We start from the raw sequence: 57,671 nt of genomic DNA on the forward strand, positions 1-57,671 counted from the left end.
GGTAAGTTTTGATCCGGTTACTTTTTATCCAGTTGTTCAAATGCATCAAAAATCGGCAGTTATAAAACAAGAAATTCCAACTTATAGAATTGCAATAGCTCTCGGTTTAAAAATTGAAGACTTAGATGTGAATGCTTTTGTGCCAACAATAGTTAAAACAGAAGTTGCACACACAATGGTTCCCATAAAAAACAGTCAATTACTTAATAGCTGTGTTCCAGATAATCAACTCTTAATCGAAATCTCAAAAGAATATAATTTTGAAGGTTTTTATTGTTTCACCATTGCCGATGAAGGTCAGGAACATATAGTCGAAACGAGATTTTTTAACCCAATAATCGGGATATATGAAGATCCGGCAACGGGAACAGCTGCAGGCCCGTTAATTGGCTTTTTAACACAAAAAAAATTCACTAAATCTGAGAAAGAGTATAAAATTCTTCAAGGCGTAAAATTAAAACAAGCGTCAATGATCGAAGTTATGAACCGTGAAGAAGATATTTTAGTAGGCGGTTCTTCGATAATTACGATGAAAGGCGAATTGTATATATAAACAGCATAAAATCTCTTAAATTAATAAGCTGTAAATGCTCACATTTGAACAAGCCAAAAAAATTGTATCTGAACGATTAGCAAATTCTAATTTTTCAGGCGATGATTCACTTATTATTCTGGATCAGTTCACAATTGAAAAACCATATGCATGGATTTTTTGTTATACTTCAAGACTTTATCACGAAACCAAAGAAACTCAATATGCAATTGCAGGAAATTCTCCAATTATAGTTGATAAACAAACAGGAAAACAAATACAGTACGGATCGGCGTATAGTCTTGAAGAAATAATTGAATTATATGAAGAAGAGAAAAAAATTTGGAATTTGGTTTTAATAGAAAATAATGTTTTCGACAATACCAAACTGCTTTTATTAAAAACTAAATTTGGTTTGAGTAATGATGAATTAATACATCTTAAAAAAGATAATATATTGCCTTTTGACAAAGGTTCTGAATTAAGGCTTACTTTATTAAAAAAAAGAACTATCAGAAATCGGAATTGAAACTGAGTTAAAATTATCCTGAAAATAGCTCTTCATAAATATAAAAAAAGCTGCATCAAGAAAATGCAGCTTTTTTTATATTCAAAACTAAGTAAAAATCTTAGTTCGTTTTCATTGGCGGTAAATCAAACGCAACAGAATCATGTTCGAAATTATTTCTGTGTCCTCCATCGCAAAATGGTTTATTATTAGATAATCCGCAACGGCAAAGCCCAAGTGCAGATCTTCCTTGTAAACCGTACAGTACTCCTTCTGGATCCATGATTTCAAAATCACCTTCTATTTTGATCGATCCGTTTTTATTAATGATTAATTTTGTCTTGCTCATAAACTTGTTTTTTTGTTTTTTTCGGAAAGCAAAGATTGCGAAATAAATCCTGAAGATTTTACTGGTAATGCTAGTTTAAACTGGTTCTATTTTATTGAATTTTACCACAGAGAGTTTTCGCAGAGATTCGCGGAGTTTTTTATTTTTTGAATCTCGCAAAGTCGCAGAGACGCAAAGCTTTGTTTCACGAAGATTGCGCAGATTTAAGTAAAAATCATTTTAATCCTTTTAATCTGTGGCTAAAATTAAAAAACTTTGCGTCTCTGCGACTTTGCGAGATTATTTCGCCACAACAACAAAAATCTTTGCGAATCTCTACGAAAACTCTCGGCGAATCTCGGCGTAATAACAAAATCTCAATTCTATTGCTTATTTTTGCACTCAATAAAATTGAGTTATGATACAAAATCCAAAGAGATATACTATTACTGCAGCATTGCCTTATACAAACGGACCAATTCACATTGGGCATTTGGCGGGGGTTTACGTGCCTGCCGATATATATTCGAGATATTTGCGTTTGCAAAATAAAGATGTTGCTTTTATCTGCGGAAGCGATGAACACGGTGTTGCAATTTCGATGAAAGCAAAAAAAGAAGGAATTACACCACAAGAAGTTATAGATAAATATGACGGAATTATTCGCAAATCATTTTCTGATTTCGGAATTTCATTCGATAATTATTCCAGAACTTCGGCAAAAGTCCATCATGATACAGCATCGGAATTCTTTAGGACTTTGTATGATAAAGGCGATTTTATTGAAGAAGTAACAGAACAATTGTACGATGCAAAAGCAAATCAGTTTCTTGCAGATCGTTTTGTAGTTGGAACTTGCCCAAGATGCGGTAATGATGGTGCTTATGGAGATCAGTGCGAAAATTGCGGATCTACTCTAAATGCGACTGATTTAATTAATCCGAAATCGACAATTACCGGAGAAACTCCAATTTTAAAAGAAACAAAACACTGGTTTTTACCTTTAGACCGTTATTCTGATTTCTTGACAGAATGGATTTTGGTTGGACATAAAAACGACTGGAAACCTAATGTTTACGGACAAGTTAAATCATGGATCGACGGCGGACTTGAGCCTCGTGCCGTAACGCGTGACCTTGATTGGGGAATTGATGTTCCGGTTGAAGGTGCCGAAGGAAAAAAATTATATGTTTGGTTTGATGCGCCTATCGGATACATTTCTTCTACGAAAGAATGGGCAGCGCGCGAAGGAAAAGACTGGGAACCGTATTGGAAAGACAAAGACACGAAACTGGTTCACTTTATTGGGAAAGACAATATTGTTTTTCACTGTATCATTTTCCCTGCAATGCTTAAAGCCGAAGGAAGCTATATTTTACCAGACAACGTTCCGGCAAATGAGTTCCTGAATTTAGAAGGAAACAAACTTTCTACTTCTAAAAACTGGGCAGTTTGGCTACACGAATATTTAGAAGATTTTCCAGAGAAACAAGATGTTTTGCGTTATGCTTTAACATCAAACGCTCCCGAAACAAAAGATAACGATTTTACATGGAAAGATTTTCAGGCTAGAAATAACAATGAACTTGCAGACAACTTAGGAAACTTTGTAAATCGTGTTGTTGTTCTTACTCAAAAGTTTTACGACAGCGTTGTTCCTAATCCAAATGAATTAAATGAAATTGATCAGGCAACTTTGGCTGAGTTAAAAGCTTATCCAGCTGTAATTGCTAGTTCTATTGAGCGTTACCGTTTTAGAGAAGCTCTAAATGAATTAATGAATTTAGCACGTCTTGGAAATAAATATCTTGCAGATCAAGAACCTTGGAAATTAATAAAAACTGATCCTGAACGAGTTAAAACTCAGATGTATGTTGCATTGCAGATTACGGCTGCTTTAAGTGTTTTAGCAGAGCCATTTTTACCATTTACTGCAAAAAAAATAAATTCTATTTTTAAATTAGATCAAACTATTCAGTGGAATGATATTGCAAATCTGGAAGAATTAATTTCTTCAAACCATGTAATAGAAACCGAAAAAGTAGATGTTCTTTTCAACAAAATTGAAGATTCAGAAATACAAAAACAAATAGATAAATTGGAAGCTACAAAAACCGCTAACCTTGCCGAAAACAAACAAGCTGAACCACAAAAAGATTTAATTCAGTTTGATGATTTTGCCAAAATGGACATTCGTATTGGAACTATTCTTGAGGCAGAAAAAATGCCAAAAGCAAACAAACTTTTGGTACTTAAAGTGGATACAGGAATTGACGTTCGTACAATTGTTTCGGGAATTGCCGAGAGTTTTTCTCCAGAAGAAATCATAGGAAAACGTGTTTCTGTTTTAGCCAATTTAGCACCAAGAGCTTTACGCGGAGTTGAAAGTCAGGGAATGATTTTAATGACAACAAATGCCGAAGGAAAATTGGTTTTTGTAAATCCTGATGCTGATGCGCCAAATGGAGCGACAGTAAACTAAAGGAATTTAGATATTAAGCATATCGTTTGTCTTTTCGAGGAACGAGAAATCGCACGCGAGATTCACGCACTGTTGTTGAGTTTCTAGTGCGATTTCTCGTTCCTCGAAATGACAATACTGGCAGAATAAAAAATAAACTAAAATTCTTACATTTTGTTGTTTCTTTCAAATATATAATTGTATGTTTGTTCTGCAAAAAATACACTATAGGATTTATTTGGAAACTTTCTAATAAAAGTTAACATAAGCGAATCCCTCGTCATGATGTCCCTGAGGAAACAATGGGAAAACCTATCCCTATGGGGTATTTTTTGCACATCTAAAACGAGGGATTCGTGCGTTTAATATTTTCAGGTTTATGCAAAAAAGAGAAAATGAAAAAACAACAGAAACAGCTGTAATGACAGCAATGGCAAAATTCCTTTCAGACCTTTGGTTTGTAGATGATTTTAGAGATCATCCTGAATATTTGTCTGAAATTTTCGAGACAATTCTGTTAACTGAAATGGGCGATGATCAAGATCTGAGAGTCAGAATGATAAACTCCATTAGAACCAGTAAAATGTTGGCAGAAACGCTTGGGCAATTTTCTGATAAGGAAATTGAAAGAGCCTGCAGGAAAATCATGAATGCATAATACCACACAAAAACAAGTTTAATCCTCATTATAGATTCAAAGAAAAATGTGCCATTAGGCACAAAATATCGGTAGAAAAAATAAATTCAAATAAATCCAGCGTGCCGTAGGTACGCAACAACAATAAGCATTGCGTACCTACGGCACGCCTACGAATTTCAAAACCTAATTGGCTACCGATATTTTGTACCTAACGGCACATTTTTACCCTTGATTTATATTATTAAAAACTAACGAGCTACCAATCTTTTGTGCCTAACGGCACATTTTTCCTTGATTCACATTATTAAAAACAAGAACTTAGCAAAAAATATAATAATGAAAATCACCAAACCAAGATTAGCCTTAATCTGCGGTATACTCTGCATTTCGATTTTTCCTATATTGGTTAAATTACGTTTAACGCCAGGATTAATTTCGGCTTTTTACCGAATGTTTTTTGCAGTCGTTTTGCTTTTGCCTTATGTTGTTTTAAGCAAAAGCTTTAAACTTCCGAGTTTGAAATTTGTTCTTTTGGCAATGCTTTGCGGAGTTTTATTTTCTTCGGATGTTGCGGTTTGGAATATTGCCATTCAGGATTCGAGTGCAACTCAGGCTTCTTTGTTAACTAATTTATCTCCGGTTTGGGTTGGAATTGGTTCCTTTTTATTTCTGAAATCAAAACCAGCAACAAACTTTTGGATTGGAACAATTGTTTCTTTATTCGGAATGGTGACTTTGGTTGGGTTTGAATTTTTTATTGATCTCAATTTCAATCAGGCTTTTCTATTTGCCGTTTTATCCGGAATCTTATATTCGATTTACCTTTTGGTCAGCAAAAATGTACTTTCTCAAGTCGATGTTTTATCGTTTATGACCATTAGTTTATTGGCTTCGAGCGTTTATCTGGGAATTCTTTGTTATTCATTAAACGAACCTTTCACAGGATTTTCAAATACCGGCTGGTTTGTACTGGTTCTTCAAGCTGTAATTTGTCAATTGTGCGCCTGGCTTTCGATAAGTTATGCCACGCAGCACATGCGCGCGACACGAGTTTCATTGAGTTTATTGAGTCAGGCTGTAATTACCTCTATTTTAGCTTGGTTATTTTTAGAAGAAAAAATAACTTTACAAATGGTTTTCGGCGGAATCGTTTTACTTTTTGGAATCCGAATTACATTTTACGATAAGACTATTTCTTTAAAGAGGTTGTTTTCTAAATAATTTGGCCCGCTGATTTTACGGATTAAACCGGTTTAAGCAGATTGATTTTTAAATTTGCTTAGAAAAGTTCTCCCGCAGATTGAGCAGATTGAGCAGATTTATTTTTTAAAAAATCCTTAAAATCATTTTAATCTGTGGCAAAAAAATTAGTGAAAATTAGTGCAATTCGTGGCAAAAAAAATTTCACGCAGATTCAGCAGATTTGAGCAGATTCAAAAAAATCATTTTAATCTTTTTAATCTGTGGCAAAAAAATTCGTGACCAAAAAACCTGAAACAAAGAAAACTTGAAACTTGAAACAACAAAAAACCTGAAACAAAAACACCATGTTACATAAAAGCAAAATACCAAACTTAAAAGTAATCGCATTTGATGCCGATGATACTTTATTTGTAAACGAGCCTTATTTTCAGGAAACAGAACACAAGTTTTGCGCTTTGATGGAAGATTATCTTTCACATCAGGGCATTTCACAGGAATTATTTAAAATTGAAATTGCAAATCTGCCTTTATACGGTTACGGAATTAAAGGTTATATTCTTTCGATGATCGAAGCGGCGATGAACATTTCAAACAATACAATTCCGGTTGAAGTGATCGAAAAGATAATTCAATACGGAAAAGAACTGCTTGAAAAACCAATTGAGCTTCTTGACGGAATCGAAGAAACATTGCAGGCCTTACACGGAAAATATAAATTAGTAGTTGCTACAAAAGGCGATTTAAAAGATCAGCACAGCAAACTGCACCGTTCCGGTTTAGGCCATTATTTTCACCATATCGAAGTAATGTCAGACAAACAGGAAATCGATTATGAGAAACTGCTAGGTCGTTTAGATATTCAGGCCCATGAATTTTTAATGATCGGAAATTCATTAAAATCAGATATTCTGCCTGTTTTAGAAATTGGCGGTTATGCCGTTCATATTCCGTTTCATACCACTTGGGAACACGAAAAAATAAACCATAAAGTTGAACATGAACATTTTAGTTCATTCGAAAAGATTACAGAAGTAGTCCATAATTTAATAAAATGAAAACACTTTTAGACTTAGAAAACTGGAACAGAAAAGAGCATTTTGCACATTTTAAACAAATGGAAGAGCCGTTTTTTGGTGCAACTGTCGAACTTGACTGCACCAAAGCATATCAAACTGCCAAAGAACTTAAGGTTTCCTTTTTCATTTTCTACTTACATAAAACACTGGTTGCTGTAAATGCGATCGAAAATTTCAGGTACAGAATTGCCGATGACAAGATATATATTAATGACCGCATCGATGTTTCGGCAACAATTGGCCGAGAAGACGGCACTTTCGGATTTTCACTAATTGAATACAATCCTGATTTTAAAATCTTCGAGAAAAATGCCCTTGCAGAAATCGAACGCATTCAAAACACAACCGGACTTTTTACAAGATCTTTTGATGATGATAATGTGATTCATTTTTCGGCAATACCGTGGTTGAATTTTACCTCACTTTCGCACGCCAGGAGTTATACATTTCCAGACAGCTGCCCTAAAGTTTCCTTTGGTAAAATGATAACATCTGAGACCGGAAAACGCACCATTGCAATGTCTGTTCATGTACATCATGGTTTAATGGACGGCTTACATGTAGGTCAATTTGTAGATTTGCTTCAGGATCAGATGAATAAAAAATAATCCTTATCTTACTTTTTGTCTTATTTTAATACTTTAAAACCTTTTATTGGAATAGCTAAGCAGTATTAAATTCGTTGGTTTGGGGAAAATTTTAAAACTCAAATTACAATGAAAAAATCTGTAATTATTCTCGCATTTGCTTTAGGCTTAACAGGCGTAAATGCACAAACAGAAACAAATTCTTCGAACAATTACAATAAGTGGTCTATAGAATTTGCTGGTGGTGTAAACAAGCCTCAAAAACCATTTTCTGACGGTTACTTTACAAGTACCCCAAGTCCATGGGTTGGTGATTTAGGAGTACGTTACATGTTCAATAACAAATTTGGTTTGAAAGCTGATTTTGGTTATAACAGCTTCAAAGGTAAAAGCAACTCTTTAGATTTTGATTCAAAATACTACAGAGTAGATTTACAAGCTGTTGCGAACTTAGGGCGTATCATGAATTTTGAAACATGGACTAACACTATTGGTTTATTAGGACATGCTGGTTTTGGTTATTCTCAATTGAGAAATGACAATTTTAGAGGAGCAGACGAAATGGGTAACTTTATTGCTGGTGTAACTGGTCAAATAAAATTATCAAACAGACTTGCTTTAACCGGAGATTTCTCTACAATCTTTAACGCATCTCAGGATCGTTCTTTTGACGGAGCTTATCTTCCTGAAAACAGAGGTTACTCTGGATTAATTTTCAACGGTACAGTTGGATTAACTGTTTATTTAGGTAAAAACACTAAACATGCTGACTGGACTGTAGTTTCTGAAAATGTTGATCTTTCAGCGTATGACAACAAAATCGCTGATCTTGAAAACAGAATCAAAAACATGCCGGAAAAACAGGTTATCGTAGAAAAACCGGTTACAAACAATGTTGTTAATGACAGAGATGTTGTTAAAGATTTGATTAATGACAAGTATTACAGTGTATACTTTGATTTCAACAAAGCAACTCCTATTGAAAATTCAACTGCTGCAATTGATGTTGTTTTATCTTATTTAAGAAAAAACCCTTCAGCATCTCTTGATATTATTGGATATGCTGACCAAGTTGGAAAAGCAGACTACAATGAGAAATTATCAAATGCAAGAGCAGAAAACGTGAAAAAGATTCTAACTCAAGCTGGAATTGCTTCTTCAAGATTAAATGTTGTTGCTGCAGGATCTGATACTTCAATCCAAAAAGATTCAGACGAAGCTAGAAGATTAGCTAGAAGAGTTACTTTTAAAGTAAAATAATTCCTTTAAAAAGTAATGAATTCAAAAGCCCGAAAGTTAATTCTTTCGGGCTTTTTTGTTTTTTATTGTGTCAAAATATCTATTCCGCTTTCTATTCATAAATTATAATCACAATTATTTGATTAAATTTGGAATAATATTTGCCCGTAAAAACTCATGAAAAAACTTGTACTTTTTTTGCTTTTACTTTCTAAATCAGTATTGTTAAGCCAGACAGTATTGAATTCATTTCCGTTAAACTTAAACAACCCTCTGGAAGATGGTCAGATTTTAAATATTGAAGATGTAAAAACGCATAATATTTATGTTTTTGCCGCCGATGATAAAAAGGTCAACATTTTAAAATATAACAAATCACTATTTCTCACCAATCAATTTACAGATTCTATAAAAAGTGTAGAAAAAAGATCCCTAATTGGCTGCAGCATTAATGAAGATGGTAATCCCCTGCTTTATTGGAGTTCTCAGAATTTAAGAAATATCAGGATTGTTAAATATTTTTTGGAGACCAAAACTTCACGATCTTTAAATTTCGATTTTCCAGAAGGCAATGAATATATTATAACGAGTTTTCAAAAAAACAATAATTTTTATGTTCTGGCCAAAGAAAAAAGCCAGCAGCATCTTCTGCTTTATGAATTTAAAAACGGAAACTGTGAAATAAAAATGTTTGACTTTTCAAGTTTTAAATTTCAAACCGAAAAAGGACAAAACTTAACTTTTAATTCTCTTATTCGATATTATCCCATTCAAAAAATGGAGTTAAATGATTTTAATCCTCTTGATAAAGCTTCAAACATAAACAAAATGTATGTTCTCGACGATCATATCATTTTGACATTTGACTATAGTTTTCAAAAAACACAGGTTTTCGATTTTAACATAAAAACACTTGAAATTACAGAGAAAAATTTTAATCAGCCTGCTTCTCTTAAAACCTCTAAAACTTCAAATTCATTTTACAATCAAAATAAACTCTACCAAATTAAGGCTAACAGCGACGAATTTTTATTTGATATAAAAGATTTCGAGTCAGGAAAAGTGATTAAAAACATTTCGGTTTCAAAAAATGATACTATCCGTTTTAAAAATTCGCCTTTGTTTCTTCAAACAAATAATAACAAACCTCAGGAATTAAAAACTACAGCTAAATTCCTGAAACAATTAGCAGACTTAAGCGTTGGAGTTTCTGTTTTAGAAAACAGAAAAAACAGTTATTTGACATTTGGAGGTTATGTAGAATATATTGTTTCTAATTTTGAATACGGGCAAAATGATTTTTACGATGCCGGAAACTCTTATTATTCACAAAACAAAATGGTTTTCTTTGATGCTGTACTGAACGAAAACAATGATTTTTTGACTGCAGTAAAATCAGAACCTCTGGCAATTGATAACATTTTCTATTATTTAAGCACAAATAAAAATGTATTACTTCAAAACATTATAAAATTAAAAGACTACTCCATTTTGAGCTATTATGATGATACTCAAAAGCAATTTATAATTCGTAAATTCACAGATGGTTTTATAAGAGAAGACAACGGAAACCCAATTATGAATAAGTCAATATTCTCGAAACCGGCATCTTTTGGGCAAATCAAAACCCATTAAATTATAGATAATTAACCCAAATCTCTCAATGTTTTCAAGGTTTGAAAAAATGGTTTGGAATATTTTAGTTAATTTTACAAAAAAGACATCATTATGCTATCAAAAAATATTGAAACAGCTTTAAATAAGCAGATTCGCATAGAAGCAGAATCTTCGCAAACTTATCTTTCTATGGCTTGTTGGGCTGAAGTACACGGATTAGAAGGAATCTCTCAATTTATGTACACACAATCAGACGAAGAGCGTGCACATATGCTTAAATTAGTAAAATATGTGAACGAACGCGGAGGACATGCTCTCATCACAGATCTAAAAGCACCTAAAATAACCTATTCTACTTTTAAAGAAATGTTTGAGGAGCTTTATAATCATGAAATTTTTGTTTCGCAATCTATCAACGAATTGGTACACATAACTTTTGAAGAAAAAGATTATGCAACACATAATTTCTTACAATGGTATGTTTCTGAACAAATCGAAGAAGAAGCTACAGCTAAATCTATTTTAGATAAAATCAATTTGATTGGTGAAGATAAAGGCGGACTTTATTTGTTTGACCGTGATATTCAGCAATTAACAGTTACAAGTTCGATTGCCATCAACCCAAAATAAAAAAGTTAAAGTTTATTTAGAACATTTAAAAATAACTTTTTTCTTTTATATTTGTCTCTGTTTTTAATAATACAGAGGAAAATTGGGCAAGAAAGAGAAAGATAAGGACAAGAAAAAGGATAAAAAGAAAAAAAAGAACGCTGTTATCCTTGACAAGATCAAGAAGATTGAAAACTGTAAATCTTCTTGTTGTGAGAAATATAAAAAGAGTGAAAAGAAACGCTGCTCACGCTGTCCTATGTTTGATTTATTCAAAAAAACTGCTTAACGAAATATAGAAAACCCACCAGGAAATCTGGTGGGTTTTTAATTTTAATTATATTCGTCTTCTGATTTTAAAAAAGTCGCTATTGCATTATGAAAAACCAAATCATTATACCAAAATCAAGTCTTGATTTTTTATATCAACTGAAACAAAACAATAACAAACCCTGGTTTGAAGAGAATAAACCAAAGTATTTAATCGAATTAAATCACATTGAAACTTTTGCAGAAGCACTTCTTCAGGAACTTTCAAAAACAGATGTTTTAGAAACTCCATCTGGAAAGAGAAGCGTTTATAGAATTTATCGCGACATTCGTTTCTCTAAAGATAAAACGCCATTTAAAGCTTATTGGGGCGGAAGTTACAAACGAGCCACAAGCGCACGCCGAGGCGGATATTATTTTCATATCGAAAAAGGAAACACTTCATTAATTGGTGGTTTTTGGGGACCAAATGCTGCTGATCTAAAACGTATAAGAAGCGAGTTTGCCCACGATCCTGAAACATTCAAAAAAATATTAAACTCAAAATCTTTTAAAAGCACTTTTGGAGTTCTGCAAGGCGAACAGCTTAAAACAGCACCAAAAGGTTTTGACAAAGATCACGAAGCCATAGATTTACTTCGTTTCAAACAATATTTAATCATCAAACGATTTACAGATGAGGAAGTTTTGAGTCCGCAGTTTTTAGAACATGCTTTAGAAACCTTCAAAAACATGAGACCCTTTTTCGATTATATGAGTGAAGTCCTTTCGACAGATATAAATGGGGCTTCGGTTTTATAGACTGTAATTATATTTTATCGCAAAAGTTAAACCCGACAGGTTTTAAAAACCTGTCGGGTTTGTTTTAAAGACAAGTTAGAAATAAACCTGTCGGGTTTCGCGGCGTTTAGGCAAGATTATCTATTTAAGCAGTAAAATCTCGTTTACAACAACTTCGGTAACATATCTTTTTTCTCCATTTTTGTCATCGTAACTTCTGTGCGTTAACTTTCCGTCAACTGCGACTTCTTTTCCCTTCACTACAAATTTCTCAATGATTTCGGCAGTTTTTCCCCAGGCTGTAACTCGGTGCCATTCGGTTTGTTCTACTTTTTCGCCTTTATCATTTTTGTAAATCTCGTTTGTTGCGATACTCAAATGAGCCAGTTTTCTTCCGTTTTCTAATGTTCTAATTTCAGGATCTTGTCCTACGTTACCAATAAGTTGTACTCTGTTTTTCATTGCATTCATGGCGTATACTATTTAAATGTTCATATAAAATTCGCTGATTAATTTCAACGAGGCAAAGGTGCGGTCGTTGTCCTGAAATATTCGGTTGCAAACTATTTACTTTCGGTTGTAAATATTTGTAAGCGTTTGTAAATGGAAGTTATTTTTGCTATATTTGAGAGAAATCGTACATATATGCAGAAAGAAATTAAAAAAGTTGAGTTACGAAACCTTGCGTTTGAAGATTACAAACAATTGAAAAATTCAATGGTTGAATCGTATCCAGAAATGGCGAACTCCTACTGGAGATCAAATGATATAAAAAAATTACTCTCAATATTTCCCGAAGGACAATTGGTAATCTTAGTCGACGGCGTTGTTGTAGGCTCGGCATTATCGCTTATTGTCGATGAAAAATTAGTCGATAAACGACACAATTACAGACAAATTGTTGGTGATTATTCTTTCTCAACCCATAATCCTGACGGAGAAATTTTATACGGAATTGATGTTTTTATTCATCCCAACTATCGCGGCCTGCGTTTGGGTCGACGTCTTTATGATGCCAGAAAAGAACTTTGCGAACAATTAAACTTAAAAGCTATTGTTTTTGCAGGCAGAATCCCAAACTACAATCAATATTCTAAAAAATTTTCTCCTAGAACTTATATTGAAAAAGTAAAAGACAAAGAACTTCATGATCCTGTTCTATCTTTTCAGTTAAGTAATGATTTTCATGTTCTCCGCATCATCAAAAATTATTTGGAAGGAGACGAAGAATCAAAAGAGTTTGCAGTTCTTCTGGAATGGAACAACGTTTATTATGATGAAAGTCCAAAATTGATTAATTCTGAAAAAAGTATTATTCGATTGGGACTAATTCAATGGCAGATGCGTCAGCTTAATAATGTTGAAGCTCTTTTTGAACAGGCCGAATTTTTCATTGATGTCGTTTCTGGCTATGGAAGCGATTTTGCATTATTCCCGGAACTTTTTATCGCTCCTTTAATGGCCGATTACAATCATTTATCTGAAGCCGAGGCGATTCGGGAATTGGCAAGACATTCAGATCCTATTCGAAAACGTTTCCAGGAATTTGCTATTTCATACAACATTAACATTATCACAGGAAGTATGCCGCATCTCGAAAACGGTATTTTATACAATGTTGGCTTTTTATGTAAAAGAGACGGAACTTCTGAAATGTATTCTAAAATACATATAACGCCAAATGAAGTGCATCATTGGGGAATGAAAGGCGGATCTGAGTTTAAAACTTATGACACAGATTGCGGTAAAATTGGAATTTTAATTTGCTATGATGTCGAATTCCCTGAACTTTCAAGATTACTGGCCGATGAAGGAATGAATATTCTTTTTGTTCCATTTTTAACCGATACCCAAAATGCTTATACACGAGTTAAGCATTGTTCACAGGCGCGCGCAATTGAAAATGAATGTTACGTTGCCATTGCCGGCTGCGTTGGAAATCTTCCGAAGGTAAACAACATGGACATTCAATATGCACAGGCTTCGGTTTTTACACCTTCTGATTTTGCTTTTCCAAGTAACGGAATCAAAGCAGAAGCAACCCCAAATACTGAAATGACACTTATCGTTGACGTCGATTTAAATTTATTAAAACATCTTCATGAACATGGAAGTGTGCGAATTTTAAAAGACAGACGAACAGATTTATATCAAATTAATAAATTGTAATCGATGAGAACATGTCTTGAATGCTCGGAAAAACTTGTAGGCCGGGAAGATAAAAAGTTTTGTTCAGACAACTGTCGAAATGCCTACAACAATAAAATTAATAAAGACAGCAACAATTTCATGCGAAATGTAAACAACAAATTACGAAAAAATTACCGTATTTTGTCAGAGCTGAATGTTGACGGAAAATCAAAAGCAACTAGGGAGAAAATGATTAATAAAGGTTTTGATTTTGATTTCTTTACTAATATCTTGCAAACCAAAACAGGAAATACCTACTATTTCTTGTATGACCAAGGATATAGGTCTTTGGACAATGATTATTATATGCTTGTTAAAAAAGAAATTTAGTTATTCATCATGAGAAAAAACCCCACCTCGATTCTGGCAGTTGTCTTAATTCTAGCCATTTTAGGTATCATTTATGCCACAATGATGCCGCAATACATTTCAAAAAATGATGAAGCTCTGGCTGATTTTTCGACGGAACGAGCTTTGAATCAGGTTGAAATTATTGCGCAAAAACCGCATTATGTGGGTTCGACAAATCATGAATTGGTAGCCAATTATCTTAAACTGGAACTAAACAGAATTGGATTAGAAACAAGTGTTCAGGAAGGTTTTACTCTAAACGATAAAGGGCTTTTAGTCAAATCTAAAAATATTCTTGCAAGAATTAAAGGAACAAATAGTTCAAAAGCACTTTTATTACTTTCTCATTATGACAGTGCACCGCATTCTTTTTCAAAAGGCGCAAGCGACGATGCCTCTGGAGTTGCTACAATTCTGGAAGGAATCAGAGCTTTTTTATATGCTAAAGAACCTCAAAAAAATGACATCATTATTCTCTTTTCAGATGCTGAAGAATTAGGTTTAAACGGAGCTGCCCTTTTTGTAAACAAACATCCGTGGGCAAAAGATGTAGGTCTGGTTTTAAACTTCGAAGCAAGAGGAACTTCCGGGCCAAGTTATATGCTGATGGAAACCAACAAAGGAAACCAGGCACTTGTACAGGAATTTACAAAAGCAAAAGCATCTTATCCGGTATCAAACTCATTGATGTACAGTATTTATAAAATGCTTCCAAATGATACCGACTTAACCGTTTTTAGAGAACAGGGAAATATCCAGGGATTTAATTTCGCTTTTATCGACGGACATTACAATTATCACACACAGCAGGACGATGTTCAGCATTTAAATAAAATGACTTTGGCGCATCAAGGTTCTTATTTGATGCCATTATTACGATACTTCGCAAATGCTGATTTAAACCAAACGGCTTCAACAGAAGATTATGTTTATTTCAGCGCTCCTTTTTCTTTCATCAGTTATCCGTTTTCTTGGGTAATGCCAATGACTTTAATCGCTTTTGGTCTATTAATACTTTTCATGTTTATCGGAAAAGCCAAAAGAATGATTACTTTAAGAGAAATATTCAAAGGTTTTGTTCCGCTTTTAGGATCTTTAATTATTGCTGGTTTAGTGACCTTTTTAGGATGGAAAATTATTTTAGAAATCTATCCGCAGTATTCTGATCTCTTAAACGGATTTACATATAACGGCCACGCTTACATTGGCGCATTTGTAACGCTAAGTATTGCGATTTGTTTCGCTTTTTACCATCATTTTTCTGATGCAAAAATTACGATGAACCATTTCGTAGCACCTTTGTTACTTTGGATTTTTATAAACGGATTTTTGGCAAACAGCTTAACTGGAGCAGGATTTTTAATTATTCCCGTTTATTTCGGAATCCTTTTATTCGGAATTTTTGTTTTTACGCAACATTACAGTTTAGGTGTAAATTTAATTTTCAGTATTCCGGCTTTAGCCATTATTGCACCTTTTATTGTAATGTTTCCAATTGGTTTAGGATTGAAAATACTTTTTGGAAGTGCTGTTTTAACCGTTCTTCTCTTCGGATTATTACTGCCAATATTCAATACTTTTGCTAAAAAAGGCGCATGGATTATGGTTTTCTTTGCAGCGTCGATTGGATTTTTTATCTACGCAGGATATCATTCTGGATACGAACACGGAAAAGCAAAATCAAACAGCTTACTTTACGTTTATAATGCTAATACAAACTCAGCGCTTTGGGCAACTTATGATGTAAATCTGGACGACTGGACGAAATCGTATTTAGGTCAGAAAAACCAAAAAGCGGTAGGCTTAAACAGTCTTCCTATTGCAAGTAAATACAATTCTGCTTTTACATATAGTGCCATTGCTCCTGTTGTTGATATTCCAAAACCTACTATTTCTTTCTTAAAAGACAGTATTATCGGTAATAACAGATACATCAAAATCCAGATAACTCCAAATAGAAAAGTAAACCGTTACGATATCTACGCCAATCCAAAAATGACGTTTTACAACTTTAAAGCAAACGGCGTTTCAACTTCTGGCGAAAAAACAAATCGTTTAGAACGCGACGGAATGCGTGTTATCTGCTATTATGTTGTAGGCAACGAACCGCTTGTTATGGATTTCTACATCAATAAATCGTCTATTTTTGATATGGATTTAATTGAAAGTTCATTTGATTTGATGACAAATCCTTTATTGAAAGCGAAGCCAAGAAGCGACTGGATGATGCCAACACCATTTGTTTTAAATGATGCTATTATGGTTCAGCAGAAAATCAAGAGATATACCGCTCCCGTAGCCCCGCCGGTACAGCCCGCGCCTGTTAAGGATAGTACCGTAATTGCAAAAGACAGTTTAAAACCAGTTATAAAACCTGAATAAACCATAAAAACCATTTCCTATGGCTACAAATGTTTCTACAATATTTTTAAGTGCGCCAATAGAAAAAGTCTGGAATGCATTGACAAAACCAGAATTAGTCAAACAATGGCAATACGGAAGTGATTTAATCACAGATTGGAAAATCGGAAATGAAATCAGGTTCAGGAATGAATGGGAAGATCAGGTTTTTGAACAATGGGGAACAGTTTTAGAAGTTTCTCCAAATCAAAAAATAAAATATTCATTGTTTTTTCCGAGACCGGAATTAGAAGACAAACCGGAAAATTATTTTATAATGAGTTATGTTTTATCTGAAGAAAATCAAAAAGTAAAACTCGAAATAATTCAGGAAGACAATCGCCCGGGAGCAGTTCAAGAAGAACCTCAAGGCGAAGAAAATCCAATTCTTCAGAGTTTAAAAGCTATAATTGAATCTTAAAATAGGATCAAAGAAACAGAGTGACAAAGTAACAAAGGTTTCTCAGCACATCAAAAAAACAAAAAAGCACTATTTTCATAGTGCTTTTTTTAAGGCATGTTGAGAAACCTTTGCACCTTTGTATCTCTGCACCTTTGTCACTTTTAACACGCACATTCAATTTTCAAACCTTCCTTCACTCCTTTTGCACCTTCCGTTGCATATCCGTCAAACTTCCACCACTCTATTCCGCCAATTAGTTCTTTTACTTTAAATCCTAATTTTGTCATATTCAAAGCGCCTTTAGTCGAAGCGTTACAGCCAATTCCATCGCAATACGTAACATACAAAATATCTTTGTCTAAATGTTTTGTTGTTTCTGCCGACATTTCGCGATGCGGAATATTAATCGCATTCGGAATATGTTCTGCTTCAAATCCAAAAGTCTTTCTGGCATCGAGCGCTATTACTTTTTCACCATTATTTAAAGCATCAAATAAATCAGACGGATCCATTTCAAACGCTAGTTTATGCTCATAAAATTTAATTTGCTCTTCCATGACAATGTAGTTTTAATGATTTTGTTTTTTCAAAAGTAGCAGCTCATATAGTGCCATAAAAACGAAAAGAATTCATGAACCGCATTAGTTTTTTTCATGCAAAAGCCAGTCTAAAATTTTGTTCCTTTGTATACAAATCTCGAAAAATGGAAATACGCCACTTAAAATTGATAAAAGCAATTGTTGAAGAAGGAAGCATTACAAAAGCTATTGACAAACTTCATTTAACGCAATCGGCTTTGAGTCATCAGCTCAAAGAAGCAGAATATCAATTGGGTACGGCCATTTTTTTAAGAACCAATAAAAAACTCGTGCTCACTAAAGCAGGCGAAAAAATCTATGATTTGGCCAATGAAATTCTGGATAAACTTTCGCAGGCACAAACACAGATCAAACAAATGGTTTATGGCGAATATGGCGAAATCAGAATCAGCACCGAATGCTTTTCAAGTTACCACTGGCTTCCGCCGGTTTTAAAACAATTTCATCTTTTATATCCCAATGTTGAACTGAAAATAGTAACCGAAGCAACACATATTCCGTTACAAAAACTCTTAGAAAACACGATTGACATTGCCATTGTAAGCGATACGATTAAAGATAATCATATAAAATATACTGAACTTTTTCAGGATGAAGTCGTAATGGCAGTTTCTGAAAATCATCCGTGGGCAGATAAAAAATATGTCGTTGCCGAGGATTTTATCAACGAACATCTTATTATTCATTCCCTTCCGATGGAAACGGTTACGATTCATCAGTTTGTTTTGGCTCCAGCCAAAGTAACACCAAAAAAGGTAACACCTCTTCCATTAACAGAAGCTTCTCTTGAAATGGTAAAAGCCGATATGGGCGTTATGTCGATGGCAAAATGGGCATTACAACCACATTTAAAGAACAATCCAATTAAAGCGGTAAAAGTGGGTAAAAACGGCTTAAAACGAAAACATTTCATCGCGACGAGAGCAAACGAAACTTATCCGGATTATTTTCAGCATTTTATTAATTTTCTACAAAACGAAATTAATCTGCAATGGAATATTCAATAAGGAATTGTGAAATAGGCGATTTACCTAAACTGGTTATTCTTTGCCAAAAACATGCTGAATTCGAGAAAGCTGATTTTTCTCCGGAAGGAAAACAAGAAAAATTAAAAGAAGCTATTTTCAGCAAAAACCCAAAACTGTTCTGTTTGGTCGTAGCTGTAAAAGAAACAATTGTGGGTTATGTTTCCTATACTTTTGATTATTCAACCTGGGACGCCGCCACTTTTATGTACATGGATTGTTTGTTTCTGGAAGAAGAAGCCCGCAGTTTCGGAATTGGTGAAGTTTTAATTGAAAAGCTAAAAGAAATTGCAGCTGAAAATAACTGCGTAAACATTCAATGGCAAACGCCAGAATTTAATACAAGAGCTATTAAATTTTACAACAGAAGTGGCGCAAAAGGAAAAGACAAAGTTCGATTTACGCTAAATTTGATTTAATCTCGCAAAGTCGCAAAGACGCAAACTTTTTTATAGCCACAGATTAAGGGATTAAAATGATTTTAAAATCTGCTCAAATCTGCAGAATCTGCGTGAAATAAAAAACCTTTGAACCTTTGTATCTTTGCCCCTTTGAACCTCAAAAAACAAATGACACAAATAAGCATATTAGGCTGTGGCTGGCTAGGTTTGCCTTTGGCAAAAAAACTAATCGAAAAAGGAAATTCGGTAAAAGGATCAACAACTTCTGAAAGTAAACTTCCTATTTTAAAAGATGCCGGAATAAATCCGTTTTTGGTTATTGTTGAAAGCGAAAATATATCTGAAAACATTACTGATTTTTTAGCTGAAAGCGAAATCCTGATTATTGATATTCCGCCAAAATTGCGAGCGGTTTCATCAGAATCTAAGAAGGTATTTGTTCAGAAAATCGAAAACCTAATTCCGTTTATTGAGAAATCAAGTGTTTCCAAAGTCCTTTTTGTGAGTTCAACTTCGGTTTATGGAGATGAAAATGAATTGATCACGGAAGAAACAAGACCAAATCCGGAAACAGAAAGTGGAAAACAATTGGTTTTAGCAGAAGCAATTCTTCAAAAAAATCAAAACTTCGAAACCACAATTCTACGTTTCGGCGGATTAATCGGCGAAGACCGACATCCCGTAAAGTTTTTAGCAGGAAAAGAAAACCTGGAAAATCCCGATGCTCCAATAAATTTAATTCATCAAAAAGACTGCATTGCCATTATCGAAGAAATCATAAACCAATCAAAATGGAATGAAGTTTTCAACGCCGCTGCGCCTTTTCATCCAAGTAGAGAGAAATATTACACTCAAAAAGCAAAAGAACAAAACTTAGTTTTACCAAAATTCAGTTCTGAAAAGTCAAATATTAAAAAGGTTATTTCAAGCGAAAAAATCAAAACCGTTTTAAATTATCAATTTAAGCTGGAGAATTATTAAAGACTCCGAATGTCAGGCTGAGCGAAGTCGAAGCCTTTTTGTTTCCATAAACCTTCGACTTCGCTCAGGGTGACAATAGTGTAAACTTTGTGAGCTTAGTTAAACAATAAAACTTAAATTACTTACATAACTTATATGGTTTAAAAAAAACTTTGCGAACTTTGCGAAACCTTCGCGTCTTTGCGGTAAAAAAACTCAGTAGTAAAATATGGAAACAGTTTATGTTAATTCACCTTTAGGAATCACCAAGATAGTTGGAGATGAAGATGGTATTGCAATAATCTCCGTTTCTGATGTTGGAACAAACGAAGTTTCAAAGAAAATACCAAAAGTTTTAAAAGACGCCGTTTCGCAGCTTGAGGAATATTTCGAAGGAAAAAGAACTGATTTCGATTTAAAACTAAATCCACAAGGAACAGAATTTCAACAAAAAGTCTGGAAAGCATTACTGGAAATTCCGTATGGAAAAACAGTAAGTTACATGGATCAAACCAAAAAACTGGGCGATATAAAAGCAATTCGTGCAGTAGCATCTGCAAATGGTAAAAATCCGCTTTGGATTGTCGTTCCCTGCCACAGAGTTATCGGTACAAATGGTTCTTTAACCGGTTACGCCGGCGGATTGTCCCGAAAAAAATGGCTGCTTGAACACGAAAGTCCTTCTGCACAACAGAGTTTATTCTAAAAAGTGTTAGCCACGAATTTCACTAATTTTCACGAATTTTTTTCTTTCATAATTATGACTCAAAAAATTTCTTTATTTAAAGAAAATTCATTCAATTAATAAATTCGTGCCTGAAAAAAATTCAAATTATTGTACATTTATCTCCACAAAGAATTAGTGAAAATTCGTGAAATTCGTGGCAAAAAAATATGATTGAAAAAATAAACCTTAATAACATTCTCTTTCTTGATATAGAAACCGTTCCGGAAGAAGAAAACTTCAATTCTCTTGACGAAGAAATGAAGTCTCTTTGGGATTTAAAAACGCAATATCAGCGAAAAGACGATTTTACACCAGAAGAATTTTACGAACGTGCCGGAATTTGGGCAGAATTCGGAAAGATAATCTGTATTTCGGTTGGGTATTTTACAATCAAAGGCGACGTTAGAAATTTCAGGGTAACTTCCTTTTTTGGAGAAGAAAAAAAGATTCTGAAAGACTTTAATAATCTGCTGAACAATCATTTCAATCAGCCGCAGCATCTTTTATGCGGACATAACGCTAAAGAATTTGATATTCCGTTTATCGCACGCCGAATGATTATCAATCAAATCGCAATTCCGGACAAACTGAATTTATTCGGTAAAAAACCTTGGGAAATTGCACATCTTGATACTTTAGAACTATGGAAGTTTGGCGATTATAAGCATTTTACTTCCTTAAAGCTTTTGACTAAGATTCTCGGAGTCCCATCGCCAAAAGGCGATATTGACGGAAGTCAGGTCGCACACGTCTATTATGTCGAAAAAGACATAGACCGGATTATAACGTATTGCGAAAAAGATACAATTGCTGTAGCGCAGATTTTCCTTCGTTTACGCCGTGAAGATTTACTGATTGATGATGAAATTATTCATGTATAGTTTTTTTGAGATTCTAAGATACTAAGGCGCTGAGATTCTAAGATTTTGAGACGCAAAATTAAATGAACTTATATAACTTATATGGTTTAATAAATTTTTAAAAGATGACACATTCGGAAATTTCACATCATCGTCTTGTTTCGCAGAAGCTTTATAAAACAGACAAATGTTCTCCTCAGGAAATTGTGCACCATTTTGGCGCTATGCAGGCTCAGGATTATGCAATGGCAAAATGGGCAATTGGTTCCCGTTGTGATGCATCTGAAAAAGAAATTGAAGAAGCTGTAAATTCGGCACAAATAATAAGAACTCATATTTTACGCCCAACCTGGCATTTTGTTGCTCACGAAGATATTTACTGGATGCTGGATCTTGCCGGACCACAAGTAAAAAGAATGACTATTTCCGGTGCTAAGAAATTTGGTTTTGATGATAAAAAACTAAATCAGACTAATAATGCTATCGAAAAGCTATTATCTGGAAACAATCATTTGACCCGGGATGAAATTATGCAGGAACTCGGTATTAAAAAAACTTCAAAAGAAGATTTTCTAAGTGCTGCGATTATGATGCATGCTGAACAAGATGGTTTGGTTTGCAACGGCAGAATGAAAGGAAAAAAAATCACCTACGCCTTACTTGAAGAACGTGTTCAAAAACCGAAAACCATATTGACAAAAGAAGAAGGTTTTGCAAAATTAGCCAAACGCTATTTTGAAAGTCACGGTCCGGCAACTTTGCTTGATTTTTCGTGGTGGTCAGGTTTTCCGCCTACTATTTGTCAAAAAACCATTGATGCAATTAAGTTGCAATTAGAATTTATTGAAATTAAAAATCAGATTTATTACTTTGTAAATCAAAATATTGAAAAGGTTAACTTCAAGCAAAGCATTCACTTTCTTCCCGCTTTTGATGAAATTTTAATTTCTTATAAAACCAGAGAAGCTTCTTTTTTATCTGAACATCAAAATAGAGTTTTTACCAATAATGGCATCTTTAAACCGATAATTCTTGAAAATGGAAAAGTGATTGGAATATGGAAACGAACTATTAAAAAAGACCACGCCAAAATTGAAACAGAGTTTTTTAATGAAACTGAAGAGTCTAAAAAACAAATTCTGTTTGAAGGAATTAAAGCTTTTGAAAACTACTTAGAAACTAAAATTGTTATCGAATAATTTGAAATTTGACTAAAAGTCTGCACTTTCTTAGAAATACTTCTCCTTTGTGGAATAAAATCTTTGTGCATATTCTGCCTAAATAATTACATTTACAAAAAAATAGCATTATGGTATTAAGTAGATTTTGGTTAGTTATTTTTATTTCTTCGATTGTTTTTATTGTAGTCAGTTTATTTACTGCCAATACTTATACGATTGATTCTGTTTTAAATGGAAAGAAAGATGATCCTGTTTTAGTTTCTGAAAAATATATTCATGAACTTCCGGCTTTCATTAAAGACAGTATAAAAAAAGCGCCGGATCAAACCATGATTATCAACCGTGATACGCTTAATGCCGACACGACTTATGTTTATAAAAGCAAAACTGTAAAAATATACAGCGGTCTTCAAAAATCTGATGGTTTACTGCCAACTTGTAAAAGCACTTTAGTTGATTTAATTCTGCCGCTTATTGCTTATTTAGCTTTCTTCTGTGGATTAATGGAACTTTTAATTGTTTCCGGAGCTTCTGGAAATCTGGCAAAACTATTGAGTCCGGTTTTTGTAAAAGTGTTTCCAAGTATTCCTAAAAATCACCCTTCAATATCCTACATGACTTTGAACTTTGCTGCTAATTTCCTTGGATTAGATTCGGCAGCAACACCATTCGGATTAAAAGCCATGGAAAGTTTGCAGGAAATAAATCCCGATAAAGACAAAGCGAGCGATGCGCAAATCATGTTTATGTGTCTTCACGCTTCGGGCTTAACTCTAATTGCAACTTCGATTATTGGATATCGCGCGGCTGCAAATGCAAGTAATCCTGCCGATGTTATGCTGCCTTGTATCATTACTTCTTTCATTGGAACTATTGCTGCGTTTTTAATTGTTGGAATTAAACAAAAAATCAATTTCAAAAGTGCTTCTCTTCTTATCGTCTTAATGGGATTAATTGCCGCCATTGTTGGTTTGTTGATGTATGTTAATCATTTGGACTTAATTGGAAAAAACTATTTTACTTCTAACCTTTCGGGATTAATTTTAATTGCCATTATTGCTTTTACTTTGATATTCTCTTTCAAAAACGAAAAGAAATTCAGCGAGGCTAACACAACTGTTTTTGACACTTTTGTCGTTGGTGCAAATAATGGAGTGAAAACCGGAGTAACTATTTTCCCTTATGTATTGGGAATGCTGGTTGCTATTTCTTTATTCAGAAACAGCGGTTTATTTGAAATTATCAGCGATGGAATTGCTTTTGTTTTTTCTAATATGGGAGTAAGTAAAGAAATTACTAACGCTTTACCTGTTGCCATGCTTCGTCCGTTTAGTTCTGCTGGTTCCCGCGGATTCTTAATCGATTCGATGAATACTTTTGGTGCCGATTCATTAACGGCGAGACTGAGCAGTATTTTTCAATGCAGCGCCGAAAGTACTTTTTATGTAATTGCAGTTTATTTTGGTTCGGTTAATATCAAAAATACGCGTTATGCTTTAGGCACTATGCTTTTAGTGGATCTTATTTGTGTAATTACGGCAATTTTTGTGGCGACTTGGTTTTTTTAAAAATCAAAATATTCGGTTAACGGGATTAAAATCTGTTGAAAACAAACAAATACCATGAAAATACAAGCCTTTGCCTTTATCCTTTTATTCGTTTTAATAAGTTGTCAGAAACCAAAGCCGGTAATTCAAACAAAAGACAAGGCTTCGGTAAATAAAAATGAAACTATTAATAAACAAAAAAATCGTTTAAAAATTGACACTATTTCTATTGCCGATATTGGAGAACAATCAACAGACAATTATATTTTGGCTTATCTTTTAGATGAAAAAATGGATAAAGACAGTATTGTAACGAGAAAATACCAACTTGATTTTTATCAGAATAAAATTAAAACTGTTTCATCAAAAATTACGATTAATTTATTCGAAAAAGGATCAGAATGGAGTGCTCATTACGGATTAGGAAATGAAAACGACAACAGTTCTCCTTTTATTCAAATTGATTTTGGATATCCAGCTTGTGGTTATACTCAAAACCATTATTTATATCATTTAAAAAATAACGATTTACAACTTGTTTACGAATGGTATACTATGTCTGACAGCGGTTGGGGAAGCTGGGTTGAATTTGAAAATTCAAAAGAAAATCCTAAAACTATCTATTGCAAAACGGTTGCTTTTGAACCTGATGATAATGACGAAAATATGGGAACTGTTACACATTCAGATTCTATTGCTTTTCACTTAAACGGAAATCACTGGGAAAAACAATTGCTTTCGGCAAAAGACCAAAACTATTTCGAAAAAAAAATGAGTTTTGATGAATTTCATCAGCAAGATTAAAATTCTTCTTTTTACAAATAAACTGGACTGAAGTCCAGCCCTACAATATTGTTCGAGCCGTTGGCTCTTTTTTCTTAGTTGTGCAAAAACAATTTATTTGTTGAGTTGCACTTCAATTCATTTCTATAACATTAAGTATAATAATAATGTCACATAAAGTTTCGCAAAGGACGATATCACATAAAGTTCCGAAGGAACGATTCATTTTGTAGGGCTGGACTTCAGTCCAGTTTAAACATAATAAACGAACATTGCATTTTTTTGTAAGAAAAATTATATATTTACAAAATCATAATCGTTAACAATACAAAATGTCAAACACCTTTCATCAAATTTATATACAAGCCGTTTTTGCAGTTAAATACAGAGAAGCACAAATTACAAATGATTGCAAATCTAAAATATTAAGCGTAATAGGGAATTTAATAAATGAAACTGGCTGCAAAACCATAATAGTAAACGGAACTGAAGATCATGTTCATTGTCTTCTAGCTCTTAAACCAACAATCTCTGTTTCGGATTTGATGAAAGCTGTAAAAGGGAAATCTTCAAAATATATCAATGATCATCTATTGACAAAATGCAAATTTGAATGGCAGGAAGGTTATGGTGTCTTTTCATATAGTAAATCTCACATTGATGCTGTGTATAAATATATTGAAAATCAAGAAGAGCATCATAAAAAGCAAAATTTCAAAGAGGAATATTCTTCTTTTTTAAATAAACACAATGCTAAATTTGATGAACGATGTCTTTTTGAAAATTTAATATGATTCTATAATTGCAAACTCATCAAAACAATTACGTTTCGTCAAATAATCATCCCGTATTAAAACTGGACTGAAGTCCAGCCCTACAATATGGATCGTTCCTTCGGAACTTCATGTAGAGTCATCTCCATCTTTGATGTTATATAAATACATTAAATACACTCTACAAAAATAAATTGTTCCTGAGGAACTAAAAAAAAGAGCCAACGGCTCGAATCATATTGTAGGGCTGGACTTCAGTCCAGTTTAAAATATAAATACAAGCCCCTAATTCAAATTCTTTCTTAGGTAAATAATTTTTAACTTTGTAAAAAAACAAAGAAATGATTGATTTTATATACCAGGATCCTTACCCAATTTTAAAGGATGATACGCAGTACCGCAAAATTACTTCTGATTTTGTAAAAGTGGAGCAATTTGGAGAACGTGAAATTTTAACCGTTGATCCAAAAGGTTTAGAATTACTGGCTGAAGAAGCCTTAACCGATGTTTCGTTCATGCTTAGAACGACACATTTGCAAAAACTAAGAAACATTCTTGATGATCCAGAAGCAACAGACAATGATCGTTTTGTAGCTTACAATTTACTTCAAAATGCTTCGGTTGCTGCCGAAGGACAGTTACCAAGCTGTCAGGATACCGGTACAGCGATTGTAATGGCAAAAAAAGGGGAAAGCATCTTTACAGGTGTTGATGATGCTGAATGGTTAAGCCGTGGTATTTTCAATACATACCAAAAACGTAATTTACGTTATTCTCAAATTGTACCAATTTCGATGTTTGAAGAGAAAAACTCAGGTTCAAATCTTCCGGCACAAATTGATATATATGCTAAAAAAGGAACTTCATACGATTTCCTATTTATGGCAAAAGGTGGTGGTTCTGCAAATAAGACTTACTTGTATCAACAGACCAAATCGCTATTAAACGATAAATCTATGGATGCTTTTGTGAGAGCAAAAATCAAAGATTTAGGAACATCGGCTTGTCCCCCTTATCACTTGGCTTTGGTTATTGGTGGAACTTCAGCGGAAGCAAACTTAAGTGCCGTTAAAAAAGCGTCTGCAGGATATTATGATCACTTGCCGACTTCTGGAAATATGGCGGGTCAGGCATTTCGTGATTTAGAATGGGAGGCACGAGTTCAAAAAATCTGTCAGGAAAGTGAAATTGGAGCTCAGTTTGGAGGAAAATATTTCACACATGACGTTCGTGTAATTCGTTTACCGCGTCACGCTGCTTCTTGTCCGGTTGGATTAGGAGTTTCTTGTTCTGCGGATAGAAATATCAAAGGAAAAATCACTAAAGACGGAATCTTCGTTGAACAATTGGAAGTAAATCCAAAACAATTTTTACCAGAAACAGCTCCGCATTTAGAAGCTCCGGTTGAAGTTGATTTAGATCAGCCAATGGCAGATATTTTGGCTAAACTATCTCAATACCCTATCAAAACACGTTTAAAACTAAACGGAACTGTAATTGTTGCCCGTGATATTGCACACGCAAAAATTAAAGAATTACTAGATGCCGGAAAACCTATGCCGGAATATTTTAAAAACCATCCGGTATATTATGCTGGTCCGGCAAAAACTCCGGAAGGAATGGCCTCGGGAAGTTTTGGGCCAACAACTGCCGGACGTATGGATGTTTATGTAGATGAATTCCAAAAACATGGCGGAAGTATGATTATGCTTGCTAAAGGAAACCGTACAAAACAAGTTACGGATGCCTGCAACAAATATGGCGGATTCTATTTAGGTTCTATTGGAGGTCCCGCTGCTATTTTAGCACAAGACAATATCTTAAAAGTTGAAGTTGTTGATTTTGAAGAATTAGGAATGGAAGCCGTTCGTAAAATCACCGTAAAAGATTTCCCTGCTTTTATTATCACTGATGATAAAGGAAATGATTTCTTTGAAAATTTATAAGTTTTTGCCACAAGGGCACTAAGACACAAAGATTTTTTAAAATAAAAACCGCCTCATTGGGCGGTTTTTATTTATGTTTTGCTTAAAAATTTCTTCGAGTCTTAGTGTCTTTGTGGCATTTAAAAACCTAAGCGCTTTTATCTTCTTTTTCAAAAGCTATAAAATGTGATAGCTCTCCTTTTAAATTATAAATTGGAGTTGCATCCATGCTGCATTTATAGCTTCTGCCGTCTTTTTTATAGTTTTGGATGGTTTTCTTAAAAGGTTCTTTCAGTTTTATTGCTTCCTGAATTTCTTTTAAAACAGTTTTACAAGTCTCCGGGCCTTGAAACATTTTAGGCGTTTTCCCTAAAATTTCATCTTCTTTATATCCCGTCATTCTTTTGATTCTGTTTGATGCAAAGACGATTTTTAAATCTAAATCAGTAATAAGCACCACTTCGTCTTTGATTCTTTCTTCGATTTTAAGGTTTTTATCGTTCCAGGTAAATTGATTGGAGATTTTATTTACCTTTTTCATGTCGGCAAAAACCGCCTTCAATTCATTTAAATACTCATAATGAAGATCTAAGGCCAAAATAGGCAACCAAGTCCGGTTTGCTGTATCATCAGAGCTATTCTTTTTCATATGAAATGAATTTTAGAAATCTTTTCTCTCAAACTTACTACTAAAGTTACAAAATAAATTACGGGAAAACCTCATTTAGTAAAATTTTACTAAAACTTTACCAAATCTAAAATGCAAACTTTAGTTGTACTACAACGGCTTTTTTTTCTTCGTTATTCAAATTGTTGAGTGAAATTCCGAGCAAACGAACAGAATCTTTCATTTTTTCCTGATACAGCAATTCTTCCACAATCTCCATAATCAAACTTTTATCTGAAATAAAATAAGGCAGCGTTTTACTTCTTGTCTGCTGGGTAAAGTCGCTGTATTTGATTTTAAGCGTAACTGTTTTACCAGAAATATTGTGTTTTTTTAATCTTTTTTCTAATGAAACCGCAATTCTTTCCAATTGTTCGAGCATAAAGATTTCTGAAGATAAATTGACGTCAAAAGTATGTTCTGCAGCGACAGATTTTGTAACCCGAAATGGTTTTACTTCGCTATTGTGAATTCCCCGAACTACTTTATAATAAAAAGTGCCTGATTTCCCGAAGTGTTTCTCCAAAAATTCCAGCGATTTACCTTTAAGATCCAGTCCGGTAAAAATTCCGAGCTGATACATTTTTTCGGTTGTAACTTTTCCAACTCCATAGAACTTTCGAATAGGCAATTCTTCTAAAAAAGGTATAATTTCATCTGGATTTACCGTTTTCTGTCCGTTTGGTTTATTGACATCGCTGGCAATTTTGGCCACAAACTTATTTACAGAAATTCCTGCCGAAGCCGTAAGTCCAACTTCATTTAAAATTCGGAGTCTGATTTCTTTTGCTAATAAACTGGCACTTGGATTTCCTTTTTTATTTTGAGTTACATCTAGATAAGCTTCATCCAGTGAAAGCGGTTCAACTAAATCTGTGTATTCGTGGAAGATTTTATGGATTTTAGAAGAAATCTCTTTATAACGGTCAAATCTTGGTCGGACAAAAATAATTTCGGGACAATATTTTTTTGCCAAAACGCCGCTTATTGCACTGCGAACACCAAATTTTCTGGCTTCATAACTTGCGGCCGAAACTACTCCTCTATTTTCTGAACCGCCAACAGCAACAGGTTTTCCGCGTAAAGCAGGATTATCCATTTGCTCTACCGAAGCATAAAAAGCATCCATATCAATATGGATGATTTTTCGATATGTTGGCACATCTGACATTATGCAAATTTAAACAGTAAAAGCAATAAAAAGAACGGTACTATAGTTATAAATAGTATCAATTTTTAAAGATTAACAACTAAATGATTCCAAACGAATCATTTTAATTATTTTTGTAGTTTACTCGAAATATTAAACAATGCGAACATTTGTTATAGGCGACATACACGGAGGATTACTCGCACTTGAGCAAGTGTTGAAAAGAGCCGAAGTTACTACACAAGATACTCTTATATTTTTAGGTGATTATGTTGACGGCTGGAGCCAGTCGGCAGAAGTTATCGACTTTCTTATAGAATTTAAAAAAACGCAAAACTGTATTTTCATTAGGGGAAATCATGATCAGCTGGCTCTTGACTGGCTGGAGAACAGACATGAAGATCTGGATGAAGAAATGTGGTATAAACATGGCGGAAAAGCTACTGTTGAAGGATATTCTAAAATTTCACCGGAACGAAAAAAGGAACATATCGCTTTTTTTGAATCGCTGAAAGATTATTATCTGGATGATGAAAACCGTCTTTTTGTTCATGCCGGATTTACGAATTTAAATGGCGTTGTCTGGGAATACTTTCCAAAATTATTTTATTGGGACAGAACACTTTGGGAATCGGCTTTGGCTTTAGACCCAAATTTAAAACCTGATGATTTATATTATCCGAAACGTTTTACGGTTTATAAAGAAATTTATATTGGCCACACTCCTGTTACCAGAATTGGAGAAACGGTGCCCATAAATAAAGCATGCGTTTGGAATGTAGATACAGGCGCTGCTTTTAAAGGTCCTTTAACGATTATGAATGTGGATACCAAGGAGTTCTGGCAAAGCGAACCGTTAAATGAATTGTATTCTAACGAAAAAGGTAGGAATTGATATATAAAAATTTAAATTTGCACAGCAAAATAATTAATATTTAAGTTATGAAAAAAGTTATCACATTATTGTTTTTGGTATCATTCGGATTTATTCATGCACAGAAAGCTTTTACTGGAAAAGGTGACATGAGAGTAAACGTAGGTGCTAATCTACAAGATGGAGGTTCAGGAATTCAGGGATCTATTGATTTTGGTTTAGGAGAAAATTTCTCTTTCGGATTTGTTTCAAGTTATTTACTTGGTGTAGATAATTATAATGGTTTCTACCACGGAGGCCCAACTTACTACACTGATCACAAACCAGAGTTTAAAGATCGTTTTGATGCAAAAGCAAGAATTAATGCTAATTTAAGCAGCGTTATTGGTGTTGAACAATTAGATGTTTATCCTGGTTTAAATTTAGGTTTACATAATTTTGGCGGGCACATTGGCGGACGTTATTTCTTTACTGACGGATTTGGTGTGTTTTCAGAACTTGCTTTTCCAATTGCAAAATACGGAAGTAATAATGACGTATTCGATCATTTAAACAATCAGGTTACTTTTAGTTTAGGAGCTTCTTTCAATTTGAACTAAGTTTTACCTAACAAGATTGCAATAGTTATAAAAAAACCGCTCAATTGAGCGGTTTTTCTTTTTTGTATTAAGATAGCTTGAGCTTATTTGCTAAGTAAAATAGTCCAGTCTGCTCCGCTGTAAATTTTATGTTTTGCTGAGAAACTGCCTTGATTTACGGCCAATGAAAAATTCAAAAGGCTGTTAAAATACGTAACGTCTGTTCCTACCGGAACTTCTCCAAAAGTATTTACCAGTTTTAGTTTTCCTTCGTAAGCTTTTTTAGTTCCGTTGAAAATCTGGATTTTAACGAAATCCCCCGCTTTCAAACCAAGATTAGCAAAAGTCTTTTTATCAATATTTGTCCAAACGTTTCCGTATTGAATATCAAGAATTGGAATTCCGCCTTTTATAACACCGTTTTCAAATACTGGTTTTTGGTAATCAATTTTAACTACTTCGCTTGGCAATTTTGGTCCAACTTCTTCAAAAGTAATTGTTTTTGATGCTAAACGCGCTCCGGTAAAAGCATATACATCACGTCCGTGAAAGGTATATGATTCATTTGAGTTTTGACGACGGTTTTTTACCTCATCAATTTCACGAACTTCCTGAATCCCTAATTGTTCTGCAATTAAAGTCAAAGTTCCGTTATCCGGAGTTACAAAATAATGTCCTGATTTTGTCAATAAAACTACTGAATGTCTTGCTGTACCAACTCCCGGATCACAAACTGAAACAAAAACAGTTCCCGTTGGATAATATTGAGCCGTTTGTGACAAACGATATGCTGCTTCCCAAATATTAAAAGCCGGAATTTCATGCGTTAAGTCAAATATTTTCAAATCGGTTGAAACACCCATTGCAACACCTTTCATGGCAGAAACTGCTCCATCTTTCAAACCAAAATCTGATTGAAAAACCAATACATTGTTTTGCGAAAAACCATTAAATGTAATAGCAAGCAAAAAAAGTAATACTCTTAATTTCATTTTTTCTCTTTTTAAATTTATGCAAAGATATTTCATTAAAACCAAAAATTGACATGCATATCTTATAAAAAACAAGATTATATAAATTGATTTTAGTTTTTTACAATTACATTTGCATTTTATTCTTTATCCTATATAAGTAATAGGTAATTTATTTTTTGCCTTTCTTTTATTTCAAAACCATTTATTATGAGAAAAAAACTAAAACTTATTATAACACTCATTCTCACTTTATCGAGCAGTTTGTTTTTTGCCCAAAATCACGAAATCAGCGGAACCATTACAACTGAAACGGGAATTCCTTTAGAATTTGCTACGATTCTTGTAAAAGGTTCTAAAACAAGTACGACAAGCGATGCGCTGGGAAAATTCAAAATATCATCTGCAGTAAATAACCCAACACTTATTATATCGCTATTTGGCTATCAAACCAGAGAAATTGTAGCAAAAGATCATTTTGTAGATATTCAGCTGGTTTTAGAAAATAATAGTTTAGATGAAATTGTGGTTGTTGGAAGCAGAAACCCTAAGAAAAGCAAATTGGAAACAGCGGTTCCTGTTGACGTTGTGAATTTGGCAAAAATTAGAAATACAACACCGCAGACTACAACAAATGATATCTTGACTTATTTGATTCCGTCATTTAATTCAAACAGACAATCATCTGCCGATGGAACGGAACATATTGATCCTGCTTCTTTAAGAGGTTTGGGCCCTGATCAGGTTTTGGTCTTAATTAATGGAAAAAGAAGACATACAACTTCTTTGGTAAATTATCAAAATACGGTTGGAAACGGTTCTGTTGGTACAGATTTGAGTGCGATTCCTGCTTCGGCAATTAAACGAATTGAGGTTTTGCGTGATGGAGCTGCGGCACAATATGGATCTGATGCTATTGCGGGGGTTATAAATTTGGTTTTGAAAGATAATGCAGGTTTAGAAGCAAATGCTACTTATGGCTCAACATCGAGAGATGACGGACAAACTACCAATTTAAACCTGAATTACGGAACTAAAATTGGAAACAAAGGCGGTTTTATCAACTTTACTGGTGAATTTAATGACCGTCAAAAAACGAATCGTTCTCAAAATCATAATCTTATTATTTTTGATCAATCGGCACAAGGAAACTTCTTTGCTTATGAATATGCAGATGATCCGGCTCAATCTCGCCAAATTGATGATAATTTATTAGCTCAAAACGGTTTGAAACGTGATGATTTCAATTTTCAAATTGGTGATGCAAAAATCCAGAATATTCAGGGTTTCTTTAATGCTTCAATTCCGTTAAACGATCAAATCGAATTTTATGCTTCAGGAGGTGTAAGCCACAGAAAAGGAACGGGCTACGGATTCAGACGTTTACCAAGTGAAACCGAAAGTGTTGTGGCTTCTATTTTTCCTTTTGGTTTTCAGCCTGAATTGAATTCGGTTGTTACGGATCTTTCGTCTTCTTTTGGTTTTAAATTTAAATTTGGTGAATGGAAACTGGATTTGAGCAATACTATTGGTGAAAACAAATTTGTTTATGATGTTTCAAATACCAATAACTTTTCTTTAGGCGATGCAAGTCCGACAGAATTTAAAGCGGGAAATCATTCTTTTCTTCAAAATACGGTAAATGCAGATATTTCGAGATTGTATAAAGATATTTTCAGCGGATTGAATGTTGCTTTTGGTGCTGAATACCGATATGAGAAATACAAAATTGTTCCCGGCGAAGAAGCTTCTTATATGAACGGCGGCGCACAATCTTTTCCTGGATTTTCTCCTTTGAATGAAGTGAACGAAGACAGAAACAGTGTAGGCGTTTATGCTGATGTTGAAGCGGATATTACGGATAAATTTTTAGTTGGAATTGCCGGCCGTTATGAAGATTATACCGATTTTGGAAATACGATTAATGGAAAATTATCTTTGAGATATAAAATTCTGGATAATCTTTTTGTTCGTGGAGCCATAAGTTCAGGTTTTAGAGCGCCTTCTCTGCATCAGCAATATTTTAATAATATCGCAACAGATGTTGTTGACGGGGAACTTTTGAATTCGGGTATTTTTAGAAACGACAGTGAAGTTGCGAAACAACTTGGAATTCCGAAATTGAAAGAAGAAACTTCAAGAAACTATAGTTTTGGGGTTGTTTTTTCTCCAACAAAACAATTGCATATTACAGCTGATTATTACCATATTAGAATTGATAACCGAATCATCTTAACCGGGAATTTAGGAAATGATGCTTATGGAGAACCTGTTCCGGAACTTCGTAATTTGTTTGCTCAATATGGTGCGCAAACAGGCCGTTTCTTTACAAATGCAATTAATACTACTACAAATGGTCTTGATGTCGTTATCGATTATGATTTGAATGCCGGACGCGGTAAACTGAATCTTTCGTTATTATACAATTACAACAACAACCAGGTTGATAATCAATTAAACAATATTCCGTCGATATTCATTGGTCAGGAAGATGTGTATTACGGACCGCAGGAAAGAAGTTTGATTGAATCGAATACACCAAAACACAAAGGAACTTTTGCTGTAAATTATAATATCGCCAAATGGAACTTTTTATTGAGAAATACTTATTTTGGTGAGGTTGTTCGTGATGGTTTTCCTTTCGGCGGAATCCAAAGACATAATGGAAAAGTAGTTACTGATTTGACAATTGCTTATAAAATAACGCCAAAACTTCAATTTGCTTTGGGTGCTAATAACTTATTTGATGTTTTCCCGGATAAACAAATCTATGAGAACAGTTATTTCGGAGTGTTTAAATATGCACCGGTTCAAATGGGAACTACTGGGGCTTATTACTTCGGAAGAATGAGTTTTAGTTTGTAGGTTTTAGGATTTTAACGCAAAGAGCGCTAAGGTTTTTCGCAAAATTCGCGGGGATTTTTTAATCTCGCAAAGTCGCAGAGTCGCAAAGGTTTTTTTAATTGCCTCCAGCTAAAGCTGGAGGAAGTAAAAGATTTATACATAAAAAAGGCTTTAGCCAAACGATTATGTTTGGCTAAAGCCTTTTCCCTTTCCTTATTTTGCCATCCAGCTAAAGTCTGGACGCTATTGAATCTAAACAATAAACTTTGCGACTCTGCGACTTTGCGAGATTCTTTCATAAAGCTTAAAAAAAACCTTTGCGCTCTTTGCGTTAAAAGACCCCAGAAAAAAGCCCCGCAAATTGCGAGGCCTCTTATCTACTAATTCGGGTTTTTATTTTTTAGCAAATTTCTTCACGATTTTCTTATCACCATTATTTAATTCGATAAGATAAATTCCTGTGCTTAATTTACTTACATCAATTGCGCCTGCCACTTGTCCTGAACCAAGCTGCTGTCCTAATGTATTTAAGATTTTATATGAATATCCATTTTCTTCTGAAATTGAAACGTTTAATTCGCTTTCAACCGGATTTGGATATACTGCAAAACCAGCTGGTGCAGTAGTTTCAATTAATCCTGCTGTGATTTCTTCTGCAACTGTTCCAGAAGCTGTAATGTTTATAGAATAATCTTCAACTTGTCCGTATGAGAAACTTTCACAAGCAGTTGGAACTCCGTTGTATTTCAAAGAAACTCTTAATCTTGTTGTTCCTAAAGCTGCTGTAGCCGGAATTGTAATTGTTGCTGTTACCGGAGTTGTTTTTGATGCTGTTTTTGTCCACACTGTTTCTCCAGAATCAGAAAAATCTCCATCTTGGTTATAATCGATGAATACTCCGTATCCTTCATTATAAACTGTCGATGTCCATGTTGGTGTAATTGTTATAGTATAGGCACTTCCTCTAGCTGCATTTGTAGAAATAGCAGTAAAGTTTTCGTAACCTGTTGTTGCTGTAGAAGTATTATTAATCGTTCCAAAAACAACTTTACCAATTCTTTCATCAGTTGCGTCATTTCCTTGAGATGAGCAATATGATACAGAAGTTGTTGTAGTTGTTACGTTTACTGTATTACTTGCAGCAGAAATATTTCCGGCAGCATCTTTAGCTTTTACGCTGAAAGTATAAGCTGTTGAAGGTGTTAATCCAGTTACTGTGTATGAAGTTGTAGTTGAAGAACCTTTTAACGTTGTTCCCTGGTAAATATCATATCCGGTAACGGCAACATTGTCTGTAGAAGCTGTCCAAGTTAAGTTTGTAGTAGTTCCTGTTGTTCCAGAAGCAGCTAAACTAGTTGGTGCAGATGGTGCAATTGTATCAGAACCTCCTCCAGAATATGCGGCACCAACTCCTACTGCGTAAAACGCATTTGTTGTTGCAATAACTTCTGCAGAACCTGCTCCGTATAAATCAATAGCCGATTGTATTCCGTAAGTTCTTGCGTTAGCATAAGTTGAGTTTGCTCCCAAATAGAAATCTTCTAAACGAAAAGCAATTTTTTCTGCTTTATCAAGAGTGATTCCTGTTACATTGTAAGCGTTTCCAAGATCATTTGTTCCTGATTTACCTACTGATAGAATATAAAACCAATGATTTAAAACACCAGAATTTGTGTGTACTCCACATTGGTCGTTATTGTTTGTTGGTGTACAGTTTACGTTTACCCAATATGTTCCTCCATAAGTATCCGGCTGTCCTTCAGCATTTGGATCACTCATAGAACGTAAAGCAACGTGTCCGCTTCTTCTTTCAATATCTTCTCCAACTAACCAAATTGATTTTGTTGGCGCTGAATGGTATTCAATACAAGCTGCCCAAATATCAGAGAAAGCTTCGTTCATAGCTCCAGACTCTTTTTGGTATGCTAAGTTTGCTGTGTAAGTACATACCGCGTGACCAATTTCATGACCTGCAACGTCAAGTGAAGTTAAAATATCAAATCCTCCGGTACCGCTTCCATCTCCGTAAGTCATAACACTTCCGTTCCAGAAAGCATTATTATTGCTTGAATATCCAGCAGCAATTAAGTTGTAATGCACATAACTTTTAATTTTTGCACCAGCATTGTCAAAACTATTTCTTCCATGAACAGCTGACCAATAATCGTACGTCATTTCAGCTCCCCAATGTGCATCAAGTGCTCCATTGTCTTTGTTGGTGTTGTTATATTCTATCCAGTTATTATCTGCATCAGAAAAATTTGTTGTTGGATAAGTTGCCGTTCTTGCAGAATTATAAGTTTGAATTCCTAAACCACGAGATGTATCTGATAAGATATAAGATGATCCGCTTAATGTAGTCTGAATGGTCTGCGTTCCGCTGTAACGTGTTGCTGCATTTGCTGCAACGAATGCCATTTTTGAAGCTGTTTCATTCTTTTTAGCTACATCTGAAGTTTTACTTCCATGAACATTATCGTTCAAGTGTTTTATAGTAGCATTATAAAACAATGCTTTTCCCGTTTCGGCATCAATGTAAAGATCACCGCGGCTTAATGGTTTTGTCGCATAAATGTCAAATTTATAAGCTAAACGAACTTTGTCGCTTCCTCTTTTTTGACCTTGCTGTTCCATGTCTGGAAGCAGAACCAATTCTCCTTTTGGTTTTTCATAACCCAGCTCGCGGGCATCTTGTGGTTTGTCCCAAAGGTATTCGGTTGCGCGGGTATAACCCAGTGCTTTATTAAATGCATCTTGTGCAGAAAGTGACGGAGCTAGTTTCACGTTTTCGATGTTATAAAATTCACCGTTCATCGAAACTAATTTTCCATCTTTTGAATGTAAAGTATAATTGGCAAATTCTACTTTAATTCCTTGTTCATACAATTGAAATTTTTCATGTGTGTAACCTTGTTTATCCGATTCTGTTTTAATTTTTGTGAAGGATTGAGAATCTTTTAAACCTAATTGTTCTTTAAAAACCTTTTGTGATTCTGAACTCTTATAACTTGAAAGTTCATTAAACTTAATTAAGTTGGGCTGTCCGTTTTCTGAAACGCTTTTCTCCTCTACACGTTTGTCGTCTTTTTGGACTTGTGCAAAGGCAGAAAAAGAAAAACTAAGAACAATTGCGGTCACAATAATCTTTGGTAATTTTTTTTTCATAATAAGTGGGGGTTTTAGTTTGGTTAAAAATAATTTTTGAAATCAATTAAAGTAAGTAAATACTTAAATTTGAGATAAAAGTATTTTAATTTTGTTAGATAATCGATGAAATTTGCCGTTAATCGATAAAATGCAACATTTTTTACATAAATTTAACTTTTATATAACAAAGTATAAGAATTCAGCAGCTAAATTGTCCGAAAATTAATATATCAATTATTTTTAATGTACTGAAATACAGACAAAATACTTTAAATAGATCAAAATAGAAATAAAAAAACCGCTCAAAAGGCGGTTTTTTTATTCTTTATATGCACAAATTAATTATGTTCTGGAAAACTTCTTTTTAATCTAACCATAAACTCTTTCAATGTAATTTCATCATCTCTATTTGAATCATCTTCAACTAATTCTGAAATATCCTTTTTTCTATAAGGAAGAAATAAGAAGAAAATTGAACTATTCGTGTCATTTGTTGTTGAACTTGGAAACATAGCCAATAAGTAATAGAAAACCAAAAGTCTAACAAATACAAAAATCTTTCGAAAACCTTTATTTAAATCATATTTATTGTTTTCTATGATAGCTTTAACAGTAAAATAAATCAGCTGAATTATGAAAACAGGTATAAGAAAATCATATAAATATATTAGGCTGTAACTATTAATTAAAAACATTAACAACACTATTATAATCGAAATGGTCATATTTGCTATAAAAAAATAGCTTCCCCATTTAATATCTATCTCAAACTTTTCCAAATGTGTGTTTTTTAGTTCACCACAAATCTAAATAAAAGATTACTTCTTGTTTGCTCTAAAATTATAAAAAAAGAGAATCTTCATGGTTGAAGATTCTCTTTTATATAAATTAATTGGAAGATTAAAATCAGATGTCCATTTCTGGAATTTCACCTTCAATTATCAAATCTGCTTCGGTTGAAGCAACAATGTGCTCAACTGAAATACCTGGCGCTCGTTCTAAGAGCTTAAAACCCTTTTCCGTTACTTCGAGAACTGCAAGTTCGGTTACAATCTTTTTAACGCATCCTACGCCAGTTAACGGCAAAGTACATTTTTTTAAGATTTTAGATTCTCCTGCTTTGTTCACGTGCATCATCGCTACAATTATATTTTCGGCAGAAGCCACTAAATCCATTGCACCTCCCATTCCTTTTACCATTTTTCCCGGAATCTTCCAGTTGGCGATATCTCCGTTTTCAGAAACTTCCATTGCTCCTAAAATAGTTAAATCTACTTTTTGGCTTCGGATCATTCCAAAACTAAAAGCCGAATCAAAGAAACTTGCTCCGGGCAATGTTGTAATGGTTTGTTTTCCTGCATTGATAATATCAGCGTCTTCTTCTCCTGCAAAAGGAAAAGGTCCCATTCCCAAAACTCCGTTTTCGCTTTGAAATTCAACAGCAATATCTTCTCTGACATAATTGGCAACCAAAGTTGGAATTCCAATTCCAAGGTTTACAAAATATCGGTCTTTAACTTCTTTTGCGATTCTCTTCGCTATATCTTCTTTTGTTAACATGTCTTGAATGTGTTAATTAGAAAATTTGATAATTAGATAATGTTTATAATTATCTAATCGACAAATTATCTCATTATCTAATTACGCTCTCTGTCTTACGGTGCGCTGCTCGATTCTCTTTTCAAATTTTTCTCCCTGAAAGATACGCTGTACCATAATTCCCGGAATGTGAATTTGATTTGGATCTAAAGTTCCAACGGGAACAAGTTCTTCAACTTCGGCAATCGTGATTTTTCCGGCACCAGCCATACAAGCATTAAAGTTTCTGGCTGTTCCTTTAAAAATTAGATTTCCCGCTTCATCACCTTTCCATGCTTTTACAATGGCAAAGTCCGCTTTGAAAGCTTCTTCCATAATGTGCATTTTACCGTTGAATTCGCGGACTTCTTTTCCTTCTGCGACTTCAGTTCCGTAACCGGCTGGAGTAAAAAAAGCAGGAATTCCGGCTTGAGCCGCGCGGCATCTTTCTGCTAAAGTTCCCTGCGGTGTTAATTCAACTTCCAATTCTCCCGAAAGCATCTGACGTTCGAACTCTGCATTTTCGCCTACATAAGAGGAGATCATTTTTTTGATTTGTTTCTTTTGCAAAAGCAGTCCTAAACCAAAATCATCTACACCTGCATTGTTTGAAATACAAGTTAAATCTGAAATTTGAGTGTTTACCAATGCTGCAATCGTATTTTCCGGAATTCCGCACAAACCAAACCCGCCAAACATAACTGTCATTCCGGTTTCAATTCCTGCAATAGCATCCTGAACATTCTTAACTTTTTTTGTTATCATAACAAACTGTCTTTATTACCGTATATTTTTGATAAAAATAAGATTTTTAGATTGAATTATAACGATTTCGTAAAAAATAAAATTTAAAAATAGATGTTAGCTGCAATTAATTATAAACACATCGAAATATATCTCGTAGAGATTAAATATTGGTAGAAAATTTGTTGGTCGCAGTGTTTTCTGTTCCGTAGGAACTATACGTGAAGTTTATCAAAAATTTTAAAAGATGTAGTCCCTACGGGACACCTGCGAAATCTTCATTACTGCTTACTACCGATATTTAACTCCTAACGGAGTATTGACAATATGTTTTTTAATGGTTTAAAAATAAAACCAGTAATATTTTAAAAAAAAATATCCTTTTGTAATCTTTCACATCTGGAAAGTACAAAAGGATATTTTTTATAGTAAACTGAATTTAAGTTTATAACTCAAACTCGTCTGTATTTTGTTCTGTCTGCGTTGTGTCTTTTACAACAGCTGGTCTTTGGTAACAATCTACTTTTATAGAAAGATTTGCCGGACGCTCAAATTCTGATTTTGAGATTTGAAGGTTTTCATCTTTATAACAAAGTTTCATGAAATAAGCCCAAACTGGTAAAGCTGCCGTTGCACCTTGTCCGTAAGTTAAGCTTTTGAAACGTGCCGAGCGATCTTCACATCCTACCCAAACTCCAGTTACTAAGTTTGGAACCATTCCCATAAACCAACCATCTGACTGGTTTTGTGTTGTTCCTGTTTTACCAGCAATTGGGTTTTTGAACATGTATGGATATCCTGTCCAACGGTTATCTCCGCTTCCTCCGCCCTGCGTACGTAAACGTGCTCCAGAACCGGTTTCCGTTACACCTTCTAATAATTTGATTACTGCAAAAGCGATATCTTTATTTAAAACGTCGTGAGATTCCGGAATTGGTTCGTAAATAACCTCACCGCTTTTATTTTCAATTCGGCTTAAAAACTGAGGTTTTACATACACTCCCTGATTGGCAAATGTGCTATATGCGGCAACCATATCTTCAACTGTAATATCTACAGCTCCTAATGCGATTGACGGTTGTACCGGAATTTCAGTTTTTACACCTAATTTTCTAGTCAAATCTACAACGGCTTCCGGACCAGTTCTGTCAATTAATTTTGCAGAAACGGTGTTGATAGAGTTTGCTAAACCTTGTTTTAGGGTTACCATTCCGCGGTATCTGTTGTCAGAGTTTCTTGGCTCCCAGTCTTCTGTTACGTGGTGGCGCCCTTTGTGAATCATAAACGGTCCATCAAGAATCGAGTCGCAAGGAGACATATTTAATTCTTCGATAGCAGTTGCATAAACGAAAGGTTTAAATGTAGAACCTACTTGTCTTGCTCCCTGACCTACGTGATCGTATTGGAAATATTTGTAATTGATTCCCCCAACCCAGGCTTTAATGTTACCTGTTTGAGGTTCCATTGCCATTAATCCTGATTGCAGGAAGTGTTTGTAATAACGAATAGAATCTAATGGAGTCATGATTGTATCACGCTCGCCTTTCCATGTAAATACACGCATTCTTGTTTTTACTTTGAAAGAGGCAATGATATCGTCTTCACTTTTATCAGCATCTTTCATTTGAGCCCAACGATCAGAATTTTTCATGGCCTGCATCATGATTCTGTCTGTCTCTGCTTGGGTAATATTTACGAAAGGCGCATTTTTATTGGTTTTCATTTCAATAAAAAATTGCTGCTGTAAATTTTTCATGTGTTCAGAAACTGCTTCTTCTGCATATGACTGCATTCTCGAATCGATGGTTGTGTAAATTTTCAAACCATCTTTGTAAATATCGTAATCAGATCCGTCTGGTTTTTTGTTTTCCGTTACCCATTTTTTCATGTAATCACGAAGGTATTCTCTAAAATAAGTAGCTGTTCCTTCACGGTGGCTTTCCAGTTTGAATTTCAAAGCGATTGGTAAAGCCTGTAATCTTTCTTTTTCAGATTCTGTAATCATTTTTGCTTTTGCCATCTGCGAAAGCACAACATTACGACGGTTTTTTACTCCTTCCGGATTTCTAACCGGATTGTATAATCCTGAGTTTTTGAACATTCCAACTAAAATAGCTGATTCGTCCATTGTTAAATCTTTTGGATCTTTTGAGAAATAAGTCTGTGCTGCAGAACTTACTCCAACTGAATAATTTCCGAAATCATATACGTTACAGTACATGGCAAGGATTTCATTCTTAGTATATTGTCTTTCCAGACGAATGGCTATAATCCATTCTTTTATTTTTTGTACAATTCTAAAAGGAAGAAACTTAGAACCTTCTCCGTGAAATAATTGTTTTGCAAGCTGTTGTGTTAATGTACTCGCTCCACCATTTGTTCCTAAACTAGAAACAGCTCTTAAAGTTCCACGCCCGTCAATTCCGGAATGTTCGTAGAAACGAGCATCTTCGGTAGCGACTAAAGCTTCAACTAAGCTTTTTGGTAAATCAGAATATTTAAGTTGTGATCTGTTGGTTTTGAAATATTTACCAATTACAACTCCATCTGAAGAAATAATCTCGGTAGCCAAATTAGAATCCGGGTTTTCTAAGTCTTCAAAAGAAGGCATTGAGCCAAATAATCCCCAAGAGGCAAATAAAAAGAAAGCCAGAACTCCTAAAAGTGAATAGGCAAAAATTCGCCAGAATTTCTTTTTGTAATAATTAATATCCTTTACGGTATTGGTTTGATTGTTTTTTTTAGCGGCCATAACTATTTTTCTAATCTTTTTGTTCTATTCTAAAACCTACGTCTGTAATACCTTCTAAAGCCTCGACTCCAGGAATTTTACCTGATTCCCTAACGGCTTGTTTGATATGAACTTTGTATTTTCCTTTAAACGTTACATTGTCTTTGTAAAAAAGCTTACTTTCTTTTATATCAGTAAAACCATTCCCCATCAATGTTCCGTCCGGATTTGCCATTTGGTATTCTAAAGTATCCACTTTTGTGAAACCGCTTGGTGTTTCAATAGCCACAATTAAAAATAAATTATTGAAAGGATAATTGTTGTTATCTCTCAAATTTACAAACAAATTGTACTTTTTGGTAGAATCTAAAACTGGCAGGTCAAAGGTTACAATACTGTCTTTGTGCCAGGCACTTCCAACAGATTTGTACTCGTCGAATACTCTTTTTTTATCGCACGAAAAAAGAAGTACCGCCGCCAAAAGAAGAATCACGCTATTTTTTATTCTCATTTTTTGTGATAATTATAGGTTTTCTAGGTTCAGCTGGTTTATTTTCATTTGAAGCGGGCTTGTTCGAATTATTGTTTTTATTCGGATTCGGCTTGTTCTTATGATTTGGTTTATTTGGGTTGTTTTGTTTGTTCTGCTGCTGATTAGGGTTTGGATTTCCTCCCGCAGGTTTATTATTTTGATTATGTGCTTGTTTTGGTTTTTCAGGTGTCGCAACAGCTGCCGTTTCAGCATTTTGCTTTTTTTTGCGGTTTGGTTTTTTCTTTCTTTTTGGCTGATCGAAACGGGTTAAACTTTCCTGACCCATTGCGTTATTAAAGTCTTTTTCAGGCTCTGAAGTAACTTCGATTGCAAAATCTTCTAAAGAAGAAACTTTATTTTTTTGTTTATTTTCGGCAATAATTTCTTTTACCTGATCAATTTTTAAAACGTGCCAGTTTGCGAAATTGTTAGTATAAGCAAACCACATTAATCCTTTGAAAATATCTTGTTTTTGGCAGACAGCATCTCCTTTTTCGGTTACTAATTTAGTATCGTAATCCGGAAAATCCTTTAATGCGTCCATATAAGTATCTAACTCATAGTTCAAACAGCATTTTAGTTTACCACATTGTCCGGCTAATTTTTGCGGATTTAGTGATAATTGCTGATAACGTGCTGCAGATGTATTTACACTTCTAAAATCTGTAAGCCATGTTGAACAGCAAAGTTCTCTTCCGCAAGAACCAATTCCGCCCAGACGAGCCGCTTCCTGACGGAAACCAACTTGTTTCATCTCAACTCTGGTGCTGAATTCTTTTGCGAAATCTTTAATTAAAAGTCTAAAATCGACTCTGTCATTTGCCGTGTAGTAAAAAGTTGCTTTTGATCCGTCTCCCTGGAATTCAATATCAGATATTTTCATTTCCAGTTTATGCTGAATCGCTAATTCACGGGCGCGAACTTTCATTGGTTCTTCACGATCACGCGCTACAGACCAAATGTCGATGTCTTTTTGAGATGCTTTTCTGTAAATTTTAGGAACTTCGTTACTCTCCGGATTTACTCCTTTTTTCTTCATTTGAATTTTAACCAATTCGCCTGTCAAAGTAACAATTCCTATATCGTGTCCTGGTGAAGCAACAGTTGCTACAATATCACCAATACTTAAAGTTAATTTTTCTGAATTTCTAAAGAATTCCTTACGTCCGTTTTTAAAACGAACCTCAACACAATCAAAAATCGCCTCTCCATTAGACGGACTCATGTTAGAAAGCCAGTCAAAAACCGTCAATTTATTGCAGCTATCGGTGCCGCAAGTCCCATTATTTTTACAACCTTTTGGTGCGCCACCATCTGAGGTTGAACAACTTGTACATGCCATAATTATATATGTAGTGCCGCTAAAGCGCAGCTTAAGTTCATAAACGTTTGATCGGTAAAGATAGTATTTTTTTTATTTGGCTATTTATACATTAATTCTAAAGGGGTGTTAAAAGACTAAACAACTGATTATTAAGCGAAAATATTGTAATTGAATTACGTATAAGTACTTTGATTGTTTTGTTTTGAAATATTTAACTTACAATTTTATAAATTTTAAAACGTTATTCTTACTTCAATAAAAATTTAGAAATAACTTTGCACGCTTGTCAAAATTGTATTACGGTTGAGACAAAAAATTATGCAAACCAATATTTAAAATAATGATTGATTATTCAAACATGAAAACATATTTATTATTTATCGCAGTGCTTCCCTTCATTAGTTTGACAGCCCAAGTTAATGATAATAAAAAGGATACATTGTTTTTTAGCGTAGATAAGTATTACACTGTATCTCCCTCGATTGAATTAAAACTATCAAATGAGAATTACAACAAGAAACTGGCGTTCGAAAAAATGCAGTTTAGACAGACAAATACGGATGGTTATGTTTTTTTTAGCGGTGATTCTGTTGCAGCAAAAAACATTAAACCCAAAAATATAATCTCCATAAAAGATTATATTGAAAACAGAAAGTTTTATCATGACGGAAAATCTAATAAAATTGTGGACAAATGGAAATTAAAAGATTCTTTAACTGATAAATATGTGATTTTTTTTGATGATTGCAATCAACTAATACAGGCTAAAAGTTTAGAATATATCTCTTATTATCCTATACAGAAAGATTCGAAAATTATTGAGAATAAAAGAAAGGATACTCTTTTTTTTAAATTAGATAATAAATACATCTATGAATCTTATCCGGCAGTTAACCCTAAACGGTATTTATTAAAAGACAGCGGGACTTCTAAAAATGGGACTTTTTTCTTTGAAGAATTTGACGAGCAAACCAGGCCCAGATTCAAATCTAAAAAATCACTTGATTTAGAAAACTTTATACATTCAACCCGATTTTATAATGCAGAAAAGCAAATAATAGAAGATCGTAATCTCTCGAACTATTTAAGCAATTATATCATTTTTCTAGACAAAGAGGTCGAAAACAAACATGATTATATTCAGATTAAACCTTCTGTAACAATAGAATAATCTGGAGATCAAGCAATCCTAAAGAAGCATAAGGATTTAAATAAATATTAAAAAACCCATATTTGTTATTTACAAATATGGGTTTTCATTTTTGTATACTATTTTCCTAAGTTTCTTTGACTGTAATGATCTTAACCGGACAGGCTTTTGCCGCCAATTCACAGCTTTCTACAATTGTATGATTAGGAGATTTTAAGGTAAAAAAGCCTTTTGCATTTACAGAATGAATCAAAACCGATTTCCCGTCTTTTTTTGACATCTGAAAATGTACCGGATCCATTTCGACACAGTAATTACAGCCAATGCATTTATCTCTTTGTAAAGTAACAATAACCATTATGCCTCAACAATTTTATATAATTTGTCCGACATTCTGATTCTGAACGGAAGTTTAAAAGTACAATCGTCACCTTTTTTTGCTTTTTCAGCTTCTAGATCGTTTACAAACATTTCGTCGATAATCATTTCCTGAGCGCCTGTACTTGGGCCTGTAACCAAAATTTTATCTCCAATTTTAATATCGTAAGCTTCAATTTTAAATTGACCAACATTGGCTTTTGGGAAATAATGTGTTCCTTTTCCAACATAAACCTTTTTCTGTGTTGCTACAGATCCCGGAATATCGCTCCATTCGCCTAATTCCTGACCCAGATAATATCCTGACCAGAATCCGCGATTGTAAACGGTTTCTAAAGCCTGCATCCAAACTGCGATTTTTTCTTTTGTAAAAGTGCCTTCGTAATACGCATCAATAGCTTCGCGATACGTTTTGATAACTGTTGCCACATATTCCGGCGCGCGTCCGCGTCCTTCAATTTTTAAAACCTGAATTCCCGAATCTATAACCTGATCTAAGAAATCCAGCGTACATAAATCTTTCGGCGACATCATGTATTCGTTATCAAGTTCAATTTCAAAACCGGTTTCCTGATCTATAACAGTATATTTTTTTCGGCAGTTTTGTTTGCATGCTCCACGATTTGCCGATGAATTATGCGAGTGCAGACTCAAATAACATTTTCCTGAAACGGCCATACACAAAGCACCGTGACCAAAAATTTCAATTTCGACTAAATTTCCGTTTGGGCCTTTTATCTGTTCTTTTTCGATTTGAGCTGTAATGTTCCTTACTTGACGCAAGCTTAACTCTCGGCTTAAAACCATAGTATCTGCAAATAAACTGTAAAATTTTATGGTTTCGATATTGGTTACATTCAGCTGTGTTGAAATATGAACTTCCATTCCTATTGATCTTGCCATGGCGATTACGGCCTGGTCAGATGCAATTACGGCTGTAATGTTTGCTTCTTTGGCTTTGTTCAATAATGTTTTTACAACTGATAAATCATGATCGTAAATAATTGTGTTTAAAGTAAGATAGCTTCGAACGTTTTTAGCTTCGCAGCGATTCGCTATTTCTTTTAAATCTTCAATAGTAAAATTTACCGTTGAACGTGCGCGCATGTTGAGTTGTTCTACTCCAAAGTAAATAGAATCCGCACCATTATCTAGTGCAGCCTGAAGTGACTCAAAGCTCCCTGCGGGAGCCATGAGTTCAATTTTGTTAGTAAGTGTCATTTTCATTGTATTTTTTTTGCTAATGGTTGAAACCATTGGCAATGATTATAGCGGGGTATTTTTTATTCTTTTTCAAGATAACCGAACTCAACTTTAGAAGATGTCTCCTCGTTGTCGATATTCATTGTGTTCCTGCGGTTGAAACCGCAGGCTATATTTTTCCTTTGCGTATGTTATTTCAATATAGCCCGTGGTTTCAACCACTGGAAACGCATTGTTACGCATTTTATACTCGTTAACAATTGAAATCGTTGGCAATGATTATAGCGTGGTATTATTTATCGTTTTCAAAACAACGGAAAGTTCAACTTTAAAAGATGTCTCCTCGTTGTCGATATTCATTGTGTTCCTGCGGTTGAAACCGCAGGCTATATTTTTCCTTTGCGCATGTTATTTCAATATAGCCCGTGGTTTCAACCACTGGAAACGCATTGTTGAGCCAAATCGTTAAGTCAAGCAATCATTTATCTCCCAACCCATGCAATTTTATAAATTCATCAAATTCATCTTGACCATTTTTCTTAAGATGATGTTGCTTTTGATTTTTAATGTAATTGTAAGCAGCATCTAACTGGGATTCGCTGACAGAGAATGCCGCAAAACCAGTTTGCCAAGCAAATTTTTCAAGGATAAATTCTCCTCTATTCATAAAATGAGAAGAACTTCCTTTAATTTGCTTAACAATGTCTGAAACAGTTTTTTGTGGATTTTGTAAAAATAAGACATGCACATGATCTGGCATTCCATTGATGATTCTAACGGGACATCCAAGTTCAGTCAGCTCTTGCCAAATAAAATCGTATAATGTTTTCTCAATTGAAAAATCAATTAATTCCTGACGATTTTTGGTTGCCCAAATTGCATGAGTCCATAATTTGGTATAGGATTGTGACATAAATAAATTAGCATAAAATTTATGCTAATTTACTATTTTATACAACTTATCTGACAAACGAATACGAAAAGGAACCTCAAAAGTAACCTTATCACCAACTTTAGCAGATTGGGTTTCTGCGCCATCAACGATAAATTTATTTAAAACCATTACCTGTTCACCAGTTGTCGGCCCGGAAATTAAGATTTTATCACCGCTGTTTAACTCTTGGTTTTCAATAGTAAATTGTCCCACTTGTGCTTTTACATAATAATGCTCTGCTTTTCCAAGAAGTACTTTTTTTACTTTTACTTTTTGACGAATATCAACTTGTTTTTCGGCTGCCGCCAAAGCTGTATTTGGCAATTCGCCTGAATGTTTGAATTTTAGATTCTCCGATTTACCTTTTCTAAACACTTTGTTTCCAACTTGTTTTCCAGTTCTTAAACGAACCTGATCAACCAAAGGCATATGAATAATTTCTAAACATTCTGTAGAACAGCAGTTTTCCATTGCAGCTTTACAATCATCACATTGAATAAACAATAAATGACAACCGTCATTTTCGCAATTTGTGTGATTGTCGCAAGGTTTTCCGCATTGGTGGCATTGTGAAATAATATCATCTGTAATTCTTTCACCAAGACGATTATCAAATACAAAGTTTTTCCCGATAAATTTGCTTTCTAAACCTTCTTCTTTAAGTTGTTTAGCGTAATTAATGATTCCGCCTTCTAACTGAAATACGTTTTTGAAACCTTGGTGTTTAAAATAAGCACTAGCTTTTTCACAGCGAATTCCTCCAGTACAATACATTACCAGATTTTTATCCTCTTTGTGATCTTTAAGCTGATCATTAATTATGGGTAAACTCTCTCTAAATGTTTCAACATCTGGAGTAATCGCATTTTTAAAATGTCCAACTTCACTTTCGTAGTGATTTCTAAAATCAACCACAATCGTATTTGGATCATCAAGAATCTCGTTGAATTCCTTAGCTTTCAAGTGAACGCCTATATTAGTTACATCAAAAGTATCATCATTCAAACCGTCGGCAACGATTTTGTGACGCACTTTAATAGTCAATTTTAAAAACGAATGGTCATCATGTTCTACAGCTTCATTTAAACGAATGCCTTTCATGAAATCATAAACTTCAAGAGTTGCTCTAAAAGCCTCCAAATTTTCTTCAGGAATACTCATTTGAGCATTAATTCCTTCATTGGCAACATAAATTCGGCCTAAAGCATCAAGTGCGTTCCAAGCTAAAAATAAATCATCACGAAATTTTTTGGGATCTTCAATTTTGGCATACGCATAGAAAGACAACGTAAGACGTTGTTTACCTGCATCATCGATCATGATTGCTCTTTCTTCTGCGCTCAAAGTGTTGTACAGTTGCATGCTATAAACAGTTTTAAGTTAAGAATATATAATCGAATTCTATTTTCTGAGTGAATTCGGGCGCAAAGGTAGGTTTTTCTTTTCGATTTCAAAAAACAATTAACTAACCCTGTTTTAAACCGTATAAGTGATATAAGTTCATTTAATTTTTTGTTTTTGGATGTAGTTTTTACATATTTTATTTTGCAACTTTATTGCGTTAGTAAAAAATAAACACTGCTTATCAATACGTTATGAAAATTTCACTAAATTTATAAGGCACAATTTTAACATTTATGATTATGAATGCTTTAAAACTACCCAAACCACTCTTCCCAATTCTTTTACTTTTAATAATTTTCATCTCTTGTAAAAAAGAAAAACCGAAAGCCCCTCCTCCCATGCAGGCGCCTTTTGTAACCGTCAAGAGTGAGGATGTCCCCATTTACAAAGATTTTGCCGGACAGACTTTTGGAGATTTAGACATTGAATTAATCGCCAGAGTTGACGGAATTCTAACTGGAATTCATTTTAAAGAAGGTCAGCGCGTTAAAAAAGGGCAATTATTATACACCATTGATCCGCTGGAATACGATACAAAAGTGGAACAAGTACGTGGTCAGGTTGCCGCTGCACAAAGTAATTTAGTGAATGCCGAAGAAGAATTAAAACGAATTCGGCCGCTTGCAGATATGAACGCTGTTAGTAAAAGAGAATTAGACGCGGCTGTAGCCAAAGAAAAAGCAGCCCGATCAAACTACACCAGTGTTCAGGCAAGTTTAAAAAATCAGCAGATAGAAAGAAGCTATGCCAATATAAAATCACCAATCGACGGTGTTATTGGTCTTTCGAATGCCCGATTAGGAGATTATATTACCAAAATTGGAAATGAGTCTAAATTAAACACCGTTTCAAAACTAGAAAAAGTCAGAGTTCAGTTTACCGTCAGCGAATCAAATTATCTGCAATATCAAAAACAAGTCAAAGACGGAGAACGAATTACTGATCTTCAACTTATACTTTCTGATGGAAGTACACATCCATACAAAGGAACTCTCAATTTCTCTGACACCAAAATAGACCCAACAACCGGAACCGTAACTATCGAAGCACAATTTCCAAATCCGGAAGGAACTTTACGATCCGGACAATTTGCTAAAGTCCGTGTTTTACTCCGAACCCAAAAAGATGCGATTGTAGTTCCTCAAAAAGCCGTAACCGAAATTCAGGGATTATTCCAGGTTTCTATTATTGACGATAAAAACACCATTCAAACCCGAATGGTTGAAGTTGGACAGAAAATTGGAGTTGATTGGATTATTACTAAAGGTTTAAAACCCAACGAAAAAGTCGCCATTATTGGCAATCAATTTATTCAGCCTGGATCAACAGTAGTTCCAGTTCCCTACGTAGCCGAGAAAGATAAAAAGCAAATTGCATCATCTCTAAACAACTAGGCTATGGATAATTTCTTTGTAAGACGACCAATCGTTGCAATCGTACTTTCCATATTTATAGTTCTCATTGGAGGACTTTCGATTCTGTCAACGCCCATTGCACAATATCCCGAAATTGCCCCGCCTCTCGTTCAGGTTTCTACGAGTTACCGCGGAGCCAATGCGCTAAATGTCGAGCAAGCCGTTGCAACACCAATCGAACAAAAAGTAAATGGTGTTGAAAATATGTTGTACATGCAGTCGACGAATACTGGAGACGGAAGTATGACGCTTTCGATCACTTTTGATATGGGAACAGATTTGGATAATGCAACAATGTTAACTCAAAACAGAGTTGCCGAAGCGACCAACAAACTCCCAAACGATGTAAAAACAACCGGAGTTACAACCAAAAAGTCATTATCAATGCCTATGCTGATTTTGTCTTTGTATTCTCCTAACAAAACTTTCGATAATAACTTTTTGACCAATTATGCGAGCATTAATCTTGTAGATGCGCTCGCTCGTATTAAAGGTGTTGGAGAAGTTACACTTTACGGAGGAAGTAATTATGCCATGCGAATTTGGGTCAAGCCCGATATTATGGCCAAATACAACTTAACAGTTCCCGATATTATTCGATCTATTCAGGAACAAAATGCCATTGCACCCGGAGGAAAATTTGGCGCTCCGCCAGCAACACAAAACAATGAATTTACGTATAACGTAATGCTGAAAGATCGTTTGGTAAATCCAGAAGATTTCGAAAACATCATTTTAAAATCAAACATCAGCAATCAGCAGGTTCGGTTGAAAGATGTTGGAACAGTAACACTCGGAACCGAAAGTTATGCTTCGGTTGCCAAACTCAATGGAAATCCCGCAGGAACTATCGGAATTAAACAAATGCCGGGTTCGAATGCTCTTGAAGTTGCTGAAAACGTAAAAAATACGATTGAACAACTCAGTAAAAGATTTCCTCAGGATTTAAAATATGCCGTTTCTCTAGATACGACTTTAGCCATTTCTGAAGGAATTAACGAAATCATGCATACTTTAGTGGAAGCCATTATTCTCGTAATTCTGGTAGTTTTTATCTTTCTGCAAAACTGGCGTGCGACCTTAATTCCGCTTTTAACCGTTCCAGTTTCCCTGATTGGGGTATTTATGCTGTTTCCGTTACTCGGATTTTCGATAAATGTACTTTCTCTTTTAGGATTGGTTCTCGCCATTGGGATTGTCGTCGACGATGCCATTGTAGTTGTTGAAGCTGTAATGCACCATATTGAGCAGGGAATGTCACCGAGAGAAGCGACAAACCAAGCCATGCGTGAAGTTTCGGGACCAGTAATTGCGATTGCGATTGTTTTAACTGCCGTATTTATTCCGGTTGCATTAACTCCGGGAATTACCGGAAGATTGTATCAGCAATTTGCTATTACAATTGCTATTTCCGTGATTTTCTCTGCATTAAGTGCTTTAACTTTAAGTCCGGCTTTATGTTCATTATTACTAAAACCTAATCAGGAAGCAAAAGGCTGGCTCGGGAAATTCTTCAAATGGTTTAATGTTAAGTTTGGAAATTTCACCAATAAATACACAGGGTTTTCAGGTTTCTTAATCAAGAAAACAGCCCGAAGTTTAATTTTTATCGGAATTGTAGTTGGAGCCATTATTCTTTTGGGAGGAAAAATTCCGGGCGGGTTCGTTCCCGAAGAAGATCAGGGTTATATGTTTGTCAATATTGAACTTCCCGGAGCTTCTTCTTTGGAAAGAACTAGTAAAGTCATTCAAAAAGTAGAACATATTTTATCTAAAAATCAGGGCGTTGAATATTACACTTCGGTTGCCGGATTCAGTTTAATCAAAAACTCGGTTGCCACCAATAACGGATTTTTCTTCGTGGCCTTAAAAGAATGGAAAGAACGTGAACAAGATGTTTTCCAGATTTTAAAAGAAGTCAATGGAAAAGTAGTTTTCGGAATACCCGAAGCGACGGTTTTTGCTTTTGGGCCTCCGCCGATTACGGGAATTGGGAACGCCGCCGGATTCTCGATGATGCTTCAGGATAAAGAAGGAAACACACCACAATATCTTTTCCAGAATGCCCAAAGGTTTATGGCTGAAGCTAAAAAAAGGCCTGAAATTGGAACGATTCGAACGACCTTCAATCCAAATGTTCCTCAGATTAGTCTGGATATTGATCGAGAAAAAGTTTCAGAACTGAATCTTTCTTTATCCGATGTCAATCTTGCTATTGGTGCCAGTTTGGGAGGGCAATACATAAACGAATTCAATAAATTCGGACGGCAATATATTGTTTTGCTTCAGGCAGATCCAAGTTTTACCGTAAATCCAGAAGATATTAATAAGATTTTTGTTCGAAGTCGTGATAACAAAATGATCCCTATTACTAGTATTGCTACCATTCGAAAAGAAAGTGGACCCGAATTTACAACCCGTTTTAACTTGTATCGTGCCGCAGAAATTGGAGGAACACCATCACCCGGATTTACTTCGGCGGAAGCCATGAAAGCATTGCAAGAAACCGCTGCAAAAGTTCTTCCCGCCGGAATGGGCTACGAATGGGCGAATATGAGTTATCAGGAAAAACAAGCTGAAGGAAAAGGGAATACCGTTTTTATCATGGCGCTGTTTTTCGTGTTTTTAATTCTCGCCGCACAATACGAAAGCTGGAAATTACCTTTCAGCGTTTTACTCGGAACTCCTTTTGCCGTTTTTGGTGCTTTCCTCGGATTGTATCTCTGCAGATTATTAAGTCCCGATTATGTAAATAATGTTTTTGCGCAAATTGGTCTCGTAATGCTGATTGGATTGGCTGCAAAAAATGCCATTCTGATTGTCGAATTTGCCAAAGAAGAATATGAAAAAGGAATGCCCGCTAAAGAAGCCGCATTGTACGCTGCCAAATTACGTTTCCGACCAATTTTAATGACGGCTTTTGCTTTTATTTTGGGAGTTGTTCCGTTGTTAACCGCAAGTGGAGCCGGAGCGCAAGCCAGAAAAGTAATGGGAATGACTGTTTTTAGCGGAATGTTGGTTGCCACCATTTTGGGCGTTTGTCTGATTCCGGTGTTATTTGTATTTATTGAAACATTCGGAAAGAAAAAACCGGAGGAAATCGATGAACCTAAAGACGAAGAAAAATGAAAAATCTAAAAATACTTTCAGCGTTATTTTTGATGGTTGTTTTTCCTTACGGATGTATGGTTGGACCAAAATACGTCAAACCCGAACAACCTCAGGCAGATACTTTTCGTTTTGGCGATCAAACCAGAGACACAACAAAATCTGTTACCACCATAAAATGGTCATCGATATTTAACGATGATGTCTTAATTGGCCTGATTGAAAAAGGAATTCAAAACAATTACGATCTTAAAATTGCTTTGGCACGTTTGGAACAGGCAAAAGCCAATCTCGGAATCGCAAAAGCCGATTTATTTCCTGCTTTTCAATATTCTGGTCAGGTAAATAGTGCCGAAACTTTTATGCAGCCTTCATCGGCTTTGGCAAATATGTCTTGGGAACTGGATTTTTGGGGAAAATACCGTCATCAGAATAAAGCTTTGCAAAACGAACTTTTAGCAACCGACGAAGCACGAAAAGTAGTCCTGTCGAATATTGTCAGCACTATTGCCATTTCTTATTTTGAATTGCGCGATTTTGATAACCAACTGGAAATTACGACACATACATTAGAAACCAGACAGAAGGCGTACGACATTATTAACGAACGTTTTATAAGCGGTTATGTTGCCGAATTGGATAAAGTTCAAATTGAACAGCAGGTTGCAATTGCCGAAGCGAATATTCCGTTAATCAAAAGACAGATTACGGCTCTGGAAAATTCCATTTCGATTTTAGTCGGACAAGTTCCACAGCCAATTCAGCGTGGAAAAACGAATAGTGAATTGTTGATTTTAACGACTTTCCCAACTTCGGTTCCGTCAGCTTTATTAGAAAACAGGCCCGATGTAAAACGTCAGGAATATTTATACAAAGCAGCTTATGAAAGAATTGGTGTTGCGCAGGCATTGCGTTATCCGTCGTTTAATATTGCTGCCGTTGCAGGTTTTACCAGCATTATGGTTGGAGATTTATTTAATGATGGTTCGTATATGCAGAATGTTGGTGCTGGCGTTACGGGACCAATTTTTAACTTCGGAAAAAACAAACGACGCGTTGATGTCAACCGACAAATTGCGGAAGAAGTAAAATTCAATTTCCAAAAAACCTATTTAACCGCCATTGCCGAAGTCGAAAACTCCCTTCAAAATGTGGCTATGTTTAAAGAAGAATGGACAGCCAGAAACCGACAGGTTATTGCTGCACAGAAAAACTACGATCTTTCAAATGCAAGGTATTACAATGGTTATGTTTCGTATTTAGAAGTTCTGGATGCGCAGCGATCTTTGTTTGAAGCGCAATTAAGTCTTTCACAGTTAACCCAAAAACAATTAAGTTCAATGGTTCAATTGTATAAAGCCCTTGGCGGAGGATGGAATTAGTTTTTTTGAGGTTAAAAGGTTTTTTTAAGTTGCTAAGATTTTGAGACGCTAAGATTCTAAGTTTTTTTCTTTTATATCTAGTTATCATTCCGTAGGAATGTTTCATCGGTAGAAAAAAATGACGATCGCCCATATTTACGTTCCATAGGAACGTTTGATGTTATCAGATTATAAAAACGATACCAAAATCAAACGTCTCTACGGAACGTAAAACAATGATAACAATATAATTTTCTACCAACGAGATGTTCCTAGGGAACAAGGAAATATATAAATTTAAAAGAGGGGTGTTTCAATTTTGAAACACCCCTCTTTTAAATCTTTGTACCTATGTACCTTTTCTGCTTTGAACCTAAGAACCTCAGCAAATCAGAATCTTATTCCCTTAATTAGCAGAATTCGTTAAACGCATCTTGCAGGTTCTCAGCAATCATTTCAGCTGGACGACCTTCGATGTGGTGACGCTCTAACATGTGAACCAATTCTCCGTTTTTGAACAAAGCCATAGATGGCGATGATGGAGGAAAAGGAAACATATGTTGTCTTGCTGCATCAACCGCTTCTTTGTCAACACCAGCAAAAACTGTAATAAGGTGATCTGGTTTTTTAGCGCCTTCTAAACTCATTTTTGCTCCCGGACGTGCATTTCTTGCAGCGCATCCGCAAACAGAGTTTACAACAACTAAAGTGGTACCTTCAGCTTTGATAGCATTTTCAACAGCTTCGGCACTATGTAAATCTTGAAACCCAGCAGCTGTAAGTTCAGCCTGCATTGGTTTTACCATTTCTTCTGGATACATATTTTTATTCTTTTAAATTTTACTTTTGAACTGCAAAGTTACAAAGTTTACTCGCAACTACTTAATTTGAAGTATAAAGTTTTGTTATAGTTCGATATAAAATTCTAAGCCTTGTATTTCAGAATATTTAAACTGCTGCTTGTTTTACTTTTTTCTCAGGAAATTGATAATTATATTGTTTTAAATGTCTGTTTCTCCCTCGCATTTTACGTTTTGTCGTCAAAACCGTTTCCTTATCCTGTTCAGAAATCTCAATAGTTGAAAGATAATTACTTACAAATCTTTTAAGAACTTCTATATTATCGACTTCTATAGAATATATCGTTTTTTTACCTTCATATTTTATCTCGACCAGATTTGCTTTTTTTAATTCAAGTAAATGTTTTGATATTGTGGATTGTGCCAAAGGAATTAAATCAACTATTTCACCGCAAGTTCTATTATCTTTTCTCCATAAAAGGGTCATAATTTGAATTCTTGTTGGATGCCCGAGTGCCTTGCAAATCTTTCCTATTGCTTCTGTTTCTATATCAAATTTTAAATTCTTTGTAGTTCCCATAATCCTCTTCAATTTTTCAAATACAAAATTAATTGGCAGGGCATCTTTTGAATCGCTTCAAAAAGTCATAAAAACAGAACAATAAGGTATTTTTTATACGTTCACATCACAGTTCTCAAAGTATGCACTACTTATTACGATAAAAAAATTAGAATAAGATGGTCCGCAGATTTTACAGATTTAGACTGATGTACGCTCAGTTTTTACCTTAACTGAATAAAAC

At 34.6% G+C, this 57,671-nt stretch carries 52 protein-coding genes (2 of these 52 cut by a window edge); 32 read left to right on the forward strand and 20 right to left on the reverse strand.

All coding sequences use genetic code 11. From position 1 onward, the window contains the following. Together FLAPXU55_RS01025 and FLAPXU55_RS01030 are read left to right on the forward strand one after the other, a co-directional pair. Window positions 1-553 carry the 3' portion of a PhzF family phenazine biosynthesis protein gene (locus FLAPXU55_RS01025; protein WP_180856112.1) on the forward strand. 350 nt of this gene lie to the left of the window's left edge, so the window shows 553 of its 903 coding nt (coding positions 351-903); its start codon lies off the left edge, out of view; the stop codon is at window positions 551-553. A 34-nt stretch (window positions 554-587) separates the two neighbouring features. Beyond that, a complete protein-coding gene (locus tag FLAPXU55_RS01030) occupies window positions 588-1,061 on the forward strand; it encodes a YrhB domain-containing protein (protein WP_180856114.1) in 474 nt (157 codons plus the stop codon). A gap of 100 nt (window positions 1,062-1,161) precedes the next feature. Here FLAPXU55_RS01030 and FLAPXU55_RS01035 read toward each other — a convergent pair whose 3' ends face one another. Continuing rightward, on the reverse strand, window positions 1,162-1,389 hold the full coding sequence (locus FLAPXU55_RS01035; RefSeq protein WP_035632488.1) for a CDGSH iron-sulfur domain-containing protein: 228 nt from the start codon (window positions 1,387-1,389) through the stop codon (window positions 1,162-1,164). A gap of 397 nt (window positions 1,390-1,786) precedes the next feature. Here FLAPXU55_RS01035 and metG point away from each other — a divergent pair, with 397 nt between their 5' ends. The 9 genes from metG to FLAPXU55_RS01080 all read left to right on the forward strand — a co-directional run bounded on the left by metG (window position 1,787) and on the right by FLAPXU55_RS01080 (window position 11,871). Further along, a complete protein-coding gene (metG, locus tag FLAPXU55_RS01040; RefSeq protein WP_180856119.1) occupies window positions 1,787-3,850 on the forward strand; it encodes a methionine--tRNA ligase in 2,064 nt (687 codons plus the stop codon). Between the two features lie 358 nt (window positions 3,851-4,208). After that, window positions 4,209-4,487, forward strand: coding sequence for a hypothetical protein (locus tag FLAPXU55_RS01045; RefSeq protein WP_180856120.1), 279 nt, complete (start codon window positions 4,209-4,211; stop codon window positions 4,485-4,487). A gap of 318 nt (window positions 4,488-4,805) precedes the next feature. Next, window positions 4,806-5,690 carry a DMT family transporter gene (locus FLAPXU55_RS01050; RefSeq protein ID WP_180856121.1) on the forward strand — a complete coding sequence of 295 codons (885 nt, stop codon included), beginning with the start codon at window positions 4,806-4,808 and terminating at the stop codon, window positions 5,688-5,690. 326 nt (window positions 5,691-6,016) lie between these two features. Next, window positions 6,017-6,727: an HAD family hydrolase gene (locus FLAPXU55_RS01055; RefSeq protein ID WP_180856122.1), complete on the forward strand. Its 711-nt coding sequence runs from the start codon at window positions 6,017-6,019 to the stop codon at window positions 6,725-6,727. Continuing rightward, window positions 6,724-7,356, forward strand: a complete 633-nt coding sequence (locus tag FLAPXU55_RS01060; RefSeq protein ID WP_180856123.1) for a chloramphenicol acetyltransferase — start codon at window positions 6,724-6,726, stop codon at window positions 7,354-7,356. Before FLAPXU55_RS01055 ends, FLAPXU55_RS01060 begins: the two co-directional genes overlap by 4 nt. A gap of 108 nt (window positions 7,357-7,464) precedes the next feature. Next, complete coding sequence (locus FLAPXU55_RS01065) at window positions 7,465-8,595, forward strand: OmpA family protein (RefSeq protein ID WP_180856125.1); 1,131 nt, start codon at window positions 7,465-7,467, stop codon at window positions 8,593-8,595. Between the two features lie 156 nt (window positions 8,596-8,751). Then, window positions 8,752-10,209 (forward strand): hypothetical protein, encoded by a 1,458-nt coding sequence (locus tag FLAPXU55_RS01070; protein ID WP_180856127.1) that lies wholly within the window; start codon window positions 8,752-8,754, stop codon window positions 10,207-10,209. Between the two features lie 93 nt (window positions 10,210-10,302). Next, on the forward strand, window positions 10,303-10,821 hold the full coding sequence (locus FLAPXU55_RS01075) for a ferritin (protein ID WP_053473090.1): 519 nt from the start codon (window positions 10,303-10,305) through the stop codon (window positions 10,819-10,821). 357 nt (window positions 10,822-11,178) lie between these two features. Next, the gene (locus FLAPXU55_RS01080; protein ID WP_180856129.1) at window positions 11,179-11,871 is read left to right on the forward strand and encodes a DUF2461 domain-containing protein; all 693 of its coding nucleotides are present in this window, start codon (window positions 11,179-11,181) and stop codon (window positions 11,869-11,871) included. Window positions 11,872-11,991: 120 nt separating this feature from the next. On the opposite strand, the gene FLAPXU55_RS01085 is transcribed toward FLAPXU55_RS01080, so the two are convergent. Beyond that, complete coding sequence (locus FLAPXU55_RS01085; RefSeq protein WP_154785089.1) at window positions 11,992-12,321, reverse strand: single-stranded DNA-binding protein; 330 nt, start codon at window positions 12,319-12,321, stop codon at window positions 11,992-11,994. A gap of 174 nt (window positions 12,322-12,495) precedes the next feature. Here FLAPXU55_RS01085 and FLAPXU55_RS01090 point away from each other — a divergent pair, with 174 nt between their 5' ends. From FLAPXU55_RS01090 to FLAPXU55_RS01105, 4 genes are read left to right on the forward strand one after another with little or no spacing between them, the layout of a single operon-like run. Further along, complete coding sequence (locus tag FLAPXU55_RS01090) at window positions 12,496-14,019, forward strand: carbon-nitrogen hydrolase family protein (RefSeq protein WP_053473171.1); 1,524 nt, start codon at window positions 12,496-12,498, stop codon at window positions 14,017-14,019. A 3-nt stretch (window positions 14,020-14,022) separates the two neighbouring features. Beyond that, window positions 14,023-14,370: a hypothetical protein gene (locus tag FLAPXU55_RS01095; RefSeq protein WP_053473094.1), complete on the forward strand. Its 348-nt coding sequence runs from the start codon at window positions 14,023-14,025 to the stop codon at window positions 14,368-14,370. Window positions 14,371-14,379: 9 nt separating this feature from the next. Beyond that, window positions 14,380-16,773, forward strand: a complete 2,394-nt coding sequence (locus tag FLAPXU55_RS01100) for a M28 family peptidase (RefSeq protein WP_180856131.1) — start codon at window positions 14,380-14,382, stop codon at window positions 16,771-16,773. 19 nt (window positions 16,774-16,792) lie between these two features. Next, window positions 16,793-17,212, forward strand: a complete 420-nt coding sequence (locus FLAPXU55_RS01105) for an SRPBCC family protein (protein ID WP_180856133.1) — start codon at window positions 16,793-16,795, stop codon at window positions 17,210-17,212. Between the two features lie 143 nt (window positions 17,213-17,355). Here the strand turns inward: FLAPXU55_RS01105 and FLAPXU55_RS01110 are convergent, their stop codons facing one another. Continuing rightward, the gene (locus FLAPXU55_RS01110; protein WP_180856134.1) at window positions 17,356-17,751 is read right to left on the reverse strand and encodes a rhodanese-like domain-containing protein; all 396 of its coding nucleotides are present in this window, start codon (window positions 17,749-17,751) and stop codon (window positions 17,356-17,358) included. 146 nt (window positions 17,752-17,897) lie between these two features. Here FLAPXU55_RS01110 and FLAPXU55_RS01115 point away from each other — a divergent pair, with 146 nt between their 5' ends. The 10 genes from FLAPXU55_RS01115 to FLAPXU55_RS01160 all read left to right on the forward strand — a co-directional run bounded on the left by FLAPXU55_RS01115 (window position 17,898) and on the right by FLAPXU55_RS01160 (window position 27,996). Then, window positions 17,898-18,800: a LysR family transcriptional regulator gene (locus FLAPXU55_RS01115; protein WP_180856135.1), complete on the forward strand. Its 903-nt coding sequence runs from the start codon at window positions 17,898-17,900 to the stop codon at window positions 18,798-18,800. After that, on the forward strand, window positions 18,785-19,237 hold the full coding sequence (locus tag FLAPXU55_RS01120; RefSeq protein WP_180856136.1) for a GNAT family N-acetyltransferase: 453 nt from the start codon (window positions 18,785-18,787) through the stop codon (window positions 19,235-19,237). Before FLAPXU55_RS01115 ends, FLAPXU55_RS01120 begins: the two co-directional genes overlap by 16 nt. A gap of 150 nt (window positions 19,238-19,387) precedes the next feature. Beyond that, the gene (locus tag FLAPXU55_RS01125) at window positions 19,388-20,200 is read left to right on the forward strand and encodes an NAD-dependent epimerase/dehydratase family protein (protein WP_180856137.1); all 813 of its coding nucleotides are present in this window, start codon (window positions 19,388-19,390) and stop codon (window positions 20,198-20,200) included. 208 nt (window positions 20,201-20,408) lie between these two features. After that, window positions 20,409-20,885 carry a methylated-DNA--[protein]-cysteine S-methyltransferase gene (locus FLAPXU55_RS01130; RefSeq protein ID WP_180856138.1) on the forward strand — a complete coding sequence of 159 codons (477 nt, stop codon included), beginning with the start codon at window positions 20,409-20,411 and terminating at the stop codon, window positions 20,883-20,885. Window positions 20,886-21,073: 188 nt separating this feature from the next. Then, window positions 21,074-21,787 (forward strand): 3'-5' exonuclease, encoded by a 714-nt coding sequence (locus tag FLAPXU55_RS01135; protein ID WP_073485903.1) that lies wholly within the window; start codon window positions 21,074-21,076, stop codon window positions 21,785-21,787. Window positions 21,788-21,891: 104 nt separating this feature from the next. After that, window positions 21,892-22,965 carry a winged helix DNA-binding domain-containing protein gene (locus FLAPXU55_RS01140; protein ID WP_180856140.1) on the forward strand — a complete coding sequence of 358 codons (1,074 nt, stop codon included), beginning with the start codon at window positions 21,892-21,894 and terminating at the stop codon, window positions 22,963-22,965. Window positions 22,966-23,075: 110 nt separating this feature from the next. Further along, window positions 23,076-24,515: a nucleoside recognition domain-containing protein gene (locus tag FLAPXU55_RS01145; RefSeq protein WP_073485906.1), complete on the forward strand. Its 1,440-nt coding sequence runs from the start codon at window positions 23,076-23,078 to the stop codon at window positions 24,513-24,515. A gap of 54 nt (window positions 24,516-24,569) precedes the next feature. Next, complete coding sequence (locus FLAPXU55_RS01150) at window positions 24,570-25,298, forward strand: hypothetical protein (RefSeq protein WP_180856142.1); 729 nt, start codon at window positions 24,570-24,572, stop codon at window positions 25,296-25,298. A gap of 311 nt (window positions 25,299-25,609) precedes the next feature. Next, complete coding sequence (tnpA, locus tag FLAPXU55_RS01155) at window positions 25,610-26,071, forward strand: IS200/IS605 family transposase (RefSeq protein ID WP_180856144.1); 462 nt, start codon at window positions 25,610-25,612, stop codon at window positions 26,069-26,071. A 320-nt stretch (window positions 26,072-26,391) separates the two neighbouring features. Then, window positions 26,392-27,996 carry a fumarate hydratase gene (locus FLAPXU55_RS01160; RefSeq protein WP_053473106.1) on the forward strand — a complete coding sequence of 535 codons (1,605 nt, stop codon included), beginning with the start codon at window positions 26,392-26,394 and terminating at the stop codon, window positions 27,994-27,996. 127 nt (window positions 27,997-28,123) lie between these two features. Here the strand turns inward: FLAPXU55_RS01160 and FLAPXU55_RS01165 are convergent, their stop codons facing one another. Together FLAPXU55_RS01165 and dinB are read right to left on the reverse strand one after the other, a co-directional pair. Further along, complete coding sequence (locus FLAPXU55_RS01165; protein WP_053473107.1) at window positions 28,124-28,624, reverse strand: PAS domain-containing protein; 501 nt, start codon at window positions 28,622-28,624, stop codon at window positions 28,124-28,126. 106 nt (window positions 28,625-28,730) lie between these two features. Continuing rightward, window positions 28,731-29,813, reverse strand: a complete 1,083-nt coding sequence (dinB, locus tag FLAPXU55_RS01170) for a DNA polymerase IV (RefSeq protein WP_053473108.1) — start codon at window positions 29,811-29,813, stop codon at window positions 28,731-28,733. 139 nt (window positions 29,814-29,952) lie between these two features. On the opposite strand from dinB, the gene FLAPXU55_RS01175 reads away from it, so the two are divergent. Together FLAPXU55_RS01175 and FLAPXU55_RS01180 are read left to right on the forward strand one after the other, a co-directional pair. Then, window positions 29,953-30,687: a metallophosphoesterase family protein gene (locus FLAPXU55_RS01175; RefSeq protein ID WP_053473109.1), complete on the forward strand. Its 735-nt coding sequence runs from the start codon at window positions 29,953-29,955 to the stop codon at window positions 30,685-30,687. 47 nt (window positions 30,688-30,734) lie between these two features. Beyond that, window positions 30,735-31,265, forward strand: a complete 531-nt coding sequence (locus FLAPXU55_RS01180) for a DUF6646 family protein (RefSeq protein ID WP_053473110.1) — start codon at window positions 30,735-30,737, stop codon at window positions 31,263-31,265. 83 nt (window positions 31,266-31,348) lie between these two features. On the opposite strand, the gene FLAPXU55_RS01185 is transcribed toward FLAPXU55_RS01180, so the two are convergent. After that, window positions 31,349-32,236, reverse strand: coding sequence for an SAM hydrolase/SAM-dependent halogenase family protein (locus FLAPXU55_RS01185; protein ID WP_082356455.1), 888 nt, complete (start codon window positions 32,234-32,236; stop codon window positions 31,349-31,351). Between the two features lie 189 nt (window positions 32,237-32,425). Here FLAPXU55_RS01185 and FLAPXU55_RS01190 point away from each other — a divergent pair, with 189 nt between their 5' ends. After that, the gene (locus FLAPXU55_RS01190) at window positions 32,426-35,080 is read left to right on the forward strand and encodes a TonB-dependent receptor (protein ID WP_180856146.1); all 2,655 of its coding nucleotides are present in this window, start codon (window positions 32,426-32,428) and stop codon (window positions 35,078-35,080) included. A 372-nt stretch (window positions 35,081-35,452) separates the two neighbouring features. Here FLAPXU55_RS01190 and FLAPXU55_RS01195 read toward each other — a convergent pair whose 3' ends face one another. The 7 genes from FLAPXU55_RS01195 to FLAPXU55_RS01225 form a co-directional block, all read right to left on the reverse strand. After that, complete coding sequence (locus tag FLAPXU55_RS01195; RefSeq protein WP_180856148.1) at window positions 35,453-38,224, reverse strand: M4 family metallopeptidase; 2,772 nt, start codon at window positions 38,222-38,224, stop codon at window positions 35,453-35,455. A 320-nt stretch (window positions 38,225-38,544) separates the two neighbouring features. Further along, entirely contained in the window at window positions 38,545-38,985 is a 441-nt protein-coding gene (locus FLAPXU55_RS01200) for a hypothetical protein (protein ID WP_180856150.1), read from the reverse strand. A gap of 127 nt (window positions 38,986-39,112) precedes the next feature. Further along, a complete protein-coding gene (locus FLAPXU55_RS01205; protein WP_180856152.1) occupies window positions 39,113-39,766 on the reverse strand; it encodes a 3-oxoacid CoA-transferase subunit B in 654 nt (217 codons plus the stop codon). Window positions 39,767-39,847: 81 nt separating this feature from the next. Further along, a complete protein-coding gene (locus FLAPXU55_RS01210) occupies window positions 39,848-40,549 on the reverse strand; it encodes a CoA transferase subunit A (protein ID WP_053473116.1) in 702 nt (233 codons plus the stop codon). A 424-nt stretch (window positions 40,550-40,973) separates the two neighbouring features. Next, the gene (locus FLAPXU55_RS01215; RefSeq protein ID WP_180856154.1) at window positions 40,974-43,280 is read right to left on the reverse strand and encodes a penicillin-binding protein 1A; all 2,307 of its coding nucleotides are present in this window, start codon (window positions 43,278-43,280) and stop codon (window positions 40,974-40,976) included. Window positions 43,281-43,290: 10 nt separating this feature from the next. Next, window positions 43,291-43,770, reverse strand: coding sequence for a gliding motility lipoprotein GldH (locus tag FLAPXU55_RS01220; RefSeq protein ID WP_053473118.1), 480 nt, complete (start codon window positions 43,768-43,770; stop codon window positions 43,291-43,293). Beyond that, window positions 43,754-45,133 (reverse strand): PSP1 domain-containing protein, encoded by a 1,380-nt coding sequence (locus FLAPXU55_RS01225; protein WP_180856156.1) that lies wholly within the window; start codon window positions 45,131-45,133, stop codon window positions 43,754-43,756. Before FLAPXU55_RS01225 ends, FLAPXU55_RS01220 begins: the two co-directional genes overlap by 17 nt. A 340-nt stretch (window positions 45,134-45,473) precedes the next feature. Between FLAPXU55_RS01225 and FLAPXU55_RS01230 the strand changes: the two genes are divergently transcribed. After that, on the forward strand, window positions 45,474-46,286 hold the full coding sequence (locus FLAPXU55_RS01230; RefSeq protein WP_180856158.1) for a hypothetical protein: 813 nt from the start codon (window positions 45,474-45,476) through the stop codon (window positions 46,284-46,286). Window positions 46,287-46,392: 106 nt separating this feature from the next. Here FLAPXU55_RS01230 and FLAPXU55_RS01235 read toward each other — a convergent pair whose 3' ends face one another. The 4 genes from FLAPXU55_RS01235 to trhO all read right to left on the reverse strand — a co-directional run bounded on the left by FLAPXU55_RS01235 (window position 46,393) and on the right by trhO (window position 50,142). Further along, complete coding sequence (locus FLAPXU55_RS01235; protein WP_042563582.1) at window positions 46,393-46,623, reverse strand: ferredoxin; 231 nt, start codon at window positions 46,621-46,623, stop codon at window positions 46,393-46,395. Continuing rightward, window positions 46,623-47,864 carry a peptidase U32 family protein gene (locus tag FLAPXU55_RS01240; protein WP_180856159.1) on the reverse strand — a complete coding sequence of 414 codons (1,242 nt, stop codon included), beginning with the start codon at window positions 47,862-47,864 and terminating at the stop codon, window positions 46,623-46,625. The genes FLAPXU55_RS01235 and FLAPXU55_RS01240 overlap by 1 nt, the downstream gene beginning before the upstream one ends. Window positions 47,865-48,324: 460 nt before the next feature. After that, on the reverse strand, window positions 48,325-48,759 hold the full coding sequence (gene tnpA / locus FLAPXU55_RS01245) for an IS200/IS605 family transposase (RefSeq protein ID WP_180856161.1): 435 nt from the start codon (window positions 48,757-48,759) through the stop codon (window positions 48,325-48,327). A gap of 24 nt (window positions 48,760-48,783) precedes the next feature. Continuing rightward, on the reverse strand, window positions 48,784-50,142 hold the full coding sequence (gene trhO / locus FLAPXU55_RS01250; protein WP_180856163.1) for an oxygen-dependent tRNA uridine(34) hydroxylase TrhO: 1,359 nt from the start codon (window positions 50,140-50,142) through the stop codon (window positions 48,784-48,786). A gap of 281 nt (window positions 50,143-50,423) precedes the next feature. Here trhO and FLAPXU55_RS01255 point away from each other — a divergent pair, with 281 nt between their 5' ends. Genes FLAPXU55_RS01255 through FLAPXU55_RS01265 form a run of 3 tightly spaced genes read left to right on the forward strand, consistent with a single transcriptional unit; the run spans window position 50,424 to window position 56,089 of the window. Beyond that, window positions 50,424-51,578: an efflux RND transporter periplasmic adaptor subunit gene (locus FLAPXU55_RS01255; protein ID WP_180856165.1), complete on the forward strand. Its 1,155-nt coding sequence runs from the start codon at window positions 50,424-50,426 to the stop codon at window positions 51,576-51,578. Window positions 51,579-51,581: 3 nt separating this feature from the next. Then, window positions 51,582-54,728: an efflux RND transporter permease subunit gene (locus FLAPXU55_RS01260; RefSeq protein WP_180856166.1), complete on the forward strand. Its 3,147-nt coding sequence runs from the start codon at window positions 51,582-51,584 to the stop codon at window positions 54,726-54,728. Beyond that, window positions 54,725-56,089 carry an efflux transporter outer membrane subunit gene (locus FLAPXU55_RS01265; RefSeq protein WP_180856168.1) on the forward strand — a complete coding sequence of 455 codons (1,365 nt, stop codon included), beginning with the start codon at window positions 54,725-54,727 and terminating at the stop codon, window positions 56,087-56,089. The genes FLAPXU55_RS01260 and FLAPXU55_RS01265 overlap by 4 nt, the downstream gene beginning before the upstream one ends. Before the next feature lie 389 nt (window positions 56,090-56,478). On the opposite strand, the gene FLAPXU55_RS01270 is transcribed toward FLAPXU55_RS01265, so the two are convergent. The 3 genes from FLAPXU55_RS01270 to FLAPXU55_RS01280 all read right to left on the reverse strand — a co-directional run. After that, window positions 56,479-56,889: a BrxA/BrxB family bacilliredoxin gene (locus FLAPXU55_RS01270; protein ID WP_053473127.1), complete on the reverse strand. Its 411-nt coding sequence runs from the start codon at window positions 56,887-56,889 to the stop codon at window positions 56,479-56,481. Between the two features lie 127 nt (window positions 56,890-57,016). Continuing rightward, the gene (locus FLAPXU55_RS01275; RefSeq protein WP_053473128.1) at window positions 57,017-57,448 is read right to left on the reverse strand and encodes an ArsR/SmtB family transcription factor; all 432 of its coding nucleotides are present in this window, start codon (window positions 57,446-57,448) and stop codon (window positions 57,017-57,019) included. A gap of 208 nt (window positions 57,449-57,656) precedes the next feature. Then, a protein-coding gene (locus FLAPXU55_RS01280) for a lycopene cyclase family protein (RefSeq protein WP_180856169.1) crosses the window boundary here: on the reverse strand, window positions 57,657-57,671 show its final stretch. The gene runs 1,167 nt beyond the window's last position; the window shows 15 of its 1,182 coding nt (coding positions 1,168-1,182); its start codon lies beyond the right edge, outside the window — the gene reads right to left on this strand; the stop codon is at window positions 57,657-57,659.

The organism is Flavobacterium panici, assembly GCF_903819335.1.
Taxonomy (GTDB): domain Bacteria; phylum Bacteroidota; class Bacteroidia; order Flavobacteriales; family Flavobacteriaceae; genus Flavobacterium; species Flavobacterium panici.

What these genes read in the sequence shown, in the direction of transcription:
- metG (WP_180856119.1), top strand. Translation starts at nt 1,787, where the DNA reads ATGATACAAAATCCAAAGAGATATACTATTACTGCAGCATTGCCTTAT.
- FLAPXU55_RS01125 (WP_180856137.1), top strand. Translation starts at nt 19,388, where the DNA reads ATGACACAAATAAGCATATTAGGCTGTGGCTGGCTAGGTTTGCCTTTG.
- FLAPXU55_RS01090 (WP_053473171.1), top strand. Translation starts at nt 12,496, where the DNA reads ATGCAGAAAGAAATTAAAAAAGTTGAGTTACGAAACCTTGCGTTTGAA.
- FLAPXU55_RS01045 (WP_180856120.1), top strand. Translation starts at nt 4,209, where the DNA reads ATGCAAAAAAGAGAAAATGAAAAAACAACAGAAACAGCTGTAATGACA.
- FLAPXU55_RS01185 (WP_082356455.1), bottom strand. Translation starts at nt 32,236, where the DNA reads ATGAAATTAAGAGTATTACTTTTTTTGCTTGCTATTACATTTAATGGT.
- FLAPXU55_RS01055 (WP_180856122.1), top strand. Translation starts at nt 6,017, where the DNA reads ATGTTACATAAAAGCAAAATACCAAACTTAAAAGTAATCGCATTTGAT.
- FLAPXU55_RS01075 (WP_053473090.1), top strand. Translation starts at nt 10,303, where the DNA reads ATGCTATCAAAAAATATTGAAACAGCTTTAAATAAGCAGATTCGCATA.
- FLAPXU55_RS01065 (WP_180856125.1), top strand. Translation starts at nt 7,465, where the DNA reads ATGAAAAAATCTGTAATTATTCTCGCATTTGCTTTAGGCTTAACAGGC.
- FLAPXU55_RS01070 (WP_180856127.1), top strand. Translation starts at nt 8,752, where the DNA reads ATGAAAAAACTTGTACTTTTTTTGCTTTTACTTTCTAAATCAGTATTG.
- FLAPXU55_RS01100 (WP_180856131.1), top strand. Translation starts at nt 14,380, where the DNA reads ATGAGAAAAAACCCCACCTCGATTCTGGCAGTTGTCTTAATTCTAGCC.
- FLAPXU55_RS01220 (WP_053473118.1), bottom strand. Translation starts at nt 43,770, where the DNA reads ATGAGAATAAAAAATAGCGTGATTCTTCTTTTGGCGGCGGTACTTCTT.
- FLAPXU55_RS01120 (WP_180856136.1), top strand. Translation starts at nt 18,785, where the DNA reads ATGGAATATTCAATAAGGAATTGTGAAATAGGCGATTTACCTAAACTG.
- trhO (WP_180856163.1), bottom strand. Translation starts at nt 50,142, where the DNA reads ATGCAACTGTACAACACTTTGAGCGCAGAAGAAAGAGCAATCATGATC.
- FLAPXU55_RS01240 (WP_180856159.1), bottom strand. Translation starts at nt 47,864, where the DNA reads ATGACACTTACTAACAAAATTGAACTCATGGCTCCCGCAGGGAGCTTT.
- FLAPXU55_RS01265 (WP_180856168.1), top strand. Translation starts at nt 54,725, where the DNA reads ATGAAAAATCTAAAAATACTTTCAGCGTTATTTTTGATGGTTGTTTTT.
- FLAPXU55_RS01215 (WP_180856154.1), bottom strand. Translation starts at nt 43,280, where the DNA reads ATGGCCGCTAAAAAAAACAATCAAACCAATACCGTAAAGGATATTAAT.
- FLAPXU55_RS01180 (WP_053473110.1), top strand. Translation starts at nt 30,735, where the DNA reads ATGAAAAAAGTTATCACATTATTGTTTTTGGTATCATTCGGATTTATT.
- FLAPXU55_RS01210 (WP_053473116.1), bottom strand. Translation starts at nt 40,549, where the DNA reads ATGATAACAAAAAAAGTTAAGAATGTTCAGGATGCTATTGCAGGAATT.
- FLAPXU55_RS01105 (WP_180856133.1), top strand. Translation starts at nt 16,793, where the DNA reads ATGGCTACAAATGTTTCTACAATATTTTTAAGTGCGCCAATAGAAAAA.
- tnpA (WP_180856144.1), top strand. Translation starts at nt 25,610, where the DNA reads ATGTCAAACACCTTTCATCAAATTTATATACAAGCCGTTTTTGCAGTT.
- FLAPXU55_RS01080 (WP_180856129.1), top strand. Translation starts at nt 11,179, where the DNA reads ATGAAAAACCAAATCATTATACCAAAATCAAGTCTTGATTTTTTATAT.
- FLAPXU55_RS01230 (WP_180856158.1), top strand. Translation starts at nt 45,474, where the DNA reads ATGAAAACATATTTATTATTTATCGCAGTGCTTCCCTTCATTAGTTTG.
- FLAPXU55_RS01135 (WP_073485903.1), top strand. Translation starts at nt 21,074, where the DNA reads ATGATTGAAAAAATAAACCTTAATAACATTCTCTTTCTTGATATAGAA.
- FLAPXU55_RS01030 (WP_180856114.1), top strand. Translation starts at nt 588, where the DNA reads ATGCTCACATTTGAACAAGCCAAAAAAATTGTATCTGAACGATTAGCA.
- FLAPXU55_RS01260 (WP_180856166.1), top strand. Translation starts at nt 51,582, where the DNA reads ATGGATAATTTCTTTGTAAGACGACCAATCGTTGCAATCGTACTTTCC.
- FLAPXU55_RS01085 (WP_154785089.1), bottom strand. Translation starts at nt 12,321, where the DNA reads ATGAATGCAATGAAAAACAGAGTACAACTTATTGGTAACGTAGGACAA.
- FLAPXU55_RS01190 (WP_180856146.1), top strand. Translation starts at nt 32,426, where the DNA reads ATGAGAAAAAAACTAAAACTTATTATAACACTCATTCTCACTTTATCG.
- FLAPXU55_RS01115 (WP_180856135.1), top strand. Translation starts at nt 17,898, where the DNA reads ATGGAAATACGCCACTTAAAATTGATAAAAGCAATTGTTGAAGAAGGA.
- FLAPXU55_RS01205 (WP_180856152.1), bottom strand. Translation starts at nt 39,766, where the DNA reads ATGTTAACAAAAGAAGATATAGCGAAGAGAATCGCAAAAGAAGTTAAA.
- dinB (WP_053473108.1), bottom strand. Translation starts at nt 29,813, where the DNA reads ATGTCAGATGTGCCAACATATCGAAAAATCATCCATATTGATATGGAT.
- FLAPXU55_RS01165 (WP_053473107.1), bottom strand. Translation starts at nt 28,624, where the DNA reads ATGAAAAAGAATAGCTCTGATGATACAGCAAACCGGACTTGGTTGCCT.
- FLAPXU55_RS01275 (WP_053473128.1), bottom strand. Translation starts at nt 57,448, where the DNA reads ATGGGAACTACAAAGAATTTAAAATTTGATATAGAAACAGAAGCAATA.
- FLAPXU55_RS01270 (WP_053473127.1), bottom strand. Translation starts at nt 56,889, where the DNA reads ATGTATCCAGAAGAAATGGTAAAACCAATGCAGGCTGAACTTACAGCT.
- FLAPXU55_RS01255 (WP_180856165.1), top strand. Translation starts at nt 50,424, where the DNA reads ATGAATGCTTTAAAACTACCCAAACCACTCTTCCCAATTCTTTTACTT.
- FLAPXU55_RS01110 (WP_180856134.1), bottom strand. Translation starts at nt 17,751, where the DNA reads ATGGAAGAGCAAATTAAATTTTATGAGCATAAACTAGCGTTTGAAATG.
- FLAPXU55_RS01235 (WP_042563582.1), bottom strand. Translation starts at nt 46,623, where the DNA reads ATGGTTATTGTTACTTTACAAAGAGATAAATGCATTGGCTGTAATTAC.
- tnpA (WP_180856161.1), bottom strand. Translation starts at nt 48,759, where the DNA reads ATGTCACAATCCTATACCAAATTATGGACTCATGCAATTTGGGCAACC.
- FLAPXU55_RS01225 (WP_180856156.1), bottom strand. Translation starts at nt 45,133, where the DNA reads ATGGCATGTACAAGTTGTTCAACCTCAGATGGTGGCGCACCAAAAGGT.
- FLAPXU55_RS01140 (WP_180856140.1), top strand. Translation starts at nt 21,892, where the DNA reads ATGACACATTCGGAAATTTCACATCATCGTCTTGTTTCGCAGAAGCTT.
- FLAPXU55_RS01130 (WP_180856138.1), top strand. Translation starts at nt 20,409, where the DNA reads ATGGAAACAGTTTATGTTAATTCACCTTTAGGAATCACCAAGATAGTT.
- FLAPXU55_RS01160 (WP_053473106.1), top strand. Translation starts at nt 26,392, where the DNA reads ATGATTGATTTTATATACCAGGATCCTTACCCAATTTTAAAGGATGAT.
- FLAPXU55_RS01145 (WP_073485906.1), top strand. Translation starts at nt 23,076, where the DNA reads ATGGTATTAAGTAGATTTTGGTTAGTTATTTTTATTTCTTCGATTGTT.
- FLAPXU55_RS01035 (WP_035632488.1), bottom strand. Translation starts at nt 1,389, where the DNA reads ATGAGCAAGACAAAATTAATCATTAATAAAAACGGATCGATCAAAATA.
- FLAPXU55_RS01050 (WP_180856121.1), top strand. Translation starts at nt 4,806, where the DNA reads ATGAAAATCACCAAACCAAGATTAGCCTTAATCTGCGGTATACTCTGC.
- FLAPXU55_RS01175 (WP_053473109.1), top strand. Translation starts at nt 29,953, where the DNA reads ATGCGAACATTTGTTATAGGCGACATACACGGAGGATTACTCGCACTT.
- FLAPXU55_RS01195 (WP_180856148.1), bottom strand. Translation starts at nt 38,224, where the DNA reads ATGAAAAAAAAATTACCAAAGATTATTGTGACCGCAATTGTTCTTAGT.
- FLAPXU55_RS01095 (WP_053473094.1), top strand. Translation starts at nt 14,023, where the DNA reads ATGAGAACATGTCTTGAATGCTCGGAAAAACTTGTAGGCCGGGAAGAT.
- FLAPXU55_RS01150 (WP_180856142.1), top strand. Translation starts at nt 24,570, where the DNA reads ATGAAAATACAAGCCTTTGCCTTTATCCTTTTATTCGTTTTAATAAGT.
- FLAPXU55_RS01060 (WP_180856123.1), top strand. Translation starts at nt 6,724, where the DNA reads ATGAAAACACTTTTAGACTTAGAAAACTGGAACAGAAAAGAGCATTTT.